Origin of the sequence: Psychrosphaera ytuae, assembly GCF_017638545.1 — a bacterium.
Taxonomy (GTDB): domain Bacteria; phylum Pseudomonadota; class Gammaproteobacteria; order Enterobacterales; family Alteromonadaceae; genus Psychrosphaera; species Psychrosphaera ytuae.
This window is the reverse complement of sequence record NZ_CP072110.1, coordinates 3,228,484-3,286,154: the sequence shown is the minus strand read 5'-3', so window position 1 is coordinate 3,286,154 and position 57,671 is coordinate 3,228,484. Positions and strand designations below refer to the sequence as shown.

Here is a 57,671-nt window from a genome sequence, read left to right as displayed (position 1 = left end):
TGGTTTAAAAAAGGTCGTGACGTCACCATTGGCCCTGTCAGCTTTGATATGCACCGTGGTGAGACTATCGCCATAGTTGGAGACGCGGGTTCAGGTAAAAGTACTATAGCTCGATTATTGGCCGGTGCAGAATTACCAGACACTGGAAAACTATTTATCGGTGACGATGAAGTAAATTGGCATGACTCCAAATTCTTTTGTCAAAATATTCGAATGATATTTCAAGACGCGCAAAAGTCTCTCAACCCAACGGTTCGTATTGGCGATCAGCTTGAGCAACCTCTGTTATTTAATACCAGACTTGATAAACATCAGCGCTTAGAGCGAATTTATGACGCCTTGCGCAAAGTTGGCTTGTTACCCGAGCACGCGAGCTATTACCCTCATATGTTTTCTGGTGGTCAAGCACAGCGGATCGGAATAGCCCGAGCACTTATATTAGATCCCCAAATCGTTATCATAGATGAAGCCCTGGCGCCTTTGGACCCATCTTTGAGGGCACAGGTCATTAATCTTCTTTTGGACCTGCAAGAGACGTTACAGCTCACATATATCCTTATTTCCCATCAAATATCATTGGTTCGTCATTTAAGTGACCGAATCTTTATTATGGACCAAGGCCAAATCGTAGAACACGGCAAGGTCGAAGACGTATTTGAAAACCCTCAACACGCAAAAACACAAAAATTACTCAAGTCCCTCGACATGTAACTTTGTATGGCGTGAAACCTCTTTCTATCTTTGAACGTGGCACTCACTTTGCAATTTTCCTACTTCAAAGTGGTTGCAGCCACTTTATTTGGTCTGCATTCCTAACTTATTACAAAATAAACCAAAAGAAGGTCAAACCATGAGGTTACGTTCTACATTTTTATCACTTTCTACGACAGCAGCAATACTGTTTAGTGGATCATCAACGGCGTCCACACCAAAACTAAACGAAGAAATTAAGGCCGCAGACAATGCCTTTTTTAGTGCTTTTAATTCGTGTGATATCGAGAAAATTGCCAACCTTTTCTCAAAAGATCTGGAGTTTTATCACGATATATCAGGACTTAAAGGTTATGAAGAAAACATAATAGCAACAAAAGAGTTATGCGCTCGTAATTTAGGACTTACCCGAACATTAAATGAAGACAGCCATCGTGTATTTCCCGTCAAAAATTTTGGTGCCATTCAAGTTGGAGAGCACACATTCTGTCACGAAGTGAACGGGGTAAACGACTGCGGGACATTTGATTTTACTCATATCTGGAAGCAGACAGAGGATGGCTGGCGCCTTTACCGCGTAGTGAGCTACGGCCATTAGCCACAACAGGGCTAGGAAAACAAAAAAAGCGCCCAAAAGGCGCTTTTCTCTATCATAATCAAAAATGATTATTTAGTGATGTCAGCGTTTGCTTTGCTCGCTTCGATCAGTGCTGCTGTAGCTTGACGGGAAACAACTGACAATAGTTGGTTGGCCATAGGCTCTTCAACCGCAGCGTCCTTAGTCGCAACACTTGATAGTGCAATCACTACTGCATCACCTGTGCTAAGTTCTACAGTATCAACTACTACACCATCTACTGGCTTATGAAGGTCAAAAACAGCATCGCGAACTTGCGCGTTAACTTGGCTATCAAAACGACCTACTTCATCAAATGACGCTACTGTTACCACGTTGTCACTTGCAAGTGAATCTACTGCTGTACCCGCTTTGATCGACTCAGCTAGTTCGTTCGCTTTTGCTACTGCTAATTCAGCCGCTTTTTCACGAGTTACCGCTGCAGTTACCATTTCTTTAACTTCATCTAAAGATTGTGAGCGGGCTGGTTCGTGCTCTGTTACACGGAACACAACTGAGCGCGTGTCATCAATTTCAATCAGATCACTATTTAGACCTTCACCGATAAACTCTTCGTCAAACGCTTTGTTTACAGCAACAGGGTTAGACAACAACGATTGAATTTCGTTATAAGTGATCTTTGCAGTTGTTTTAAGCTCTAAGCCAGCTTCTTCTGCAGCTTCAACAAGAGTATCAGGCATTTCGAAAGCTAACTGGCTAACTTTGGTTTGCGCTTCAATATAAAGCTCGTCAATTTTAGACTGCTTAAATTGCTCTTCAATAGAATCCTTTACGTCTGCGAAGTTCTGAACAACAGATTCTTGGAATTCTGTAAGCTTAACAATGTGGAAGCCTGATTCAGATTCAAATGCATTTGAGACATCACCTACGTTTTCTAAACCGGCAACAGCATTGTCAAATGCTTCGCCAAATAAGCCTGCTTCAAACCATTCAAGGTCACCGCCGTTTTCGGCACTAAAGCTATCCTCTGAGTACTCTTTTGCAAGCTCTTCAAAGCTTGACCCATTGTCTAGCTTAGCTTTGATTTCTTTGATACGTTGCTCGGCATCATCTGCCGCTTCAACTAAGATATGTGAAATACGACGACGCTCTGGAGTCGTGTACTCATTGATATTTAATTCGTAGTAATCATTTAAGTCCGACTCAGTAACAGCAACTTTGTCAGCTAATAAATCAGCATCAATCATGATGTACTCAAGAGCGATTTTTTCTTGAGTTTTGAAGTTGTCTTTGTTTGCCTCAAAGTACGCTTCTAGGTCAGCTTGTTCTACGTTTACTTGGCTTACCAACTCTGACGCTGATACAGTCAGTTGCTTGAATGTGCGTACTTGATTCGCTAGCTCTGAGTAGTAATTCTTTTCGTGGTTCAATACAAACTCTGAACCCATGATTGCGCTGTTGTATTGTGAGCGAACCATTTCTTCGCGAAGATAATCACGGAACTGACTAGGTTGGAAACCTGCCTGACGTAAAACCGCTAAATAAATATCGTTGTCAAATTGACCCGCGCGTTGGAAGTTTGGCATTGCGACGATGGCTTTTTTGATTTGCTCGTCACTTACGCGAATACCTAGGTCCTTGGCTTGTTGGCGTTGAAGCTCTTGAACAATCAAGCGGTCCAAAACACCCTGGCGCAAGTTTGCAACGTAGTTTTCGTCAGCCAATAGTTGGTCAATTACTTCACCAAACTGAGACTTCATACGATTTGTCTCGTTTTGGTATGCTTCTTCGACTGCAGATTGTGTGATTTCTACACCGTTAACCGTTGCTAATGCTGTGTCAGCTTTGCTGTTGATGTAACTACCAATACCACTAATGGCAAAGGTGAGTATCACCAAGCCAAGAATAATTTTGGCTGCGATTCCTTGAGAACCTTCTCTAATTCTTTCTAGCATTGTTACTTCTCTTTGCTGAGTTGAATGTTTCTTGTAAAAAAAAACGCATCTTATCAGATGCGCTTTAATGCTTGAACTCTTTTATTGGCGGAACGGACGAGACTCGAACTCGCGACCCCCGGCGTGACAGGCCGGTATTCTAACCAACTGAACTACCGCTCCCCATAAAATTGATTAATTAGTTACAAGCGTCTTTAAGCGCTTTACCCGCTTTGAATGCTGGAACTTTAGCTGCAGCGATTTCGATAGTCGCACCAGTTTGTGGGTTACGACCTGTGCGAGCTGCACGCTCACGAACAGTAAATGTACCGAAACCTACTAGAGCAACAGAATCACCTTCCTTAAGAGCACCTGTTACTGACTCAATGAAAGAGTCTAGTGCACGGCCCGCAGAAGCTTTAGAAATGTCAGCGCCTTCAGCGATTTTTTCGATTAATTGAGACTTGTTCACAATTTCATCCCCTATATTGTTTTTTTATTTTTTTAGAGTCGTTCTTTATTTTTTTTTGACTCATTATCTTTGCGTCCCTATTGAACGCTAGACGTTAATTTTATTAGTGAAGGTAGGCTCGCCAACCCTCCTAGCCCCAATAAACTAGCACAGTCGGCGGTTTTGAAAAGCCTTTTTTACAAATTTTCGAAAAAAATATGCATTTATGCACAATTTTCCGTCGAAATTCGCTCAATTGGCTGACTTAATGCGACTTCTAGCACTTCGTCAATCCACTTCACAGGCTTGATCGTTATGTCCTTTTTGACATTATCTGGAATTTCTTCCAAGTCACGCTCATTCTCATGAGGAATAAGTACCGTCTTAATGCCACCTCGGTGAGCTGCAAGTAACTTCTCTTTTAAGCCACCAATCGCCAAGACTTCACCACGTAACGTAATTTCACCTGTCATTGCTACATCAGCTTTAACAGGGTTACCGGTCAAGCTTGAAACTAAAGACGTTACCATTGCGATACCCGCACTTGGGCCGTCTTTTGGAGTAGCCCCCTCTGGTACGTGAATATGAATGTCGCGTTTTTCAGAAAAGTCTTCATTAATACGAAGAACCTCAGCTCGGCTTTTGACTACTGTCATCGCCGCTTGAATCGACTCTTTCATTACATCACCGAGTGAACCCGTATAAACAAGCTTACCTTTACCCGGAACCGTCGCACATTCAATCGTTAGCAAATCACCACCAACTTGAGTCCATGCTAGACCTGTCACTTGACCGATTCGGTCGTCTTCGTCGGCTTTACCGTAATCATGGCGTTGAACACCTAAGTACTCAGCGAGATTATTCTCATCAACTGTCACCGACTTAACATTCTTATCGGTTAAAATTTGGGTAACAACTTTACGACAAATCTTAGAGATCTCTCGTTCTAAGCTACGTACACCCGCTTCACGCGTGTAGTAACGTACAATATTAATTATTGCTCCGTCGGTTAACGTTAGCTCATTGTCTTTTAATCCGTTGCGCTTTTTCTGTTTGCTTAGTAAATGCTGGTTAGCAATATTCAGCTTTTCGTCTTCGGTATAACCCGCTAAACGAATGACTTCCATACGGTCTAATAAAGGACCAGGAATATCCATGCTATTCGAGGTCGCAACAAACATGATGTCAGATAAGTCATAGTCGACTTCTAAATAGTGGTCGTTAAACGCGGCATTTTGCTCTGGGTCTAACACTTCTAGTAGAGCCGAAGATGGATCACCGCGCATGTCAGAGCTCATTTTGTCAATTTCATCCAATAAGAACAGCGGGTTTTTCACCCCTACTTTACTCATTTTTTGAATAATCTTGCCTGGCATGGAGCCAATATAGGTACGGCGATGACCACGAATTTCAGCTTCATCACGAACGCCACCTAATGCCATACGCACATATTTACGACCTGTTGCTTTAGCAATTGATTGACCTAGTGATGTCTTACCAACACCTGGAGGACCAACTAAACATAAAATTGGCCCTTTGAGCTTACTAATACGCTGTTGTACAGCAAGGTACTCAATAATGCGCTCTTTAACCTTGTCTAAACCATAATGATCAGCATCGAGTATTTCTTGTGCTTTGTTTAAGTCGCGCTTAACTTTACTGCGCTTTTTCCAAGGTACACCGGTCATCCAATCAATATAACCACGAACGACAGTGGCTTCGGCTGACATGGCAGACATCATTTTTAATTTTTTAAGTTCAGCACGCGTCTTTTGCTCAGCTTCTTCTGGCATGCTGGCTTCTTCGATCTTTTTCTCAAGCGCTTCAAACTCATCAACGCCATCTTCAGATTCGCCAAGCTCTTTTTGAATGGCTTTCATTTGCTCATTCAAATAGTATTCACGCTGACTCTTTTCCATTTGCTTTTTGACGCGGCTGCGGATTTTTTTCTCCACTTGAAGCAGGTCAATTTCGCCTTCCATTAGCGCCATCAAATATTCGAGGCGCTCTCTTACGTCCTCAATTTCTAATGCTTTTTGCTTTTCGTCTACTTTTAATGGCATATGTGACGCCATGGTATCCGCTAAACGATCAGCATCGTCAATCCCTGTTACGGAAGTCAAAACCTCTGGTGGGATTTTTTTGTTTAACTTGATGTAACCTTCAAATTGGTTAATTGCAGAGCGAATTAATACTTCTTCTTCCCTCTCGTCTGCTTGAGGCGGCTGAATTAGCTCAATTTGACCTTCAAAAAACTCTTCTGTTTCAGTGAATTGAACAATCTTACCGCGCTCATTACCTTCAACAAGAACCTTTACAGTACCGTCTGGTAGTTTTAACAATTGCAAAATAGTCGCGACCGTACCGACTGAGTACATGTCATCTGGTTGTGGATCATCATTGGCAGGATCGGTTTGAGCAACCAAAAATATCTTTTTATCCTTTTCCATCGCTTGTTCTAGACACGCAATAGACTTTTCCCGACCGACAAAAAGGGGAATGACCATATGTGGATAAACGACAACATCCCGTAAAGCTAAAATAGGAATGTTAGAGTATTCTGCGTCATGCGTCATATTCGAAAGTTCTCTGAATTCTAATTAGTAGTCTAAGAGTATATGGGGTGACTCGTAAAAAGTTCAATTGCTGATAACAAAAAAGGAGTCAATTGACTCCTTTTTTTCGTTTTATGGTGAATTATTGCTCAGGCACCGCTTTATTTTTTTGATTGTCATAAATCAAAATCGGTTCTGATTGACCTTCGATAACTGATTCATCAATAACTACTTTTGATACATCTTCCATAGATGGAAGCTCATACATAGTATCAAGTAAAGTCGCTTCGATGATTGAACGAAGACCACGAGCACCGGTTTTACGAGCCATGGCTTTTGCGCCAATTGCTTTTAACGCATCTTCTCTAAACTCTAGCTCAACGCCTTCTAAATCAAATAAAGCGCCGTACTGTTTAGTTAATGCGTTTTTAGGTTCACTTAGGATTTGGACTAACGCGTCTAAGTCCAGCTCTCCAAGTGTCGCAACCACTGGAAGACGACCAATAAACTCAGGGATCAAACCGTATTTAACTAAGTCTTCAGGCTCAACATTAGCGAAGTGCTCAGTCAATGTCACAGCATCTTTACTGGACTTAACTTCCGCACCAAAGCCTATTGATGTGCCCTTTTCAGAACGTGCTGCTACGACTTTGTCTAAACCAGCAAACGCACCACCACAGATAAATAAGATTTTAGAGGTATCTACTTGCAAAAACTCTTGTTGAGGATGTTTACGACCACCTTGTGGTGGAATCGATGCAACCGTTCCTTCGATGAGTTTAAGAAGTGCTTGCTGTACGCCCTCACCCGATACATCTCGGGTAATGGATGGGTTGTCAGACTTACGAGAAATCTTATCGATTTCATCAATGTAAACAATACCGCGCTGGGCTTTTTCTACATCGTAGTCGCACTTTTGCAATAGTTTTTGAATGATGTTTTCGACGTCTTCACCCACATAACCCGCTTCGGTTAATGTAGTCGCATCGGCCATTGTAAATGGCACATCTAAAAAGCGCGCTAAAGTCTCAGCAAGTAGTGTTTTACCACTGCCCGTCGGACCAATTAGCAAGATATTACTTTTACCTAGTTCAACGTCACCGTTAGTGTCGCCATTTCTCAAGCGCTTATAGTGGTTATATACCGCTACGCTCAACACTTTTTTCGCGTGTTGTTGACCAATTACATAGTCATCAAGGTGCGCGCGAATATCTCTTGGCGTTGGCAATGAATCTGCGTCGCGCTTTGGTGAAATCTCTTTGATTTCTTCACGGATGATGTCGTTGCACAAATCAACACACTCATCACAAATATATACAGAAGGGCCCGCAATCAGTTTACGTACTTCATGTTGACTCTTGCCGCAAAATGAACAATACAGTAATTTACTGTCGTTTTCTGTATGCTCTGACATTCAGTCACCTCACTTTGCTAGCTCTACTAACTAATGTTAGTAAAAAAATTCTTATTAGCCTATTAATCGGCTAATTTCTCAATTACTTGATTTCGCGACGGTCCAAAATCGAATCGATTAAACCGTACTCAAGTGCATCTTCTGGCGTTAAGAAATTGTCGCGATCTGTGTCTTTCGCAACTTTTTCATATGGCTGACCAGAGTGCTCTGCCATCAAAGTATTTAATTTTTCTTTGATTGCGATGATTTCTTTGGCGTGAATTTCGATGTCAGAAGCCTGACCTTGGAATCCACCTAGTGGTTGGTGAATCATAACTCGAGAATTAGGTAAGCAATGACGCTTGCCCTTAGCACCGCCTGACAATAAAAATGCACCCATACTCGCCGCTTGGCCCATACATACTGTAGAGATGTCTGGCTTGATAAAGTTCATCGTGTCATAAATTGACATACCCGCCGTAACAGAGCCACCTGGTGAGTTAATATATAAATAGATATCTTTATCTGGGTTTTCTGACTCTAAGAATAATAATTGAGCACAGATTAAGTTGGCCATTTGGTCTTCAACTTGACCCGTTAAGAAAATAACGCGCTCTTTTAAAAGGCGTGAATAGATATCGTAAGAACGTTCCCCTTTTGCCGTTTGTTCTACGACCATTGGGACTAATGCATTGCTAGGATCTGTATCAAACCCTGCAGCCACATTATTTTTGTGGTTAATCATATAGCTTCCTTAAACAAAAATGGCTCGACATACTTACACGTATATCGAGCCATTTAACCCTTTGTTCAACCCTTAAGTCAATGCGATTTTAAATTACGCTTGCTTAGGGTTCATAATTTCGTCAAAGCTGACTGATTTTTCTTCAACTTTGGCTTTTTCAAGGATCAATTCGATAGCTTGATCTTCAGTTGCTAGGTTACGTACGTTTTCAAGAAGTTTCTCGTCACCGTAGTAGTAGTTAACAACTTCAGTTGGATCTTCGTATGCAGACGCTTGAGTCTCGATAATTTCTTTAACTTTTGCGTCGTCCGCTTTGATTTCGTTAGTGCGGATGAACTCACCTAGTAACAAACCAGTGCGTACGCGATCTTTCGCTTGTTGCTCGAATAACTCAGCCGGTAGCTCAGGCATGTTGCTAGCGTCGAATTGACCGCCAAAACGTTGCATAGCTTGCTGACGTAGTACGTTTACTTCTTGGTCGATAAGCGCTTTAGGAACTTCTAGTTCGTGAGCGTCTAAAAGACCTTTAATAACTTGCTCTTTAACCTTCGCTTTTAACGCTTGGCCTAATTCGCGAGTCATGTTTGCTTTAACTTCAGCTTTAAGTGCGTCAACGCCACCCTCAGTGATACCGAACTTAGATACGAACTCGTCGTTTAATTCTGGTAACTCTTGTACTTCTACTTTGTTTACCTTAACTGCGAATTCTGCATCTTTACCTTTAAGGTTTTCTGCGTGGTATTCTTCAGGGAACGTAACTTTAACTGTTACTTCTTCACCCGCTTTTTTGCCGATGATGTCATCTTCAAAGCCTGGGATCATACGACCTTGACCTAACTCCAGATCAAAACCTTCAGCTTTACCGCCTTCAAATTCTTCACCGTCAATTGTGCCTAAGAAGTCGATGTTTACACGGCTACCTTCAGCAGCTGCGTCCTTAGACTCAACCCAAGAAGCTTGTTGCTTCTGTAATGTTTCCATCATGTTGTCTAAGTCTGCGTCTGTTACTTCTGCAACTGGACGTTCAACTTCGATTTTTTCAACGTTTGATAATTCTACTTCTGGATATACTTCGAAAGTCGCTGTGAACTCTAAGTCTTCACCACGCTTCATGTTTTTAGGCTCGAAGTAAGGTGCGCCAGCTGGGTTAACTTTTTCTTGAATAATTGCTTGGATGTAGTTTTGTTGCATTTGCTCTTGAGCAACTTCAGCAAACGCAGACTGACCAAAACGCTTCTCTAGAATTGAAACTGGTACTTTGCCTTTACGGAAACCATCGATACGAGTTGTTTTACCAATTTCACGTAGACGTGCTTTTACTTGATTTTCAATCGATTCTGCAGGAAGCGTGATTGTAACTTTACGCTCTAAACCTTGAGTCGTTTCTAAAGAAACTTGCATGTTCTAACCTCAATTAATTAATTTTTGTGGCCGACCTAAATTCGTAGGGCCCAAATTTTTGTTCTTAAAATGACGCGGCATTATAGCCATGGAATTTGCAATCGTCCACGCAAAAGCACCATAAAAGGCAGAAATTATGAGCAATTAAACAATAAAAATGGATTTTTTGAAGATTTTGAACTAAGACCGGAAAATGGTCGGTGTTGCAGGATTTGAACCTGCGACCCCTTCGACCCAAACGAAGTGCGCTACCAAGCTGCGCTAAACACCGACTAAAGAGATATGGTGCGGAAGGAGAGACTTGAACTCTCACACCCGAAGATACTGGAACCTAAATCCAGCGCGTCTACCAATTCCGCCACTTCCGCAAAAGATGGGGTGACTGATGGGACTCGAACCCACGACAACCGGAATCACAATCCAGGGCTCTACCAACTGAGCTACAATCACCGCAATAAGACTTTGTCACGAAACATGGCGCACCCGGTAGGATTCGAACCTACGACCGACGCCTTAGAAGGGCGTTGCTCTATCCAGCTGAGCTACGGGCGCTTCACCTACGGGCTACCCAAATATTCAAAGTGGTCGGTGTTGCAGGATTTGAACCTGCGACCCCTTCGACCCAAACGAAGTGCGCTACCAAGCTGCGCTAAACACCGACTTTGAATCTTTGAGAACTTGTTGCCTCGCGACAGGGCGGCATATTACGGATAACCCCCGATCCAGTCAAACACTTTTTGCAAAGATTTTTATCGTTTGGTGAAATTTAGTGCAACTCGGTTTCGTTTTAACCAATAATAGCTAATTTTGGTCGTTATTCACTCAATATCAAGGTGTTTTTTTTAAATTAATTTTAAATAAACGCTATTTCTCAATGAGATTTGTTTTGCATGGGTTTACAATAGAGTCGTTATTTAGGTAGTGCTTGTTATTTATATGCCTATATAAGTAGTGCTACAGATTTTTAACCACCACTATGATTAAACGAGTGTTCAATGACTGCCAGATTGATAGATGGTAAAGCCATCGCCCAAACCGTAAGAGATAAAGTAAAAACCGGTGTAAGTGCCAGACTCAAAGCAAACCGCCGTGCGCCTGGTTTAGCCGTTATCCTTGTCGGCCAAGATCCTGCCTCTCAGGTATATGTAGGAAATAAGAAGAAAGCTTGTGAAGAAGTCGGGTTAGTTTCAAAGTCTTACGACTTGCCTGCAACTACAACAGAACAAGAACTCCTGGCACTTGTCGATGAACTAAATGAAAATAAAGAAATTGATGGGATATTAGTGCAACTGCCGTTACCTCACGGCTTGAATCCAGAGCGTATACTAGAGCGCATCCATCCGCACAAAGATGTTGATGGCTTTCATCCTTACAATATCGGTCGCCTAGCACAACGCGTCCCGGCCCTGCGCCCATGTACGCCCAAAGGCATAATGACATTATTAGACAATACTCATGTCTTCTATAAAGGAAAACACGCGGTCATTGTTGGTGCTTCTAACATTGTAGGTCGCCCTATGTCATTAGAACTATTGCTCGCAGGTTGTACGACAACTGTTTGTCACAAGTTTACTCAAGATCTTGAGGCACAAGTTAGACAGGCAGATATTTTAGTTGTTGCAGTGGGTAAACCCGAATTTATTCCTGGCGATTGGGTTAAACCCGGTGCCATTGTAATCGATGTTGGTATAAATAGATTAGAAGACGGCAGACTAGTTGGTGACATTCAGTTTGACGAGGCAGCTGAACGTGCGTCTTGGATTACGCCAGTTCCTGGTGGCGTTGGGCCTATGACAGTAGCTTCATTGGTCGAAAACACCTTGGAAGCGTGTGAGAAATTTCACAGTTAACAGCTAAAACCCTTCACCTACCGAGACTTTTACCTAAATAAGGCACAAACATTATTTGTATGTGCCTTTTTTATAAAGAAAAAACAGAAACCTAAATAACTGTTCAAAATACCGCCAAACGACACATTTAAATCCTCCAAGTTGGAAAAATAATCCCTTCACTACCAATCATCGAAAATAAAAAACCACCTCAATTCTAGAAAATAATTTTATTTATACTCATAAAGTTAAAAGCTGCTTGATCTTTAAACACAAATCACTTACCAATAGAACTAGCGACAAACCATTTTGATACAGCAGTTAATTAGCTGATTCAAAATAAATTGTTGCGACAAATGACAAAATAATAAAATTATTTCGGGAAGAACAATGAAAAACTACAAACTAAGCTTAGCTGCGCTAACCGTAGCAGCAGCGTTAGGTACTGCTATGCCAGCAATGGCAAACTCAGGTGCCATCCAAGGTAGCTCAAGTAGTGCTGCAGGGACGACATTAGGCGCGGTAACCATTACCATCGAAAATGTTGACACTGGTCTTAAGCGTACAGTTGTATCAGATGCTTCGGGTAACTTTAGGTTCCCTCTACTACCGGCGGGTACTTATAAGGTCGTCGCAAGTAAAGACGGTTTTGCACCAACAGTTCAAGAAAATGTTGCTGTTGGTATTTCAGGTAAGGTAACCGTTAACCTTGCACTTCAAGAGCAAGGTATTGAGCGCATTGCGGTAAGTGGCAGCGCTATCTCACTAGTTGATGTTACTAGCTCTAACACAGGTATCGTTGTTGATAGCTTAACTATTGACAAAGTACCAGTACCTCGTGACTTAACAGGTGTTGCGTTATTAGCACCAGGTACAACCAAAGGTGACAGCGCATTTGGTAACTTACCATCAATTGGTGGTGCGTCAGTTGCAGAAAACGCGTATTTCGTTAACGGTCTTAACCTTACAAACTTCCGTACAGGTGTTGGTTCATCAAACCCTCCATTCGAAATGTACGAATCATTTGAAGTTAAAACAGGTGGTTATTCTGCTGAGTTTGGTCGTGCTATGGGTGGTGTTATCAACGCCAAAACTAAGTCAGGTACTAACGAATTCAAATGGGGCGTTAACGCACAGTGGGAGCCTGATGCACTTCGTGAAGACAAGCCATCACAAATTCGTGAAGATGGTACATACCGTATCAACAACTCTCAAGATGCAAATACTTTCTGGGATGTAAACATTTGGGCTTCTGGTGCGATCATCGAAGACAAACTATTCTTCTACACACTTTACAACCCGCGTTCAGACGTATTTGAATCGCAAGGTAGCGAAAGCGTTAACAGCGGTGATATTCTTCGCTCTGACTATGAAAGCGTTGACGAAGATGCGTTCTGGGGTCTTAAACTAGACTGGTACATCAATGATGACAACATTCTAGAGTTTACCTCTTTCTCGGATAAGAGCACGACAGATACATCTCGTTTAGATATGAGAAACGGAGAACCTAGAGATACAGAAAAGTTAGGCTTCGTAAAAGAAGGTGGTCTTAACTGGACACTTAAATACACTTCTGTCATCAATGACAACCTATCTATCTCTGCGCAATACGGTGTGAATGAGTCTGACCGTACACAGCAAAGTGCACTAGATGCAAACCCAGCGGTTTACTATTACTATCCAACTAGTGGTAGCTTTGTACCGGGTGGTAATTTTGCAAACTTCTCTATCGGCGAAGGTGATGACGAACGTCAAGTGTTCCGTATTGATGCTGACATTTACGTAGGCGACCACGAAATTCGCGTGGGTGTCGATACCGAAAAACTCACGGCAAACCAAGTTACGGTTAACTCTGGCGGTGCGTATTATCTTTACTACCTAAACGATGATGATCCAAACAACGTATTTGAAGAAGAAGTTCGTCGTAGAACTTATTCTGCAGGTGGTTCGTTTGAATCAAATAACTTTGCTTACTACATCCAAGATACGTGGCAAGTGACTGACCAATTGGTACTTAACCTTGGTCTACGTAACGACTCGTTTGAAAACTTAAACGGTAACGGTGAACCGTTTGTTAAGTTAGACAACCAGTGGGCGCCACGTCTTGGTGCAGTTTACGATGTTAATGGCGATGGTGAGTCTAAAATTTGGGCGAGCTTTGGTCGTTACTACCTACCAGTAGCTGCAAATACTAACATTCGTCTATCAGGTGCTGAGACTTATATCCAAGAGTTCTGGGCATTTAATGGTTATGAAGACGAAGCACTAGGTATTCCAGTTATCTCTGGCAATAAAACTCGTCAAGACCAAATCTTCTCTGACGGTGACGTGCCTGACACAAGTGCAATCGTAGATGCAGGTATTGACCCAATGTACTCTGACGAGTTTATTCTTGGTTACCAATTCCAGTTAAACGATGAGTGGAGCATGGCAATTCAAGCTAACTACCGTGAGCTAGGTGTAACTATCGAAGACGTTGCAGTAGACTTTGGCTTGAATAAGTACTTAGAGCGTGAGTTCGGTTCTAGCTGTACTGAATGTACTGGTTTCCATTACTATGTATTGGGTAACCCAGGCACAGAGATGACAATTACAACAGACCCTGATGGCGATGGCCCTCTAGCTAAGCAAGCTTATACCATCCCTGCAGCGGACTTAAACTACCCAGAGTCAATTCGTAAGTACACTGCAATCGACATCTCAGTAGAAAAAGCTTGGGATGGTGTTTGGTTTATGAACGCAGCATATACATGGTCTAAATCTGAAGGTAACAACGAAGGTTATATCCGTTCAGATAATGGTCAGGACGATGCTGGTTTGACAACACTATTTGACCAACCAGGTCTACTAGATGGTGCATATGGTTTACTTCCAAATGACCGTACTCACCAAATCAAAGCATACGGTACATACCAGATCACTGAGAACTTCAACGTAGGTGCGAACTTCTCTTACCAATCTGGTCGTCCTAAAAATGCATTTGGTTATCACCCAACTGACGTATTTGCCCAGGCCTACGGCTCTGAGTCATTCTACGCAGCGGGTAAACTTGCGCCACGTGGCTCATACGGCCGCACTGACTCGGTAATGCAATTAGACCTTTCTGCTAGCTACACTGTGCCAGTAGGTGAGTCGACTGTTACGTTCCGAGCTGACGTGTTCAACGTATTCAACTCTGACACAGTTACAGAAGTTGATGAAATACACGATAGAGACGGTCAAGACTACGATGCTAGCAACCCTGCAGCAGCAGAGCTTAACCCTAACTTCGGTAAAGCTACAAACTGGCAAACTCCGCGTTATGTTCGCTTAAGTGCGTCATACCGTTTCTAATCTTTTGATTAGATAATCTTGTCAAAACAAAAACCGGCCAATAGGCCGGTTTTTTTGATTGCTTATATAGTGTTCGAACTATTAAAAATTTCTGCGAGCAGAATTTATAGAATTGTCATTTAGCGGACTGCGAACTTGCTTAAAGCTCACCGTATTAACTAGGTCATCTTTGCGTTGATAAAAACTAAGAACGCTATCATCAAACTCAACTCCAAGTGCCTCAAACAGAGACTCCAGAACCTCTTGAGGCTCACGTACTAAATCTTCATAAGATATTGAAATGCCACGCTCACCTAACAAGGACTTCCAATGAGAAGTCATTTGATAAAAGTTATCAAAGTAATCATTAATTTCTTCCACCTTATAACTCCAAGGCACACCCGTGGCAAAAAAGTTTCGGTAGCACGACCACTTGTTATCCTGTTCGTCCCTGTCGATGAAAATAAATTTAGCTTTAGGAAATACTTCTGCCAAAAGACCAACATATCTATGTAAGTCGACAGTTTTGTCAACGATACGAAGCTTTGTATCCAAACCCCGCTGGGCTAATAAATCCAAATACTGATCCGCAAAACGAGCTTTATCTAGGTTATCTTGGTGTATTTCTTGAGGTAACAAAGCCTTACGAGACAATGCGTATTCGTGGCCACCATCAAAATCTGAATGAGAAGTCAAAATCCTCGCCAGTAGTGTGGTCCCAGACCTAGGCAGACCGACGATAAATACTGGCGCATAATGCTCATACTGGCTATTGGATTGAGAAGTTAAGGAAGAAAATACCTGCTTTATTTTCAAGTTATCCGATAACTGTGCAGACATCGAAAAGCCATTATTTGCGTACATCGACGCCATACGCTGATTTGCTTGTTCGAGATGACTATCTGCCAGATCTTTTTCACCTTTTCCTTCGTGGTGTTCGACTAGAGTCGTATAAAACTGCGCTTGAGTTAGCAAATCAAAGTGCTCTGGATTAACCGCTTTCAATTGTGCGAGCTGTGGTTCAGAAAGCGGCTGTATTTTAGCTAAAGACATCCAAGTAGGCATACTCAATGGGGCTTTTTGTAATGCGACCGAAAAAGCCTCTACAGCTGGCTGTAACTCCCCTTTTTGACTTAGCAATACGCCATTGAGGTGATACCAACGGTTGTCTCTTTGCGCCTCTGGTACTTTGTTTAAGATCGACTCAGCATTGTTGACATCGCCCCACTCCGCATACATACCTGCAGCTTGAATAAAGTGACCTAGCTGTGGGCTTTGGCTCAACAATAAGTCCAGCGCCTGCTTTGCTAAATTTATTTCGCCAAGTACTGAAGCAAACTGAGCCATAGGAAACCAGTTTACGCCGAGTGCCAATTGGTCTTTAAGCATTTCACTTAGAGTTGATTTAAAGCCTTGCCGATCGTGTTGATGTGCACAATTAGCCGCCTTTTTAGCCTGTTCAATTGGACTCAGCGCTGACATAGTTTTTCCCTAATCCTTGGTTAATTTTCTTCGTTGTGAAGTTCTAATCCTGTTTCATTTGGTGTTGATTTTGATTTGGCAGAATCGGAACGGGCCGTTTCTAGTGACTCTAAATAGGTTTGATCTATGTCTTTAGTGACGTAATTGCCGTCAAAAACCGACGTTTCAAAACCTAAAATAGACGGGTTTTCGTCCTTAACAGCATTGACCAAATCGTCCAATGATTGATAAATCAACTCATCTGCACCAATCATGGCCGCGACTTCATCCGCTTCTCTTCCATATGCAATTAATTCATTTGGAGATGGCATATCAATACCATAAACATTAGGGAAACGAATCTCTGGAGCAGCTGACGCAAAAAACACCTTATTAGCACCTGCATCTCTAGCCATCTCTATAATTTGCTCAGACGTTGTACCGCGGACAATCGAATCGTCTACTAACAGGACATTTTTGCCTTTAAACTCTTGGCTAATGGCATTGAGCTTACGACGGACTGACTTTTTACGCTGTGCCTGACCCGGCATAATGAAGGTACGGCCCACATAGCGGTTTTTAACAAACCCTTGGCGATATGGCAGATCTAACTCATGGGCAATTTGAAGAGCGATATCACAGCTGGTTTCCGGTACTGGAATAACCACATCAATATCCAGATCGGCCCATTCTTTTTTGATTTTACGACCTAAGTACTCACCCATTTTGACTCGTGAACCATAAACAGAAACATCATTTAGTCTCGAATCAGGTCGTGCAAAATAAACATATTCAAAAATACAAGGAACGCATTTAGGGTCCGGGTGACATTGTTTAGTGTGTAATTCACCTTGCTCGGTGATATATATGGCTTCACCAGGTGCAACATCTCTGACTAATTTAAAGCCATCAATATCCAAAGCAACACTCTCTGAGGCAACCATGTACTCAGTACCTTGCTCGGTCTCGCGCTGACCCAAAACAAGAGGGCGAATGCCGTTAGGGTCTCTAAACGCCAACATACCGTGACCGATAATCATGGAAACAACCGCGTAAGCACCGCGAACTTTGTGGTGAACTCGGCGTACCGCACTGAACATATCTGCCGGAGTTAACTCCATTAAATTAGATTCACATAACTCGTGTGCTAATACATTTAACAACAACTCAGAATCAGACGTGGTGTTGATATGACGTCTAGCTTCTTTGAATAATATTTCTTTGAGTTCAGTTGCGTTGGTGAGGTTGCCGTTGTGGGCGAGGGAGATACCAAAAGGAGAGTTTACGTAGAATGGTTGTGCTTCTGCAGAGCTTGAGCTTCCGGCGGTGGGGTATCTAACGTGCCCTATTCCCATATTGCCTTGAAGTCTTTGCATGTGTCGCTCTTGAAACACATCACGGACAAAACCGTTGGCTTTTCTTAAGCGGAAGTGACCGTTATCTATCGTCACAATACCTGCTGCATCTTGGCCACGATGCTGTAACACCGTTAATCCATCATAAATAATTTGATTAACCGGCGCTTTGCCAACTATACCAACAATACCACACATGATTTGGTCTCCATCAATGTTGTGTAGAGAGTAAACTTGAGTTTTCTTTTAACAATTCGAAAAACCATTCAACGATGAATGAAAATTCTGGAATAAGTAAAGATTGCTGCCACCAGTTTGCATCACTGGCTGGCGTGAGTGTATCTAAGAATAGTAATGTCGCTGCAACGATAAGCACGCCGCGCAGACCACCAAAAACCATACCAAGCATTTTATCGGTACCTGATAGGCCGGTAAATTGGACAATTTCAGAAAGGAGATGGTTAATAAGTGCGCCGAGAATTAAGGTAATAACAAATAGGATGGCAATCGCTGCTCCATTGCGAAACAACTCTTTTTCGATACCAGTAAGATAGACAGACAAGTCGAGATAAAAACGACTTGCCACAAAAAATGCCGCAATCCAAACCGCCAAAGAAACGGCTTCTTTGACAAATCCTCGCACTAGGCTAATCATGCCTGAAATAGCGATAACAGCAATTATCGCGTAATCAATCCAAACCATTCGGTTGCACTTTCCACTGCTGAAATTTCGGCGCGAAGTCTAACAAAACTCTTCCCTACCCGCCACTAGTTTGTTGGTTGAAAGCGAGTGATCTTACCTTCTAACCCGGTTAGTTCTCGCGCTTTTATTTGCGCTTCTTTTAATTTTTGACGATCAGATTCAGGTCCAATATATACCTTAGAAAGCACAGCGGACTTGGTTTTTACTGGCTTTATGTACGTCTCATATCCAGCGCTTTTTAATTTTTCTCGCAACGTGGTTACGTTTTCTTTATGTTTAAAGCTGCCCAACTGCAAAATATAAAGAGGCTTGGTAAAACGCGAAGTATTTGTTGATTGGTTCGTAGCTTTAGCTTCTACCTGTGCAGTTTGATTTGATTGCGGTTTGTCCGTTGCCGACTGATGCTCGCCAGGCTTTTTCTGGTCACTGTTTACTGATGATTGAGATACGGTTACAGCCTCGGTTGAACCACTTGGTAAGTCGCTACTAGGCGCTGCGTCTGTTTCACTATTTTTAGGTAGAGTTGTCGTATTAGGATTATTTTTGACACTCAACTTACCTTTTTGAGAAGAAAGTCCAGCGGTTTCACCGGCTAAGTTATTGACCTCTTCATAGCCGTCGTGTTCGCTGGTACTTTCATCCTCATCATCACTAGCTACATCATCGCTATTTGGTACCTGAGCAATCATTCTATCTACTTGCTGACTTGGAAAGTCTTTGATCATTGGACGACCATCAAAATCTGGCTGTTCAGGGATCTTTTTAAAATCCGACTTACTGGTTTGCTTTTGGCCATCTAATAAATCTGGGATGAACACGATACCAGCAATTACCACAATCAACATTCCGACTAAGCGTTGTTTGATTAATTCAGTCAAAGTTTTGCTCCGGTTAATTTTTATTATTGAGAGTCTAAAATATCTGCCACAGTGTAAAACGATCCGAACCCAAGTAAAAGGGTTTCATCGGGTTGATTTTGCTCTGCACCGGCCCACGCCATTTTTATATCCGGATAGGTGGTAATGTTATATTCGCCCATCCCTTCTAGAATGGCTTTTATCGATTCGGTTGACGCCGCTCTTTGATTTTTAGGCAACGCACCAAGGTGCCACTCTGACACATACGGGGCAATTAACTGCAGTGTTTGAGTTATGTCTTTGTCACGCATCATAGCAACGACCGCTATGATTTTATTGCATTGATTAAACGGCGTTCTGGTACGCAAAACCTTTATTAAATACTCTACCGCATGCGGGTTGTGCGCTACATCAACAAGTCGAATAGGCTTTTCAGACAACAACTGCATACGTCCAGGTAGGCTAAAGTTAGCGATTAACTCATTTAACTGGGCTTGTTCTAGTGACAACCCCATTTCTAGAAGTACCGTGATCGCCGTGGCAATATTTTGAGTTGGTACATAGTTTGATTTAAGCGATTCAAACTTTATTACGCCATTGTCATATTGCCAGATGGGCTCTGCGCTAGCGACTTGACCACATACTTCGTAGTGATAATCTCGACCGGCCCACAATACTTGTGCAACTTGGTGCTGTTCTGCTTGCTGTTGAATAGAGTTATAACGAATCGGCTCACCAATTACAGAGGTAGTATTGGGTTTGAAAATACCAGCCTTCTCAAAAGCAATTTGCTCTTTAGTGTCGCCAAGCCAATCAGTGTGATCCAAGCCAATACTGGTGATTACTGAAATATCCTGCTCAACAATATTAGTGGAGTCCAAACGTCCACCTAACCCTACCTCAATCAGAACAAAATCCAATTGTTGGGTTTGAAAAATTCGATACGAAGCCAGTGTTGAAAATTCAAAGTACGTTAGTGAGGTGCCAGCTTTATATTGCTCTATGTAGTCAAATGCCTCTATGTGAGCATCATCTGACAACATTTCGCCATTAATTCGAACACGCTCATTGTATTTGTGGATATGAGGAGAACTGAAAACCCCCACCGAATAACCCATACTGATCAAGGCATGTTCGATAAAACGAATCGTTGTGCCTTTGCCATTTGTTCCAGCGACGAGTACCGTTTTTTTGGCACCTAAGTCTTTTACTTTTGCTCGCTCTGCGACCTGATTTATACGTTCTAAGCCAAGTTCTATTTCGGTTGGATGTTGTTGTTCTAAATAAAAAAGCCAGTCATTAAGAGACTGGCTTTGAAATGGGTTAGTCGTCATGTTGACCTATGCCGTTCTGTGCTCTTTTTCCAATGAAGGTAGTTTACACATTTTTGCGAACAAACGCGCCACTGTATTGCGCATTTCTCTGCGGTCGACGATCATATCTATCGCACCGTGCTCTAATAAGAACTCACTGCGTTGGAATCCTTCAGGTAGTTTTTCGCGAACGGTTTGCTCGATAACACGAGGTCCAGCAAAGCCGATTAGCGCTTTAGGCTCACCGATATTGATGTCACCTAGCATTGCTAAACTTGCTGATACACCGCCCATGGTCGGGTCGGTCAACACAGAGATGAAAGGCAAGCCTTTTTCACTCAATTTTGCCAACGCCGCACTGGTTTTAGCCATTTGCATCAAAGAGAACAAGGCTTCTTGCATTCGCGCGCCACCTGATGCCGAAAAACAAATCAGTGGGATATTTTCATTAATACAAACATTAACTGCTTGAACAAACTTTTCGCCAACGACCGTAGCCATTGAACCACCCATATATTCAAACTCGAATGCCGCTGCAACACATGGTACACCCTTAACTCGACCTTTCATGACGACCATAGCGTCTTTTTCTTTAGTCTGCTTTTGTGCTGCCGAAATTCGGTCTTTATATTTTTTACTGTCTTTGAAAGACAATACATCTTGTGGTTCTAAATCCGCTGCGATTTCGGTTTTTTCACCTGAATCCAAAAATAGCTCTAGACGTTTACGACCGGTCAAACGCATATGGTGGTCGCACTTAGGACAAACGCCTTGCTCTTTTTCTAAGTCATTTTTATACAGAATAGCGTCGCAGCTAGTACACTTAGTCCATACCCCTTCAGGAATGTTACGTTTGGTAGAGGTATTTGTCTTTGGTAGAATTTTTTCTATCCAGCTCATTGATTACTGCCCTATAAAAAAGTTATCCGCTTTCATTCTTTACGCTGAAAATTGAAACCGTATTAAAACACAACAAATTCGTAAAAACTCGCTTAAACTGGTCTTATTAGTCAGCTTTGTGTTCAAAATAACAGCAATATTTAAAAATCACTACAGAAATAGAGGACCCAATTTTGACTTTGGCAAGCCAAATTCTTCTGGGTAATCGACATCAATTAAATAGAGGCCATGTGGCTTGGCGGTTTCAGCCGCTTGAGTGCGATCTTTGAGGGCAAGAAGTTCGGCCATCCACTCGACGGGTTGTTCTCCTTTTCCTATCGCGATTAAACTCCCAGCGATGTTGCGAACCATATGGTGGACAAAAGCATTAGCTTTGATGTCGATGACAACAAAAGAACCTGTTCTAGTAACATTTACATGATGAACGAAGCGATTTGGTGAATTTGATTGGCATTGTGCTGCACGAAACGACGAAAAGTCATTTTCGCCCAATAGGCTTTGTGCGGCTTGATGCATTTTGTCAGCATCGAGTGGTGAGTGATAGTGACTTAAGCCATGGTTAAGAATACCAGGTCTTAGTCGTTCATTATAAATCACATAACGATAACGTCGTGCCGTCGCAGAAAACCGAGCGTGGAAATCATCGGGCACATGTTTGACCCAAGTGACTGCGATTGCATCTGGTAAGTTTGCATTGACGCCCATTGTCCAGCCCTTATCAGGACGAACAGCATCAGTATCAAAGTGAACAACTTGACCTGTGCCATGAACTCCGGCGTCAGTCCGACCTGCACAAAACACATCGACTGGGTGGTTAGCGATTTTGCTCAATGCTTTTTCTAAACATTCTTGAACGGTTTCTACTTCTCGTTGGCGCTGCCAACCAAAAAATTGAGCCCCGTCGTATTCTATTCCTAAAGCAATTCGCATAGTCGCTTAAACCCACCAAATATAATGCATAAATTAATTGGCGCATTATACATGGCTTTTAATGAGACTTCACAGTTGAAATCTCAGTTACTCGCCGTTTAGCTTCTCTAACATCGCCAAAGCTTCTGTTTTGGCTTCTTCATTATCGCTATCTATGATTTCTTGCAATATTAATTTAGCGTTTTCTTCATCTTCCATTTCGATGTAGGTATTGGCTAAATCTAGCTGATTAGCCATACCACCGGCTTCCTTATCTACGTCAACAGAACCTCGATCTTCAGACAACTCGTCAAAGTCATCAAGTCCCACATCAATATCCAAGTCATCCGGAATGTCGACTTCTTCACCATCATCAAGTTCGTCTATCAGGTTGTCGACGCTAACAAATTCTTTATCTAATTCAGCGAAGTCTTCGACTAGCATTTCATCATCGATACCTTCGATTAGGTCATCGTCTAAACTGTCACCGATATCATTACCTAAATCAGCACCTAAATCAGCGATGTCCATCTCGTCATCATCAGTATTCGTTGATGACGATTGAGCTGTCTCCATCGGCTCCGAGAGTTCAGCTAATAAGTCATCAAAATCTGCTTGTTCTAGCTCGTCGATTTCAAATGATTCGGTTGATTTGTCACTTTCAGATTCGAACTCTTCGTCATCTTCGAATAGATCGTCTTCGAATAGATCATCTTCGAGTTCATCCTCTTCTGATAAATCGTCTTCTGGTAAATCGCTTTCTAAATCTGAATCAGGCTCTACATTATCACCTAAATCATCAATAGAGTGCTCATTCGAATCTTGGGTAAGTTCTTGTCCAGGTTCTTGTGAAAACTCTTCAGATAACTCGTCATCTTGCAACAAGCTCTCAATGTCAGACTCATCAAAACTAGTGTTCAGCAACTCTTCATCTAAAAGTGGAGTATCTGGCTCTGCAGTCTCAGACAATAAGCTAGCAATGTCTTCTTCACCAAAGTCTTCTGGCTCTAACTCAACGCCATCACCAAGATCATCACCTAATTCATCAATATCAACGTTATCGCTCTCTTGAGTGTCTTCCTCTTCCGGCTCAGACACCACCTCTTCTTGATGCTCGATTTCTTCGTCAGCTAGCTCATCATCTAGACTTTCATGATCGTCTAAATCGTCTTCCATTTCTAAATCAGGGTATTCGTCAAGTTCAGTACTAGCCTCAACATCGCTTATCGGCTTGTCGTGTTCTTGTTCACCTGCAGAGAGGTCAATGTCGTGATGCTCAGACTCTTCGTGTAGCTCATCTTCTGAGTGGTCTTCTTCCATTTCAAAGAGGTCGACATCCACTAAGTCTTCAACATCATTGACTTGCTCACCAACTGGGGGATCTAGTAAATCAGATTCATCAATGTGTGGAGTCTCATCTTCCTCAAGTTCGGCTTGCTCGATACTCGGCTCATCTGAGTCTAATTGTTCTGAATCAGGGTCTTCTGCTTCTATTTCATCGGCAATAGACTCTTCAAGATCCGACGCATCTAATTCCGGCTCATCTAAATCTTGATCTGAGCTGTGATCCATTTCCGGTTTTTCAGGTTCAACTTCATTTTGTTCAGAATCTTCTGGTTCGTCGGCGTTAGGTGTTTCCTCTGAAAGATCTTGCTCTAGATCGTCTTCTTCTAGAGTATCCTCCTCTGGAGCTGCTTGCTCTTCCGAAGGCACTTCCTCCTCAGTTAATTCAGGTTCGTCTTGTTGCTCCGGCGTTTCGCCCTCTTCCTCTGCGGCTTCTTCAAGCGCTTGTTCTGTCTCTTCTTCTAAGAAATCGTCCCAAATTTCGGTAGCATCATTACTTACGCCTAAAGAACTAGTGTCAGCTTCTGAGGTATCCTCATTGGTGTTTTCTAGAATCGAGTCAATATCAAAGTCTTCTTCCTCGTAAGACTCTTCAATTAAATCTGGATCTGCTGTTTCAGCTTCCGAATCTTGTTCGGTATTTTCTACTGACTCAAGGTCTGGAGTTTCGTCTGCTTCGTCAAGTAAATCATCAATATCGTCCTGAACGTCTGCTGAAGCACTAGATTCTGCTGTCGGTTCAAGTTCAGCCTCGTCTAAATCTTCGTCCATAATTGCGGCTGAATCGTCTAGTTCTTCGTCGGTACCATCGATTAACGCGTCTATGTCAAAATCTTCGTCGTCAAAGTCTTCGTCATCCAGTCCCAGCTCGTCTTCAATATCGTCAACCCCAGTTTCCATATCTTCTTCTGGTGGTAAGGCAGGAGTTTCTTCTTCTGATTCCATGCCCACGTCCGCTGCAAGCTGCTCCACGTCATCCGATGGAGGAGTGAACTCATTCAATACGTCATCAACATCATCTGATGCGACATCGCTCGCTACTTCATCTAATAGGGCGTCAACGTCATCTTCACCGTCCGCCTCATCTTCAACCTCTAGCTCTATCTCTTCTGACAAGTCATCACCCACATCATCAAGCGGGTCGTCTAATGGTTCATCAAGATCACTATCGTCGCCGTCGAGTAACGCGTCAATGTCTTCTGCACTAACAATTTGGCCATCGTCGTCATCGGCCAGATCAATTTCTTCAACTTCGCTGCTGTCATCGAGTAACTGATCGTCTAAGCTGTCATCAAAGGCAGTGTCGTCTGATAACAACTCATCGTCGAGGCTATCATCTACATCAAGCTGAACGTCGTCATCCAATAAGTCGTCACCCATATCTAAGGCGTCTAACTCATCATCTAAAGAGTCATCTAAACTGCCAAGTTCATCGTCAAATGGGTCTAGAGCATCAAGACTATCATCGACATCAAGTGGATCATCAATACCTAAATCAGGAGCTGCTTCTAACGGCTGGTCCATCGCTGCAAACGAATCGGTCGACAATGGCTTTTGTGGTGCCATTGATGGATCAGTCAGCGGGTTAGGTTCTTCCTTGTTTTTATTCTTCAAGAAAACAGCTAGACCAACTAATGCGCCAATCGTCAACAATGATGAAATCAACACCATGCCTAGAGTTGAACTAAAAAATTCACCAATTTCGTCTAATGCAGATTTTTGTTCTGCCGCTGCTTGTTTAGCTTGTAGTTCAGCTTGTTGCTGAGCTAACAACTCCTCAACCTTAGATAGAATTTGTTGAGTCTCACCGCGTAATTGACTTTCATTACCAAGAGCTTGCTCGACGTTTGATAACTTTTCAGTCAGGGCTGATAACTTTTCTTGTAATAATTCGTTTTCTGATTTTAATGACTGGTTAACTTCTTTCGCGCTGTCCAGCTGCTCTTGAATCGTTTCAAAAGCTTCGAGTTGCTTTTTCTCTACCTGCTGGATTTTTTCTGAAATTTCTTTTTTGGCGGTATCGACATCAATGACTTTAGCCGCTTCAATCGGCGCTAAGGTTGAATCAATCTCAGCAACATCAAGTTCACCCCGCAGGCGTTTGGCCCATAGCTCATCATCGGCGTCGGCGCGTTCTTTCGCGTAAATTGGGTCGATTGCCATAACTTCTTTATGGCTAGGGATTTTTAGGATCACGCCATTGCGCAAACCATTTAAGTTGTCAAAATCAAACGCGTTTGGGTTCTTTTTCAGCGTGGCAACCATGACTTGGTAGACTGAAACATTATTTCGATGGCGAAACTTGTTACCGAGTTTCCACATGGTATCGCGGCTGGTAATAGGGCCGTAAGTTTCGCCAAGTTCACCATAGTCGACCCCTTTGGGGCCTTTTAGTTTATTGTCGGCAATAGCAATATGAGCGGTCGAGAATGACAGCAAAAGAAAAAACAAGGCAAATAATTTAAAGCTTGAACGCATCGATAAATTCCAAATTCGCAAAAAAATGCCGCGCGGCAAAGTCTGTTTTGGTGATAACAAATACTCTATCGGCCTAAAGTGCTGATTTCATTAGACTCAATATTTATTTTTGTACTGTCATTTAACCACTTTAAAAAAGTAAAGCAAAGCTTGTACCAGTTAATTGTGTCAACTTTATGCCAGTTAATTATAGCCAAACAAAAAAAAGCCCCGCAAAAAGCGAGGCTGTTATTTTTAACGCATCAGGGCTTACAGGTAATCTCGAACAAGTAGCTCTGCAATTTGCACGCTATTTGTCGCGGCACCCTTGCGTACATTGTCTGCAACAACCCACAAATTAATGCCATTTGGATGAGAAATATCTTCTCGAATACGACCAACATAAGTTTGGTCGTTGCCGCTAGCGTGGGTAACTTGAGTAGGATAGTCCTTGTCCTCAGCTAACATAGTAACACCAGGAGCATCAGCTAAAATATTTTTAATGTCTTCGGCGCTGACAGGCTGACGCAATTCAAGGTGAATTGCCTCTGCATGGCCATAGAATACAGGCACGCGTACCGCAGTTGGATTTACTCGAATACTCTCATCACCCATTATTTTGTGCGTTTCCCACACCATTTTCATTTCTTCTTTGGTGTAACCATTGTCTTGGAATACATCAATTTGAGGAATTACGTTAAACGCCATTTGAACTGGGAAGTTTTCTGTTTCTACAGGTCGGCCATTCATTAACTGCGCAGTTTGAGCAACTAATTCGTCGATTGCCTCTTTACCTGCACCACTGACTGATTGATAAGTTGAAACGTTAATTCGATCTATACCGTAAGCGTCATGAATCGGCTTTAACGCTACCAACATCTGAATGGTTGAACAATTTGGGTTGGCGATAATGTTGCGATTTCTAAAATCCACTAGCGCGCCAGGGTTCACCTCTGGAATAACGAGTGGAATTTCTGGTTCGTATCGATAGAACGATGTATTGTCGATAACTACCACACCTTCATCAGCTGCGATAGGCGCATATTTCTCAGAAACCGCTGAGCCTGCGCTAAACAAACCAATTTGAACCTGAGTCCAATCAAACGTATCAACGTCAATGACTTCAATCTCTTTGCCTTTAAAAGAAATCGTGGTGCCCGCCGAACGTTTACTAGCTAGAGGAAATAACTGCCCAACCGGAAAGTTTCTCTCTTCTAAAATTTCTATGATGTTTTGGCCTACAAGACCAGTTGCGCCAAGCACCGCAACATTGATTTTTTGTTCTGACATGATGTTCTACTAATTTCTCTGGTAAAGATCGTTAAACAATTGACTCGGTGTTAAAACCGAGCTGGGTTAATTTTTCCGATAGGTTCGGATTATCGCTTTTTACGGTCAGCGATGACCATTCACGTCTAACTGGATAATTTTTTCTGATCCAGTCAAAACCTTGGTTTGCCAAGTGACGATGGAAAAGCGCATCATCCCTTCTAACATCAAACACAAGGTGGATGAGTGTTTTTAGTAATGCTTGTGGCTCCAGTCTAATACTCTGTTCAGCCAATTGCTCTGAGTTACCAGCACTACCGCCATTACCACCAGAGCTTCTCAAACTCACTTCGGTTATATCCGCTTCAGGTAAAAAATGTTGAAGTTGATGACTGGCTTCGAACCCAAATTGTTCACACACGTGGCGATACAAAATTTCAGTGCCTTTGGCTTTTCCTTCTAGACTGTATCCGGCAATATGGGCACTACAAAGTGTACTATGAGGTATCAGCTCTACCATGGGCTCTGGCTCACCTTCCCATACGTCTAACGCTAACTTAATTGCAGGACGATTAGAAGTCTTTCGTTGCTCAATATGGGCCAAAAGTGCCTTATTATCGATAACTTCTCCTCTACTTGCGTTTATTAGGCACACATCGTCTTTTAACAAGGCTAAATTGTGTTCATTTAATAAATGAAAAGTAGGATGTTCGCCCTCTTTTGTGAGTGGCGTATGAAAGCTAATGATATCGCCTTCTTTTAATGCCTTTTCCAAAGATGTAAATTCGGGGCCTGACTTATACGGATCACAAAGTCGCAGTTCTATATTCAAAACATCTAGCTTTGCCTTAAGACGACTTCCGATATTGCCAACACCGATGATAGACACGACTTTGTCACTCAAGCTCAATTGGTGGGTTTCTGCTAATACCAGCATTACGTTGATGACAAACTCAGCCACAGAATTGGCATTACAACCAGGAGCAGAAGTAAAGTAGATACCCTTTTGGGCCAATAATTGTTTGTCTATGTGATCTTCGCCTATTGTTGCCGTACCGACAAACTTGAGACGATTTGCTTGAGTGAGAAGTTCAGCATTAACCTTAGTTATTGAGCGAACCAACAAAACATCAACATCGACTAACTGAGCTGGATTTAATCCTCTCCCGGCAAAACGTTCGACTTCACCTAAATCGCAAAAAAACGATTCGGCGTACGGAATATTTTCATCTATCAATATTTTCATTTGGCTTGTCACATACACTGAATTGATTGGAAAGCAATTGCTGACCAAGAGTTTAGCGTTAACACTCTGTTGTTACTGGAGTTAAGGCAATAAAAAACCCCGTTTAGTTTAACGCTAAACGGGGCCTATAAACATCCTAAAATTAAATATAGTCAATAACTATATGGAATAGCTTTTATCTAATTTTAGTTTAAAGGGCTGTTACAGTTTTTTGAACACTAATGTTGCATTAGTGCCACCAAAACCAAAGCTGTTCGACATAGCTAAATTGATGTCTGCTGGTTTAAACTCTTTAACAATGTTTAAACCTTCTGCTTGCTCATCTAAATTTTGGATGTTGATAGATGGTGCAACAAAGTTATTCTCCATCATCAATAAGCTATAAATTGCTTCGTGAACACCAGCCGCTCCAAGTGCATGACCTGTCATTGCCTTAGTCGCAGAAATCATTGGAGATTGACCTGCAAATACGTTTTGAATAGCGCCTAGCTCTTTGACGTCACCAACTGGTGTACTCGTACCATGAGTGTTGAGATAGTCAATTTGTCCTTCAACAGTTTCTAAAGCCATCTTCATGCAGCGCTCAGCACCTTCACCTGATGGTGCTACCATGTCAAAACCATCTGATGTCGCACCGTAACCGACGATTTCTGCATAAATCTTTGCACCACGAGCCTTTGCATGTTCGTATTCTTCGACAACGACCATACCGCCACCGCCAGAAATAACAAATCCATCACGATCAGCGTCATAGGTACGAGAAGCCAATTCAGGTGTTTCATTGTATTTAGTCGATAACGCGCCCATCGCATCAAACATACCTGCTAGAGTCCAATCAACTTCTTCACCACCACCAGCAAAAACGATATCTTGTTTACCAAGTTGGATTTGTTCTAAAGCGTGGCCTATACAGTGAGCTGAGGTTGCACAAGCACTACTGATTGAGTAGTTAACCCCTTTGATTTTGAATGGTGTCGCCAGTGTTGCAGAGCAAGTACTGCTCATAGTACGTGGAACCTGGTATGGACCTACGCGTTTTACGCCCTTTTCTCTCAAGGTGTCACAAGCAATAATTTGGTTTTTAGAAGAAGCGCCTCCTGAACCAGCAAGAAGACCTGTTCTTGGGTTTGAAACCTGCTCATCTGTTAAACCCGCATCGGCAATCGCTTCTTTCATCGCTATGTATGCATAAGCAGACGCTTCACCCATAAAGCGAATTGCTTTGCGGTCAATATGCTCAGAAATATCAATGTCAATGTTGCCCCAAACTTGAGAGCGCAAGTTGTACTCTTTAAACTGCTCAGATGCACTGATCCCAGACTTGCCCGCCTTCAGGCTTGCTAATACTTCATTTTTATCGTTACCGATACTCGATACGATACCTAAACCAGTAATAACCGCTCTTCTCATAAATATCCCAATAATTGAAGTTATGAATAAATTTTTGCCAGTATTCTACGTACTTTTCAAGCTTAACTGGTCTAATTTCAGCGAACAAGTGTTAGCCGAGTACAGTATAATGAATCTTTCGTGACGCTTGATGTTACTTTTTAATGCTATTACCCGTAAAATTAGAACATTAGACGACATTTGGAGCTACTCACATTGATTGAGCACGCTAAATTAAATTTTGATGAAAACGGTACACCGATTTCATCTGCCTTCGACGACATTTATTTTTCTAAACACGACGGTATTGCAGAAACTGAGTATGTATTTATCAAACATAACCAGCTTCAGGACCGTTGGCCAGTGATCTCAGACCAGTTTCATATTGGCGAAACAGGCTTTGGTACTGGCTTAAACTTTTTAGTCGCTTGGCAACTTCTCAATCAAGTTAATCAAACTCGAAATACGCCATTAAAGCTCAAGTTCACTAGTTTTGAAAAATACCCAGTTACCCAACAAGACTTAAAACAAGCCCTATCGGCCTGGCCGCAACTTAAAGAATTGGCGGACGCATTGATCCAAAGCTACCCAGTTGCGTTTACTGATGAACACGTGATTACGCTTCAAGACGGTTTGGTAGAATTAAACTTGATCATAGGTGATGTCAATCAACGCATTAAAGAATTACCAAGTTTGAGCGGTAATGACGGTATTCATGCGTGGTTTTTGGATGGTTTTGCGCCGAGTAAAAACCCAGACATGTGGACAGACAATTTGTATAAAAATATGGCTCGCTTATCTGCTCCAGGCGCTACCTTAGCAACCTTTACAGCTGCTGGAGCCGTCAGACGAGGATTGCAAGCAGTTGGATTTGAAGTCAAAAAAGTTAAAGGGTTTGGTCACAAGCGAGAGATGTTATCAGCCCAGTTAACAAACGAAACAATTGGATAGGAAAGCCCGTGCTTAACACCAAGACCCCAGAGCAGTTTTTTACATCTATCGAAGTAGATCATACACCGCGTCAAATAGCGATTATAGGTGCTGGCATATCTGGGCTCACATTAGCAAGTGAACTTATCCGTAAAGACCCTGATACCTTAGTCAGTATATATTGCGCAGACCATGACGTGGCACAGGCCGGTTCGAGTAACCAACAAGGTGCTATTTACCCCTTATTACAAGCCGAAAAAAGCGTCATAGCCCAATTTTACGCGCACGCTTACCAGTTTGCTTGTCAGTATTATCGCCGTGTACTACCGAGTCAGCAACAAGTGCCTCATCAATGGTGCGGCGTATTACAACAAGCAATAACTGCGGAATTAGACTCTAAGTTTGATACCGTAGCTGAATTATGGGCACCGTTAGTTCAACGCTGTACTAAAGAAGAATCTTCATCCCTTGCTGGACTGTCACTTCCCTATAGTAGTTTGTTTTATCCCGACGGTGGCTGGCTTAACCCTCAACAATATTGTTTTTGGCTTAAAAAAAATCTGCTTGCGTCAAAGCGAGTGCGCTTTTTCTTTGATAGTCCCGTTGTTTCTGTTCAACCCAAGCCAAGCTCTAACCTAAACCTATGGCATCCAGTTAGGATTGGTGCCGAGCCAACACGGATCAGTCAAGACTGTGAATCAGAGTCACCAAAACTATCAGAGCACCAAGAGCTATACCATCAGATTATTATTTGTGCTGGTGTCGACTCAATCGACTTTGACCTCTCTAATGACTTGCCAATTACGCCGGTGTTGGGCCAAGTGTCAAAATTAACGCATGATACTAGTGCCGCCGAGCTAAAGACCGTGTTATGTCACAAAGGTTATATGACTCCTGCAACCAGTCAGTATCAATCCTTTGGGGCGACATTTGAAAAAGGTCAAGCTACTGCTGAATGCAAAACACAATCAGATCAAAAAAACCTAGAACAAATTCAAAAGGCCTACCCCGATGAAACATGGTCTCAAGAGTTAAATAAAGCAAACATCATAGGTGCCAATGCAGCATTTAGAGCAACGACTGCAGATCATCTTCCGCTTGCGGGTGAAATTATAGACTGGTCTTGGATTAGTCATTATGTAGATAAAAACAATGGGCGATTTAAGCGTTCAGATAAAATCAAAGGTGAGTTGAATAACCTTTGGTCTGGTTTGTTTGTCATGAGTGGACTCGGGGCCCGCGGATTGACGTCTGCCCCTATAATTGCCGAGTTATTGAGTTCTATGTTGCTCAATCAAACGAGTGAGTTGGACCCTGACATATTTCAATGGGTGCAAAGCACTGTTGCGCCAGTGAGATATAAATTAAGAGAGTACAAACGAACCAAACGGGTTCCGCAAAGTTTATAACCCAAGTGTATAACCTAAGGTTTAACCATTTCGATAACGACTCGACGGTTTTCGGCCCGACCTAAAATAGTTTGGTTAGACGCTATATGACGTTTTTCACCAAAGCCTTCAACACTAATTTTATCGCCCGGGATACCAAATTGTTCGAATACGTCTTTAATTTCATTGGCTCTGCGTTGTGAAACTTTTAAGTTAGTGTAGCGGCCGCCCCAAGAGCTCGAATAAGCTTTAACACTTATCTTATCGATGTTTTTGTCGTGTTTGAGGTACTCTTCAATTTGCTGAAGTTTCTTTTTAGACGCCCGATCTAATTCCGTACTGTTTTTCTCGAAGTTTAATACGGTGTAAGACAGATCTTCAAAGCTGTATGGCAATAGCCCATCTACACAATTTAAAAAGTCGTAATACGCAGGTCTAAAATTTGTTGCGGCTAAGGCTACTTTGACTCGGTCGTTCTGATTATGCCAGTCAGCGTAATACAGCGTCGGAAAATAGCCTTTTTCTAATTCAGTAAGCATAATCCAAGCGGTTGTCTCATCGACGTCACCATTGAATTGCTTACGCCATTGCATTTCAGCTACTTTCATCGCACCTTGTCCAGGGCGCCAAGTAGGAGGTACTGACTCAATAAGTGCCAACGAATAATCAGCTGGCAAACGCATCACATCTAGCTCAAAAGACATATTATTAACTTTGCTTGCCGCACTGCTAAATATTGCCGTACCGTAATTTGGAATAGTATGAGTTAATTGACACTGTAAGCGTGATTCAGATGCAAGTTGCCAAACCGAGTTTTCGAGCGTTGCTACGTAGCTTCGGCGACTCGCATCTGTAGCCGAACTAAAAAACATCAACAATATCAATGTAGATATGACCAAAGATGCCATTTTCGAACTCATAAACTAACCCTAACTCTTAATCAACCTAACGAATAACCCAAATCAGCCAGAACACCCTTTTCAGTGTCGACATCTTGTCTGCTTAATTCATCTATTTCATTTGCTGAGGTTAAATAAGCAAATCTTGTACCAGTGCCCTATCATTTGATTACTTCTAATGAGTAGGCGATGAAATTTTCGGTTCAAAATCTATTGAAACACATGAAAGTTGAGCGCGACCATGTGATAATAACAACCCAATCGACATGAGGTAGTATAGCTGTGGCAGAACAAGAAAACGATTTAAAAAAATCTGAAAACATCAAAGATCCAAACCTATTGAGCAGTCGTTTTCGTGGTTTTTATCCCGTTGTTATTGATGTCGAAACCGCTGGGTTTAATGCTAAGACAGACGCCTTACTTGAAATTGCTGCCACTACCCTAAAAATGAATGAAGACGGTGTTTTAGAGCGTGATGAAACTTTCCACTTTCACGTTGAGCCGTTTGAAGGTGCTAATATCGAGCAAGCAGCTATTGAGTTTAACGGTATAGACCCGTTCAACCCTTTACGTGGTGCCGTGCCTGAATCCGATATGGTTAAAGAGATTTGTAAAGCCGTGCGCAAAGGCCAAAAAGCGGCGGGTTGCTCCCGTTCTGTCATTGTTGCTCATAATGCTGCCTTTGACCATGGCTTCTTCATGGCAGCCATAGAACGCGCCAAGTATAAGCGTGTTCCGTTTCATCCTTTCGTGACTTTTGATACGGCCTCATTCGCAGCATTAAGTTTGGGTCATACTGTGCTTGCAGAAGCATGTAGGCGCGCAGGATTGGGATTCGATAACAAAGAAGCTCACTCGGCCAAATACGACACCGAAAAAACCGCAGATCTATTTTGTTACATGGTAAATCGTTATAAAGCTTTGGGCGGTTGGCCTCTGCCTGAGCAAGAAGCAGAGCAGCAAGAGACAAAATCGTCGTAAGCTCAGTCTAAATGAGACAAACCAAGTTTATTCGTCTTTAAACTGAGCTTTAATTTGTAAAATTTGCTCCAATTCGAGCTCTAACAACTCGACTAATTTAGGCTCAAAGTGTTTGCCACTTTGGGCTTTCAAATATGCCAATGTGTCTTCGACGCTCCAAGCCTCTTTGTAAGGGCGTTTACTTGTCAAAGCATCGAATACATCCGCGAGTGCGGTAATTCTGCCCTCAATCGGAATCTCTTCCCCTTTAAGACCATTGGGGTAACCTGTGCCATCCCATTTTTCGTGGTGAGTAAGTGATACTGTCTTGGCAAGTTTAATCAATTCAGAGTCGTCATCGCCTAAAATTTCCGCACCGATTTGTGGGTGGGTTTTCATTATAGAGAACTCTTCTTCTGTCAACTTACCTGGCTTTAACATTATGCTATCGGGTATGCCTATTTTGCCTATGTCATGCATTGGCGCTGCGTGTAATAAATTATCGACGCGCTCTTCATCTAAGCCATAAGCTCTGGCTATTACTGCAGCAAAGTGACTCATGCGCATAACATGCATGCCAGTTTCATTATCTTTGTATTCAGCGGCTCGACCTAGGCGTTGTATGACTTGTAACCGAGTCGCTCTAAGTAACTCAGCTTGTACTAACGATAGGTGGTTTTTGACCCGTGCCCTAACTCTTGGTGGTGAAACTGGTTTGCTAATGTAGTCCACAGCTCCTAAATCAAACCCCGTAGCCTCGTCTGCATCATCATCAAGTGCCGTCACAAAAATCACAGGGATATGATTTGTCACTGGATTTGACTTAAGAGACTGACAGACTTCAAGCCCCGTCATACCCGGCATCATAATATCAAGTAGGATTAAATTAGGTTGACTTTGCTCCGCCAGTCGCAAAGCCTCTTCACCGCTTTTCGCAAATACTAAATGGTATTCGTCTTGCAAAATTTGTTTCATGACCCGCAGATTTGCAGGCTCATCATCGACAATTAATAAGCTAGGTTTAGATTCTAGATTCACTTTTACTCGCCCTTCATCGTCTGTAAGCTGGTTAAAATCCTTTCGATCAATGTGTTCGCTTGTTCAAACTCAAAGTCATCGATTGCGATTGTCACTTGGTTAATTTCGTCTTGATAAGGCCCCAACCCAAGTGACTCAAGCTTAGTTAAATTATGTTCGTCAAATTCATTGGCTTGTACGGCTATCTGAATCTCTTTTAGTATCGAAGCGAGTGCGTCTTGATCAAAGTCAGAAACTGGTTTTATTAAGTTATCAGAGGCACTCTTTTGATTCGAAAAGTACTGATGCAGTTGTACTACGTTTGTGGCTATTTGATTTGTCAGCTGTTGGCTGTTTTGCAACGATTGCCGCAATTCGATTTGATGTTCTAACTCTGCCAACAGCGCCGCCATTCTGGTCAAGGACAAATTCGCTGTTAACCCTTTAAGCTTGTGTAGCTCAGTGCTGACAGCCTCTATATTTTGTTGCTCGACTAACGCATACAGGTATTCGAAATCCTTGCTGTGTTGATCTAAAAATCGACTAAGTTGTTTTTCGTATTTATCAAAGCTTCCCCAAAGAGATAAGGCGGCATGAGTGTCTATGCCTAGATCTGTATACACTTTGGTATTCTCTAGTTGTTTTTTACTAAAGCCTTGCTCGACGTGTCCAGACGCCGTTTCAATGCCTGTGACTTTGGCAATTTCTCTCAACAGGGATTGGATTTCGATCGGTTTATTGGCAAATCCTTCCATCCCAGCTTTTTGTGCTGCTAGTCTATCGTCTTCTAGTACACTGGCCGTCAGCGCAATAATAGGAGTTCGCTTTAACTGATTGGCCCGCTCAAACGCTCGCCTCTGAGTCGCTGCTGTCAAACCATCCATCACCGGCATTTGCACATCCATTAATACGACGTCGATATCATCACACGTTTCCATCCTGATCAAAGCTTGTTGACCATCTCTTGCGATTATGACGTCGTGCCCCAATCGAGTTAACAACTCCTCTAAAAGTTCGACGTTTTGAGATATGTCATCAACGACCAAAATCTTAAATTTGGGAAGTTTAATTTTGTGCTGTACCTGTTTTTTTACTGACGTTGCTGGTTCTAATGGTAAAGTGAACTTAAATTCGCTGCCCTCTCCCTTTGTACTCGTCGCAGAGATAGAGCCACCCATCAACTCAACAAGCTGTTTACTTATAGTGGTTCCGAGTCCCGTTCCACCAAAACGTCGGCTCATAGATTCGTCGGCTTGAGTGAAGGCTTCAAATATGCGACTCAGTTGGTCTTCGCTCATGCCAATACCAGTGTCCTTTACGACAAACTCGATGTGTTCATTTGTCACTGGCTTTACAGAAACAACTACCTCTCCTTCTTGAGTAAACTTTATCGCATTATTGACTATGTTCGTTAATACCTGCCTGATTCTCTCTGGTGCGCCTTTATAAAATGGTAAAATCGCCGAGTCGATTTTTGTTTCTAGTTTCAGTCCTTTGTTTTTAGCTTGTATCCAAAGTGTCGAAATGACAGCATCGATTTCCTCAATCAATGAAAAGCTACGCTTTTCCAGCTCAAGTTTGCCCTTATCTAACTTAGCACTGTCGAGCACATCATTAAGAAGGTGCAAAAGAGACTTAGCAGAGTTATTAATTGTACTCAAGTGGCGCCTTTGATCTGGTTTTAACTGCTCTTCTAATAGAATCTCACTAAAACCAATAATGGCATTCATTGGTGTGCGGATCTCGTGGGACATATTGGCTAAAAATGTTGCTCTACTTGCGGCCGCTTGCTCTGCTTTATCCTTAGCAATTGTTAATTCATTGACCATCTGGTGACGCTCAGTAATATCCATAATAAAACCGTCTAGCCAAACCTCTTTGCTAACTGGGTCAATTATTCTGGTACCAAACTCGAGCATCCACCTGATTTCGCCGTCTTTTCGTTTAATTCTGTACTCGACATTAAATACGTCATTTTTACCCGACTCTAGAATAACCCTGGCTAAATCGTCTTGGTGAATAATATCGGCAAAACTAATTTTGTGATTAGGTAATAAAAAGTCCTCTTTAGAATAACCCGTGATCTTTTCAACTGCGTCATTAACAAACATCATTCCCCAGTCATTGTCGTCTTTACATCGATAAACAACACCAGGAATATTAGTGACGAGTGAGCGAAGTCTTGCCTCGTTGTCACGCAATGCTTTTTCCATCTTGAGGCGATCGCGAATATCTGACATAAATGCAACAAAAAAGTCAGAATCACTGTGGCTAACGTGACCCAATGCCAACCGGATCTCAACTAAACTTCCGTCCTTATGTACCGCTTGTACTTCTTGACTTCGTCCTACTAAACTAGTGTCATCGCCCTGTAAATAGCGCTGTAAAAGACCTTTTTGATCAGACCTCAAGTGCTCAGGGATTAACACGTTTACATTTTGATTGACCAAGTCCTCAATAGACCAACCAAGCAGTTTTTCTGTTGCTTTGTTGGCGCTTGTTATTGCACCGTTTTTATCGATAACAATAATAGAATCAATCGCGGTTTCCATCGTTGCACTGAGTCGCTGTTCACTAGCAATTGCTCTATTGGAGATATCTCTGTATCTCAAAATTAGATTTAAACCCAGCACCAAACTGATGATAACAAGAGTAATTACGGTGACGCCAAAGGCAAGGTACATAGATGTTTCAGGAGGTTGATCACTGAATTCAAAACCAGGAGGTCTTACAAATCTCGCGGCCGCCATTCCCGTGTAATGCATACCAGCAATGGCACAGCCCATAACCAAAGCTGACGCCATATTTAATTGGAGTTCAGAAAAGCTACGCGAAAAGGCTTTTGTCAGGCCAAATCGAATCCATAAGGATAATATTGCTAAGCTCACCGCGACTATAATAGATAAGGCAAATATCGCTAAGTCATAACGCAATAATGGAGCCATCTCCATCGCTGCCATACCGCTATAATGCATTGTGCCTATACCAGCACCAACTAAAACACCTGCAGTGACTAATGGAATAGCACCTTTGGGTTTAGTGACGATGTGGTTTAATGCGACCCAAGAAGCTGCAATTCCGGGAATGAGAGACGCAGAAGTAAGTACCCACCCGTAATCGACTTGAGTACACAACTCAAAGGCCAACATACCAATAAAGTGCATACTCCATATGCCGCCACCAAGGGCAATGCTACCCACTAGTAACATGAGTTTACGACGGTTAGTACTTAGTACATCTGCCGCCTGAACCGCAACTTGGAGGCCCATAAAAGAGGAAAATATTGCAATGAACACAGATATTGTGATCATGCTTATGCTATAGAAGCCTTGAATGAGAATACTGTCTGAGGGAATAGAAAACAGAGAAACTACATAGTCTATCATCGCTTTACAAAACTTCCTTGAATTACAAAGCACGATCTTATCGAGCTTGGATACTGACCACAACAACAAATGCCGTGGCAAGCCCGTCATTGGGCGAATTCAGCTTATAGTTACCTGAGTAAGAGAAAAATGTTTTTACTCAGGTTTTTTACAAAAGAGCTCAATTTGTCTGTTGGCTAAGGTTTTTTGTTGGGCCACGTCTTCCTTGGTCAATACTTTTGGATTCCCATTGTCATCTAAAACTCGTACATTTTTAAATGAGTCTAAAACCTTTAAATTATGTTGGGCTTTTTGGCAATATTGAGTCGCTTGGCTGTTTAATTCTTGGATAGGGTTGTTGCCAACTCCGTTAACATTGATACCCAAATTTTCGGACTGTCCAGCTTCATCGCCTTGCTTGTGGGTTGTTGTTCGGACTCGGTCACCTTCTACTTCTAGTTCAACATAATCCATGTTTTTAGGGCGATATTCACTAAAAGTGACCACTCCCTTTTCATCTATCCATCTATATACTTTGATTTTTTCGACCTTCGCCAATGCAGCGCTTGAAGCCATCAAACAAATCAATGTAAAAGTAGTGAGAACCCTCATCCGGTTGCCTTTTTGTATCGCTATTTTTTTGTGTTATTGTCCTTTTATATCCTTATTTGGCTAGAAAATAAAAGAAAATTTTATGTCTGATGAAAATTCGTTGCCGAAAAAGCAACAAGAAAAGTTTTATTTATTACCTAACTTATTAACAACAGCGGGACTTTTTTCGGGGTTTTACGCCATCATAGCAGCGACCAATGGCAAGTTCGAAGCTGCCGCGATTGCCATTTTCATCGCAATGATTTTTGATGGCCTTGACGGCCGAGTGGCCCGTTTGACCAATACTCAGAGTGCATTCGGAGCTGAATATGACAGTATGGCTGACATCGTCTCTTTTGGTATTGCACCGGCTCTACTAGCGTACAACTATGGGTTACAAGAGTTGGGTAAATTAGGATGGCTATCTGCGTTTATTTACGTCGCATGTGCAGCACTTCGCCTTGCTCGATTCAATACACAAACTGGTGATGGTCCCAAAAATTACTTCCAAGGTCTTGCCTCACCTGCAGCGGCTGCCATTATCGCCAGTGGAATTTGGGTACTTGTAGAGTTCGATTTGTCAGGCGGGATGATTAATTACGCTTTATCTGTAATAACTGTTTTGATGGGTTTATTCATGGTCAGTAACTTTAGATACAGTGCGTTTAAACAGATTGATTGGAAAAACACAAATACGTTCTTAAGTCTATTACTACTAGTATTGGCTTTTGTCCTTGTTGCAGCTCGCCCCGCAGAAGTGCTGTTTATTGTATTTGCGATCTATGGCTTAAGTGGCCCTGTACTTGGGTTTAAAACAATGAAGCTTGAAAACATAATCGACAATAACAAAGACGCTGATTTTGATGATACAGACGATACAAAACCAAAAGATTAGCTAGTCACTCTTCCTTGTTGAATTCTAATGCTCGACTAAACTCTAAAGTATCGTTGCAAAAGAGGGTTGTCTTTAATGGATTTAGTTAATTTTCAAGTAGGTGCAAAAACAATTTCGTTGCCTATTTTAGATATATTATTAACAGAGCAATACAACAACGACCTAACTGAGGTTCCTAACAACAACCCGAACTTTATTGGTGTTCGGGAGTTTATGGGAACCCCCGTACCTATTTTTGACCTAGGATTAATCCTCAACCGCCACTCCACTAATAGTCAAAATAAAGAAGTCATCAAACAATTAAAAAACCTAAAACAACAAAGTAAGATATGGCTGAGTTCACTTAGTTCTGAATTACAAGGAAAGGACGCAACGCAGGAGCACCAGCATATAGAGTTTAGTAAATGGCTGAATGAATTTGAGTGTGACGATGAAGACTTAAGCACCTTACTTTTGCGCGTCAAAGAGACTTTAACTGCTACCTATGAAGAATTCAGCGAACTTGATGATGCAAAATGGCCATCCAAAAAAGCAACAGCTGCTAGCCGGTTAGAGCGACTGTTCGATTCTGCCATTGAGCAAGTTGAAATAGGTTACAAACCCATCATAGTCTTCACGACTATTGACGGTCGTGAACCTCACATAGGTCTTTTAGTTGATAAAGTAAAAGATAGCATTCACGTCGAAGAGGAAGATATAAAATCTCTAGATGCCGTCACGGCGACTGGATTCGAACTTGACCCGGAAACCAGCAGAATGATGAAAGGGTTAATTCAGCTCGACAAAAAACACAGCTTGATCATTGAAACCAAGCGGCTCTTTAGCCAAGAACAGCAGGCTGCCTTAGCTTAAAAACGGCATTATCGCCCATAAGCAAACACCTGCTGCTAAACCCGCAGCAATATCGTCTACCATGATCCCTAGCCCACCGTGGACGTGCTTGTCTAAATAGCTAATAGGCCAAGGCTTAATAATGTCAAAAAAGCGAAACAGAACAAAACCAAGTCCAACTGCCGTCCAACTAAATGGAACAAAGCACAGGGTAATAAACATACCAGCAAATTCGTCCCAAACAATCGCTTTGTGATCGTGAACGCCTATGTCCGATGCTGCCTTACCACAAATGTAAGGCCCTACAATACACGTTAATAAAGTGAAGACGATAAAAACGTACAGTGGGCTAAAGACAAAAGCTAAATACAGTGGAATAGCGGCTACCGTACCGAACGTTCCCGGTGCAACGGGTGCAAGACCACTACCGAATCCGGTAGCTAACAAGTGAACGGGATCACATAAGTTAAATCGACTGACAGGAACAGCTTGTTGGTTCGACATAATTATTCCGAAAAGTGCTGGAAGCCTTTGTTATTGGACAGAACATAAGGTTTGCCCTTGCGACGTAACGAAACGCCTGAGTCGCCACCTTTGATTTGGCCAATACAGGTGTAGTTAATGCCCATCGCTGTTGCGTTGAGCTCTAGATACCCCTTTTGCTCCTCAGGTACAGTAAAGAGTAATTCATAGTCTTCACCGCCCATCAGTGCAAGCTCTAGTGCACGCTCTTCACCGACTGCTTCGACGACAACCGGTGATACAGGGACTTTGTCTACGTCGATTTCTGCAGAAACGCCAGAGGCTTTTAAAATGTGCCCCAAATCCTGTACAAGTCCGTCACTCACATCCAGCGCCGACGTCGCCGCATGACGTAGTACATGACCGGCGGCAATTCTGGCTGCTGGATAGTCAAAGCGTTGCTGAACCTTTTTTAGCGCGTCTTCAGAAATTGATTCTTTGCCTAATTTAGCCTCAACGGCCAATGCTGAATCACCTAACTGACCTGTGACAAATAACCAGTCACCTGCTTTAGCACCGCTTCGCAATAGTGCTTTGCCTTCTGCGACAAAGCCCTTCAAGCTAACGCTAACCGCGAGAGGACCTTGTGTTGTATCACCGCCAATGATTTGAACATTGTAATACTCAGCAATTTCAAACAAGCCTTCAGTAAATTCTTTGACCCACTCTTCATCAACTGAAGGTAGCGTTAATGCAATAGAAGCCCAGGCAGGCTCTGCACCCATTGCAGCAAAGTCACTGAGGTTTACCGCCATACATCGATGACCAATAGACCTTGGGCAGGCATCTTTAAAAAAGTGAGTGTTTTCGACCATGGTGTCAGTCGCAACGACTAGCAGCATATCTTGCGGCATTTTTGTCAATGCTGCGTCGTCTCCGACGCCAAGCACAACATCCTTTCGTTGCGGACCACGGCCACTAAAATAAGTTTGAATAAGCTCAAACTCTTTCATAACCAATTCCTTGAAATACTACTTAGGTTATTGAAGTGGAATACGAAGATCTTTACATGCGCGATCTAGAACACCGTTAACAAAGCGGTGGCTATCATCTGCACCGAATTTTTTTGCTAACTCAATGCCTTCGTTGATTGCGACTTTATAAGGGACGTCCAATCTAAACTTTAATTCATACGCTGATAAACGCATGATGGCTTTTTCAATTTGATCCACTTCTTCATACGGGCGTTCCGTGTAAGGCATTAACGCTGTATCTAACTCTTTGTAGTGAGCTGCTACACCACGGATTGCTTCTTTGAAAAACTCTACGTCAATCTTGTTAACATCATTGTCCAACAAGAACTGCTGTTCAATGTCACTAACGTGGTTTTGACTTATTTGCCAAGAGTAAATGGCTTGCACGGCTAAACCACGTGCTTTTCTTCTCGCTGCAGGTTTCATGATTAAGCCTTAAATCTGATCCAGTACGTTAACCATTTCTAGTGCGCCAAGTGCTGCTTCGCCGCCCTTGTTGCCAGCTTTAGTACCAGAACGCTCAATCGCTTGTTCGATACTGTCGGTTGTAATAACACCAAAAGATACTGGAATATCTGTCTCTAAAGAAACCGCAGCAAGGCCCTTGTTACATTCACCAGCAACAAAGTCAAAGTGAGGTGTTCCACCACGGATTACCGCGCCAATAGCAATAATGGCGTCAACGTCACCACGCTTTGCAATTTTCTTAGCTGCTAGTGGCAGCTCATACGCACCTGGCACATAAACAATGGTGATATCGTCAGAGTTAACTTCACCGTGACGCTCAAGCGCATCTACCGCGCCTTCTAGTAGGCTATCTACAACAAAGTGATTAAAACGAGACACAACTATTGCGAATTTTTTTCCTGTCGCACGAAAATTGCCTTCGATGACGTTCATTCGTAAACCTTATTTCTATTCTTTAAAAAATTGTGCGCGATAATACCACAACATTCGAAATGGTGTTAGCAGATCGCGCGATCTTCAATTACTCGCTGACGTACTCGACAACTTCTAAGCCAAAGCCAGAAAGTGCGTGGTACTTTTTAGGCGAGCTTAGTAGACGCATTTTGTGAACGCCTAATTGAGCTAAAATTTGTGAGCCAACCCCAACGTTACGAGACGTACCAGACCACTTAGCCGGTGGTAGGTTATCGCCTGTATCTTCTGCCTCAAAGCGTTTAACCAGAGTCTCTAGATCATGAGTTGATTCTTGTTTACCTAATAACACAAACACACCGCCTTCATTGGCAATTTTTTCAAGTGCATCATCGATCGCAAAACTGCGACTTACAGAGCGGTCTGATAATAATAGGTCACTAAACGTATTTTGCAGATGAACACGAACCAAAGGCGCTTCTTGCTCTTTAATGTCACCTTTCACCATCGCAAAATGTAATTGTTGATCAATCGTGTCTTTGAACGTAACTAAGTCAAACTCGCCATATTTAGTAGGGATTTTACACTTAGCAATGCGCTCGACTGTTGTTTCATTAAGATTGCGGTATTCAATTAAATCGGCAATGGTGCCAATTTTTAGTCCGTGCTTTTCGGCAAACACTTCTAGGTCTGGGCGACGAGCCATTGTGCCATCTTCATTCAAAATCTCTACGATTACACCTGCATCGGTGCGACCTGCTAATCGAGCAAGATCAACCGCCGCTTCTGTATGACCAGCGCGGGTTAGTACCCCACCTTGCTTAGCGATTAGAGGAAAAATATGACCAGGCTGAACAATATCCGCAGGCTTAGCATTTGGCGCAACTGCAGCTTGAATCGTACGCGCGCGATCTGCTGCGCTGATACCTGTTGTAACACCTTCTGCCGCCTCAATAGACACGGTAAAGTTGGTTGCAAACTGGGCGTTGTTGTTATCAACCATCAAACCCAAGTTTAATGAGCGAGCTCGCTCTTCCGTCATAGGTAAACAAACCAATCCACGAGCATGCGTAACCATGAAATTAATGTGCTCAGGCGTAAGCATATCTGCCGCCATGATCAAATCACCTTCATTTTCACGATCTTCATCATCCATAAGAATGACCATCTTACCGTGACGAATATCTTCAATAATTTCTTCTGGTGTGTTTAATTTCATACAAATACCAATCTTTTGGGTGGGTTATTTTTTAAGGTAGCCAGAGCGAGCCAACAGGGACATATCGACACCCGATGAGCCACTGTTCTGGCTGACAAAATTTTCTACGTATCGGGCTATTATATCAACTTCAAGGTTTACTGCATCACCAGTGCGAACTTTAGCAAGGGTCGTTTGTGCAAAAGTATGAGGGACAATCGTCAACTTTATTTGACCGTCCGTCACATCATTTACGGTAAGACTAATGCCATCGACAGTAACAGAACCTTTTTTGACAAAATATTTTTGAAGCTCAGCGGGGACACTGATCCATACATCTTTAGCACGACCATTGTCATATACACTTTGTACGTGACTGACCGCATCTACGTGGCCACTGACCATATGGCCGCCAAACCGAGTAGTTGGCAGCATAGCTTTTTCTAAATTGACCGTCTGTCCTGCCGCGTAATGCTTAAAGCCGGTATTGTTTATCGTTTCTAACGAAACATCAGCCTTGAAGCTCTGTTCTGTAAAGGACACAACCGTCAAACAAACGCCGTTGGTAGCGATACTGTCACCTAGATGAACATCTGAAAAGTCGAGTTCGGTCGAGGTCACTTCAACCTGATAATCATCCCCTAGACGAGTGATATTTGATAAGTGACCGGTTGCTTCAATAATGCCAGTAAACACGTTGGGTTCTCTTTTTTAATCGTTTTTGTTTGAAAGTGTATAAGTCAAACGAATATCTTCGCCGACTTGTCTCATATCTTTTGTCGTTAAAGACACGGTTTGGTTCATCTCGCTAAAAGGGCCAAGGGGTATAACATCAAAACCACCCTGCCCCATAATTTTAGGTGCGATATACACAATTAGCTCGTCTGCTATTTTTTCGTGTATAAAAGAAGCCGCTAAACGTCCACCAGCCTCAACCCAAACTGTATTAAACTGCAGCTGTGTGCAGACGGACATGACATCATTCAAATCGAATCCTGATGTTGGGTCATATTCCAGTTTTTCAACGGTTACTTGATCAAAACCCTTTTCTGAAAACGCTTGTTCAGAATATTCGCTATTTTTATTTTGAATTAAAATTACATGGGCGCCGGTATTAAACAGTTTTAGAGAAGTCGCCACTTCTGGTTTTAGACGCGCCCTACCATCAAGAACTACGACGTGAGGTTGGCGAATGTTGGTATTGGTTTCGTCTAGTGGATAATTAAAATTTAACTGTTCCTGCCTGACATTCATACTTGCGTCGTCTTGCAACACCGTTGATGCACTGGTTAAAATCGCCGAAGCCTTAGCTCGGTATGTTTGTACATCGGCCCTCGCGGCAGGGCCTGTTATCCACTTACTTTCACCATTGTGAAGCGCAGTTTTACCATCTAAAGAAGCCGCTAGTTTGATTTGGACAAATGGCCTTTGGCGCTCCATTATCGAGAAAAATCCTGGGTTTAGAGCGCGACACTCGGCTTCTAAAACCCCAACTTCGACTTCAATACCAGCCTCTTCAAGAATTTTTATTCCATTACCACTGACCTGCGGATTGGTATCTAACATACCAACGACCACTCGACTGACGCCTGCTTCCACTAAACGCAGGGCGCAAGGAGGTGTTCTGCCATAATGACTACATGGTTCTAGCGTGACATATGCGGTGGCACCAGAGGACGCTGCCTTTGTTAAGTTAGCCAAAGCATTAACTTCTGCGTGTCCAGTTCCTGCTTTCTTGTGCCAGCCTTTACCAATGATTTGTTGGTTTTTAACAATGACGCACCCGACATTGGGGTTGGGGGTCGTAGTATATTGGCCGCGCTTGGCAAGTTGCACGGCTTCGGCCATATAGGCTAAATCGGTTGATGTGATCATAACAACGCTTTTGACGTGGGTTATTCGAATAACTTCGATTGGCGGCTTTTGATTTCTTGTTTGCTTTCGGCTTGTTGGCCAATTTTGGCAATTTCTTCACCAAACTCTCGGATATCCTCGAAAGAGCGATATACGGACGCAAATCTAACATAGGCCACTTTGTCTAAAAGTACCAAGCCATCCATTATTAAATTACCGATAAACTCAGAGGTAATTTCGCGCTCACCGGTATTACGAATTTCTTTTTTAATGGTGAGAATAAGTTGATCAACCTGCTCTGTACTGACAGGTCGTTTCTCTATAGCTCTTAGGATACCGGCCGACATTTTGTCTTCGTTAAAAGGCTCTCGTTTTTTGTCCCTTTTAACGACTTTGGGCATAACCAATTCAGCGCCTTCAAATGTGGTAAAACGTTCGTTGCACAGGTTGCACTCTCGTCGACGGCGCACTTGAGAACCGCCTCCGACTAGTCGAGAGTCGATGACTTTAGTTTCTGTCGCTGAACAAAATGGACAATGCATATCGATTTCCTGTACTTACAAAAAAGCCGTGTATTAACACGGCTCTTGAGTTTACCACAGCTTTTGTGGGAATAAATAGCTTACGCGTAAACAGGGAAGCGTTCGCACAATGCGATAACTTTCTCTTTAACTTGTGCAAGGTTATCTTCGCTTTCGATGTTGTCTAATACATCACAAATCAAGTTTGATAACTCTTCCATTTCAGCTTCTTTCATTCCACGACGAGTTACGGCTGGTGTACCTAAACGCAAACCAGATGTAACAAACGGCGAGCGAGGATCGTTTGGTACAGAGTTTTTGTTTACTGTAATGAACGCTTTACCTAAAGCCGCATCCGCGTCTTTACCAGTAATGTCTTTGTCGATTAAATCAACTAAGAACAAGTGGTTCTCAGTACCGTTAGAAACAATTTTGTAACCGCGTTGTTGTAAAACAGCACACATCTTTTTGGCATTTTTAACCACTTGCTGTTGGTACTCTTTAAACTCAGGTTGAAGCGCTTCTTTAAACGCAACCGCTTTAGCCGCAATAACGTGACACAAAGGACCACCTTGGCCACCTGGGAAAACAGCGCTGTTTAGTTTTTTGTATAGTTCTTCGTCTTTGGCACCAGAGATGATCAAACCACCACGAGGACCAGCAAGCGTTTTATGCGTGGTTGTTGTGATTACGTGTGCAAAAGGAACTGGTGAAGGATAAACACCTGCGGCAATTAAACCTGCAACGTGAGCCATATCAACAAACAAGTAAGCACCAACTTTGTCAGCGATTTCACGGAATTTAGCCCAGTCAACGATACCAGAGTATGCTGAGAAGCCAGCGATAATCATTTTAGGTTTGTGCTCTACGGCTAGCTCTTCAACTTGTATGTAGTCAATTTCGCCCGTCGCTTCGTCAAGGCCATACTGAATTGCATTGTATGTTTTGCCCGAGAAGTTAACATGAGAACCGTGAGTCAAGTGACCACCGTGCGCTAAACTCATACCTAAAACCGTATCACCTGCATTTAATAACGCTTGGAAAACAGCTGAGTTAGCTTGTGAACCTGAGTGAGGTTGAACGTTTGCATAGTCAGTACCGAAAAGCTCGTTTGCGCGATCGATAGCTAGCTGCTCAGTCACGTCAACGTACTCACAACCACCGTAGTAGCGCTTACCTGGGTAACCTTCAGCGTATTTGTTTGTTAACTGTGAGCCTTGCGCTTGCATAACTCGTGGACTGGCGTAGTTCTCAGAAGCAATCAATTCAATGTGTTGTTCTTGACGGCGAGTTTCTTGTTCAATTGACGCCCATAATTCAGGGTCGAAATCTGCGATATTCATATCACGAGTTAACATAAGTGCACCTCAGTACTGATTAATACAAACGAATGAGTCGCTTATAATACGCACTTATTAAAAAAAAGCCCACCACTAAACAATGAGAATTTCTAACATGTTCGAATTACTTTTATAAAGGCAAATTACTAACCCAACAATGACTTCATCTCGTTTACAAGGTGTTGTAGCTTGTCTTGTAAGTCCATTAAAACATTGTTGTTTTCATCGTGATTCAACAATGTATCTTCCATTAGCTTAGTGAAGTATTCTTCTTGTTCAATGGTTAAATCGAGTTGATGGAAACTCAAACCAATTTGCATAACGATGTCATCCATCAACTTTTGCCGATCCTGTCTGACCTTCTCAACATCGACACTCAGTTGGGTAATAACTTTTGACAACTCAGTATTCACCGACTGTAGTTCTCGCTCTCGCAAATATCCGATGTACCTAGCTTCAAGCGCTTCGATAATAACGGCAATAATATCGATAAAAATACTATATTCGTCACTCTCATCTGCTGGCGGGTTCATCACCAGAACAGAGCAATGCTCATCCGAGACCAGCAGCCTTCCACCAAGCTTTTTAATTCGCTGTTTGTTGTGTGCGAGTTCAAATACCTCTTTGACAATTGGAGAACACACTTTCGATTTTTGATCGAAACAGACCGACTCTTCTCCTTTCACAAAATAAATCGCGGCGTGCAACCCCTGAGTTGCCAGGTAACTAAACACGACGTTAGCAATTTCTTCTTCTGAGTTTGCGTGATTGAGCTGCTTGACCATCTGCAAAGACTGACCATAACTAGAAGCTTGCGACATCGTCGTACTGACTAAGTTAGTCAACTCTTGGCTCTGACTCTGTAAACTCTCAACCAATATGTTGTGTTTTATTAGTGCATCTACCTTTCCTACCACCTGAGCCGGAGAAAAAGGTTTACCAATAAAGTCGTCTGCGCCGTTTTCAAAACAGCTAATGATATTTTCTTGACCGTCATCCGCAGAAATAAAAATGATCAGAGGCGCTTGTGGCGCGTAATCTTGCTTGATTTGTTTACATATTTCCTTGCCATCTATATCGCCAAGGTTTACGTCTAACAAAATCAAATCTGGCTTTTGCTGCTGACAATACGCCAATGTATCAGCACCTGAACTTGAAGATGCTACTTCGAATTTGGACGCAAGTGCGTTAGTCAGTAATTGATTAATGCTAGCGTCATCATCAGCGACTAAAATCGTTTTCTTTTGCTGCACCAGTTTTATCTCTCATTTTACAAAGGCCCTAAAAAAAAGGTTAGACACGAAATGAAATTCTGCAAACTATTAAATACTTGTAGGATTTTTGGGGTCAATGTAGACATTAATCTGACGTCTAAACTACAATAGCCAACAACTTAGACAAAAATAGGCAATATAAAAACAATGGCCCAATTTATCTACACCATGTCTCGTGTGAGCAAGGTGGTTCCTCCAAAGAAAACTATTTTAAAAGATATTTCTCTTAGCTTTTTTCCGGGTGCAAAAATCGGTGTTTTAGGTCTGAATGGTGCGGGTAAATCAACCCTATTACGCATCATGGCCGGCATCGATACAGAGATCGAAGGTGAAGCGCGCCCTATGCCGGGTATCAACATTGGCTACCTTCCTCAAGAGCCGGTTTTGGACGAATCAAAAACCGTTCGTGAAGTGGTTGAAGAAGCTGTATCCGATGTCAAAAACGCATTACAACGCTTAGACGAAGTGTATGCCGAATATGCAATGGAAGACGCCGATTTTGATGCTTTAGCGAAAGAACAAGGCGAATTAGAAGCGATCATTCAAGCCAAAGACGGTCATAACTTAGATAACCAACTAGAAGTTGCGGCTGATGCCCTGCGTTTACCTGAGTGGGATGCCAAAATTGAACACTTATCAGGTGGTGAGCGCCGCCGTGTTGCCATTTGTCGTTTACTGCTTGATAAGCCAGACATGTTGCTACTCGACGAACCTACCAACCACTTAGACGCAGAATCAGTGGCTTGGTTAGAGCGATTCTTACACGAGTATGAAGGTACCGTAGTTGCCATTACCCACGACCGTTACTTCCTAGATAATGTAGCAGGTTGGATTTTGGAGCTAGACCGTGGTGAAGGAATTCCATGGGAAGGTAATTATTCGAGCTGGCTTGAACAAAAAGAAGCTCGTTTGGCTCAAGAAGAACGCGCAGAAAAATCTCGTCAAAAATCAATTCAGCAAGAGCTTGAGTGGGTTCGTCAAAATCCAAAAGGCCGTCAGTCAAAATCTAAAGCTCGTATGGCGCGTTTTGAAGAAATGCAAAATCAAGATTTCCAAAAGCGTAACGAAACAAACGAACTTTATATTCCACCAGGTCCTCGCTTAGGTGATAAAGTCATCGAAGTTGAAAACATTTCTAAGAGCTTCGGCGATAGAGTATTAATCGACGATTTGAGCTTCACTATTCCAAAAGGTGGTATTGTTGGGATTATTGGTCCAAACGGTGCGGGTAAATCGACTTTATTCAAATTGTTAAGCGGCACAGAACAGCCAAATTCAGGCACCATTACTGTAGGTGAAACCGTTAGCTTGTCTTCGGTTGATCAGTTCCGTGACAATATGAATGATAACAACACTGTATTTGAAGAGATTTCTGAAGGCTCAGACATCATTCAAGTGGGCAATTACGAAGTACAGTCACGTGCTTATGTTTCTCGTTTTAACTTCAAAGGTTCGGACCAACAAAAGCGCATTGGTGAACTATCAGGTGGTGAGCGCAACCGTGTCCATCTAGCCAAGCTTCTTAAAGCCGGTGGCAACGTACTACTGCTCGATGAACCAACCAATGACCTAGACGTTGAGACGTTACGAGCGTTAGAGAATGCCTTGTTGGCATTCCCTGGTAGTGCCATGGTTATCTCGCACGACCGTTGGTTCTTAGACCGAATTGCAACACATATTCTTGATTACCGAGATGAAGGTAAAATTGAGTTCTTCGAAGGTAACTACACTGAATATGAAGCTTGGTTAAAACAAACCTACGGCGCCGATGCTGCTGAGCCTCATCGTATCAAGTACAAGCGTTTGAAATAGTATTACCTTTTCACGTTAAAATGATACAACTAAAAAAACGCTGCTCTGGCAGCGTTTTTTTATTACTTATTTGTGAGGTTGTGGCTTTCTTTTGGTTTGTCTTTGTTTATTTTGTAATCTGATTTCAACGTGCTATTAATATATAAAGTAAAAGCAGTTTTTAACGGGCAAAGCATGGAAAATAAGCGTTACTACACACGAGTTCTTTTTTCTACTCCAGCGACACTCTCGGTTGGTCAACAATCATTTGATACAAGCATATTAGATTTGTCATTAAAAGGCGCGCTGATTTCTACCCCTGATTCACTTGGAGACTGTGTAGGTAAGACTGCTACGGTAGACTTTTTACTGCAAGGCTCAGATGTTCACATTGACATGGTTGGTGAAGTTGCCCACTGCGAGCCACACAGCATTGGCATTAAATGGGAAAAAATAGACATAGAAAGCATGACTCATTTACGTCGCTTAATAGAGCTAAACTCTGGTGACGCTGAGTTGCTCGAGCGCCAACTCGAGCATTTGACATTAGAGGGCTAACGCCCTCTTTTTTATTTAAAGGTGTTCTAGAGCTTCACTAAGACGGGTTATGCCAATAACTCTCATTCCATCAATTGGCTCTTTCGGCATATTGGCTTTTGGCACTATGGCCTTTTTAAAACCGTGTTTCGCAGCTTCTTTCAATCGCTCCTGACCACTTGGTACTGGACGAATTTCACCTGCCAAGCCAACTTCACCAAACACCACAAGTTCTCGTTCAAGTGGATTGTCTCGAAAGCTTGAAACCATCGCCAGTAATAACGCTAGGTCAACACTGGTTTCGGTGACTTTTACACCGCCAACTACATTCACAAACACGTCCTGATCACCTAACATCAAACCGCCATGACGATGTAATACGGCCAGTAACATAGCCAATCTGTTTTGTTCCAAACCAACAGCAACACGACGTGGATTACCTAATTGAGAAGCATCAACCAAAGCTTGGATCTCAACCAATAGCGGCCGTGTACCTTCCCACAAAACAGTCACAGAGCTACCCGAAGAGTCTCCATCGGCTCTGTTTAAAAAGATTGCCGAAGGGTTACTCACCTCTCTTAAACCTTTGTCCGTCATAGCAAAGACACCGAGTTCGTTTACTGCACCAAAGCGGTTTTTGTGACCGCGCATTGTTCTGTAACGCCCATCAGCATCGCCATCGAGCATTACACTGGCATCGATACAGTGTTCTAGTACTTTGGGTCCTGCCAAGGTTCCGTCTTTTGTTACGTGACCAACCATTAACACTGCGATGTTATTTTGCTTAGCGAACCGAGTTAAAAACGCCGCCCCTTCTCGTACTTGTGACACACTTCCCGGCGCTGAGCTAATATCTGCGACATGCATTACTTGAATCGAGTCAACGACGATAATTTGCGGTTTTAAGTTTTCGGCATGAGTGCAAATCGCCTCAACACTCGTCTCGGCTAACACATTGAGTTTATTCGTCGGAAGGCCCAATCGGTGAGCTCGCATCGCGACTTGTTGCAAACTTTCTTCACCCGTTACGTACAAAGTATTCATGTGTTCCGACAAATAACACATAGTTTGTAATAACAAGGTACTTTTGCCGGCACCAGGACTGCCGCCAATCAAAATAGCCGAACCCGGAACAACACCACCACCGAGTACACGGTCAAACTCTTTATAACCACTGCTAAACCTAGGTAGCTCTTGCAGATCTATCTTATCCAACGTTTGAACCTTGTTTTCAACTCGACCAGCGTAACCTTCGTAACGAGACCCCGACTTTGTACTCTTAGGAGCTAGTTTAATTTCGGTAATGGTATTCCACTCGCGGCATTCTCCGCATTGGCCTTGCCATCGAGGAAACTCTGCGCCACACTCGTTACACACATACGCTGTTTTACTTTTTGCCATTACCCCTTCTTAGTACCAACCGTGGCACACATGTTGCTTAACTAACTGACTAATTGACGAAATCTGTCTTATACTCAATGAGAAATACAGATTATAAATGAGCCGTCGCTCGCTTTTAAGTATTAATTTTGTAAGAGGGATAACACCCATTTATGTCAGCTGAACTACAAGAATTCAATGACCTAATTGAAGATCTTAAATCAGTCATCAATCAACCAAATTTTGATAAAGTCTTTAAGTCGAAGGCAGCAGATGTGCCGAAGGCGAAGCAGTTCTTGATCAAAATGGAGTTGAAAAGACTGGCTCAGCCAAGTGGTCGTTTGCTCGATTTGAGAGGCCACGTCAAAGGTGATCCCGTTGAATATGAATATCAAGACAAAACCCATTATCTTGATGAAATTGGCCGTCAAATTTTTGAAGATCAAACCAAGAAATTTGGTCAATATACTGTCGGTGTCTATGAAGCGGTAATGAATGCGGAAAATAACAACCGTGTCATCCACAAAAAAGAGCAACAGCAGCGACTCAAAGAAAAAAACCAACCTGACAAACCTGATGCCATTAAAAATAAGACGTCAGAGTCAGCAAGTAAGTCACTTAGCGGTCGCACCATCGAGTTTACTCACTATGGTATTCGCACTGAAGAGCGAATGAATTTTAGCATAGCGGTCGAAATACAGTTTGGCCTGGGTAACGTGCTAAAGGCCGTCAGTAGTGACTTATCAGTTGGCGGCATAAAGGTAAAAATCCCCAATTCCAAACCCGCAAGTGTCGGTCAAAAAATAGCGATTTATTTAACCGGCCTTGAACAAGAGTTTGAGCTAGGATTGAAAGACGGAATTCAGTACGAAATCGTCGGCATTGACGAAGTCAGTGATACCCACAAATACATTCGTGCCAAACGGACGTTTAAAGAAGACATAGCTACGTTTGATGAGTTTTTGGGAAACTTTATCAATGGCAACAAACGCCGTTACAAAGTGAACTTTGACAACACACTTGAAGCCGTTACCGTCAAAGGGTTTGAGCAATATTATTTACCGCGCGTAACGTCTCTACCGGTATTTTTACGTCACGCCAATGAGCGCTTTTTGCCTACTTTAGCCTTGGCGACAGAAAACAATCGCAGTGTATTAGGTCACTTTAGTGATGAAAATAAAAACTTAGTATTTCAACAAATACTTAGCCAAAAACGAATCGCTCGATTAGCTCGCCAAGACAGCCCTATTAAACAAACTCTGTTGTATTCATTTACTCACGCTAAGGGTGGTAAATTATATTTTTATAGTGCGACCTCAGAAGAACTCAACGCTCACCCCAAGCTGAGAAGTTTGTTTATTGGATTTGGTAGCCGCAAAGACAGTTGGAACGTATTTAAACTTCAATTAGCGGAAGCAAACGCGGATGACGCGCACTTGCCGTTGTCCATTCCTGATACAGCAAGTAAAGAAATTCAAAAGCTCAATCGTCCGCCTTCCCCAAAAGTACAAGGATTGCTTAAAGGGCTTAGCTATGTAGTAGTTTTTACGCCATTAAAAAATGAACAATCGACGCAAAATTACCAAGCGACTTACCAATACGATCGCACTCAATTGAGCCTACTAAAACCATTTAGTCACCCAAAACTCAAGCAATACATCAATATCGAAGTTGAGACGATAGATTACGTTAATTTACGAAGCGAAGAGCGTTACCTCTATAAAACCTCCGTGGTTGTCGATTTGCCTGATGACTCAGGACAAATTTCTGGATCTAGTCGTGACATTTCAACGTATGGCCTACAGGTCGTAACGGACACTGAAGCTCCTTTTAAAAAAGGCGATATTATTGTCTTGGGGTTACCTGATTTTCAAAAGGTCACTCAAAAGTTTAAGCTCGATAAGCTCGCCTATGAAGTCATGGCGATTTCCCGTGACAAGACCATTATGAACTTAAAGGTTTATGATCCTCGTGGTGGACATCAAGGCCGACGTTTCTTTTACAAGCTTATCAGACAAAACATCAATAAGCTGACCCCTACTAAGATTGAAAGTAAGTACCCTGGTCTATCAAAAGCATTGCGTAACATTTTTGCAAAACACAGCAAAAACATGGCGATGTATATCAACAAAGACCACGGTAAATTTAGTGTGAATATCGTTGGTAAAGGCCCACAGCCAAACTTATTGCACCATTTGATGCGTCAATTCCCGCCCGAAAAAGGCAAGGTCAATTTATACCCATTAGTCAAAGACAATGCTGTTAACAACACCTATGCGCCAATCATCAATGAAATTGAGCGGACTCACAGACCTCGTGAGATTGATTTGTTTGTGCGCTATCGACCAAATCAAGACTCGGTAGAGCGTAGTTTTGTTTGTTACTTTGGCGATCAGTTTTTAGCGCATGACATGTTACATAGCTTTGTTGATGCTTCATCAAAAAAAGACGTGTTTTTGGCATTCAGGCTATTTTTATCTAAAACCGGTCGCCCTGACATGAACTTTGTCAGTAACGAAATAAAATATATTCATCACTATGCGATGCACAAAGCCAAAGAGCTTGAGGGAGAACTGTGGAGTATTATTGGCGTCGTTGATATTGTTGATATTTCAGAAGAAGTTATGCTTCAAATAGGTTTATCATCAGAGCGAATAAATCAGCAAGAATCAATAAAACGACAACTTCTGAGTCAGTGGTAGTCATAAAAAAAGTGAGCCAAGGCTCACTTTTTTAGTTTTTTCTTTTAGAAAAGGTATTTTGCTTGTAGCTCCAGTCGGCGCCCAGGCACTAAATACCCCCAAGCTGAAGGCTCTTGCTGTTCAAAGGCATCTTTAACTCCAAATGAAAAGCGAGTGTTGGTATTTAATTGATAATGGCCATTTAAGTCAAATTGCACGTAGCTACCAATTTTATTGATATTGCCATCCCACGCCTTTTGCTCTCGTTCGGAGACATAACTTACATGCGTCGTCGTTGACCAATGCTCGTTTATATCAAAACCAAACACATAATTGACACGACGTTTTGCTCGAAGCGTGAGTGTCTCACCCGTTAAGTCATTGGTTGGAATAATAAAGCTCGCATTTATATGATGATGACTGCGTTCTAAATTCAAACCAAACTCAACTTCAAAACCTTTTATCGTCGCAGAGTCGACGTTATTTGGTTGATAAACAAAGTTGGCATTAGGCGTCCATTCAATCAGGTTTTCAATTGCATTTCGGAACAAACTAACTTTTAAGTTTGCGTTGTCTTGTTGAACATAAGCTGCAACTTCAAGGTTTTTTGAACGCTCTGATTCTAGATTTGGATTACCCATAGAATAAAGGTCTGTCGGCCAGTACAAATCATTGAACGTTGGCACTTTAAAGCCAGTACCTAAATTTACAGTCACATTTACGTTTTTATCAACGGCGTAACCTATTCCTAAGTTGTAGGTCAGCTCAGAGTCTACGCCATCAATATCATCATAACGCGCAGCGCCTTCAAACTGAGCTTGGCCAACGACATAAGTAGATTGCACAAACAACGCACTCGTATCACGCTCAGTCTTTGCAAAGTTTTGATCACCCGAAACGGTTTCTTTACCAATCTCTGCACCTACAAATAAATCAAGATTTCCATCTAGCTCAATCGCATCTGTAATAGTAAGACCTTCTCGTTGAGTAATTAGGCGGCTAGCAAACGTAGACACAGTATCGTAAGTTGTCGTGTCTTCAACCATACGGGAAAGATCAACACTGACTACTTGAGCACCAATGGCATAATCGGCACCTAGGGCAAGTTGCTGATTATTATGTTTAGACTGATCAGCACCTCCAAAGGCGCTGTCATAGTCATTTTGGCCACGGTCAAAGTTCAATAACCAATTTAAAGATAATGATGATGACAGTGTTTGTTGGCCATTCACTGACAATGAGTTGTATCTAAAACCATCATCATCTGGAGCAGCGAACTCTAAAACGTGATAGCCGTCACTGCGTTCGTGATCTAGCAAGATATTAGTTTGCCCTTCGCCGTGTTCCACACGTGTCGATAGTGTCAATTGCTGAGTGTTGAAACTCGCAATCTTTGCACCTATCTCTGTACCATTTTCGCCAGACTTAGTAATGATGTTAACCACACCACCAATCGCCTCCGATCCCCACAAAGCAGCACGTGGGCCTTTAACGATTTCTATGCGCTCTATATTTGCGACCGATACTTTTTGAAAATCTGTCAGTCCTAATGTCGCAGATGATAGCTTAACGCCATTTAACAAAAACAGTGTATGTCCTGCATTGTTGCCACGTAAGAATACAGATGCAGTTTGACCTCTACCGCCGTTTGACGATAAATCAAAACCGGCGATGGTTGCTAACACCTCTCCTAATGAGGACGCATTTAGCGCTTGGATATCACTGGCAGTAAT

45 protein-coding genes and 6 tRNA genes (2 of these 51 only partly in view) are annotated in these 57,671 nt (G+C 42.4%); 12 read left to right on the top strand and 39 right to left on the bottom strand.

What is annotated here, in order from left to right; translation table 11 throughout:
* Together J1N51_RS14440 and J1N51_RS14435 are read left to right on the top strand one after the other, a co-directional pair.
* Positions 1-711 carry the 3' portion of an ATP-binding cassette domain-containing protein gene (locus J1N51_RS14440; protein WP_208831935.1) on the top strand. Its footprint begins 63 nt before the window's first position, so the window shows 711 of its 774 coding nt (coding positions 64-774); the start codon falls outside the window, past its left edge; its stop codon occupies positions 709-711.
* Between the two features lie 139 nt (positions 712-850).
* Positions 851-1,309 carry a nuclear transport factor 2 family protein gene (locus J1N51_RS14435; protein WP_208831934.1) on the top strand — a complete coding sequence of 153 codons (459 nt, stop codon included), beginning with the start codon at positions 851-853 and terminating at the stop codon, positions 1,307-1,309.
* 68 nt (positions 1,310-1,377) lie between these two features.
* Here J1N51_RS14435 and J1N51_RS14430 read toward each other — a convergent pair whose 3' ends face one another.
* From J1N51_RS14430 to J1N51_RS14375, 12 genes are all read right to left on the bottom strand, one after another.
* Entirely contained in the window at positions 1,378-3,243 is a 1,866-nt protein-coding gene (locus J1N51_RS14430; protein ID WP_208831933.1) for a SurA N-terminal domain-containing protein, read from the bottom strand.
* 85 nt (positions 3,244-3,328) lie between these two features.
* Positions 3,329-3,405: transfer RNA gene (locus tag J1N51_RS14425), tRNA-Asp, on the bottom strand.
* Positions 3,406-3,421: 16 nt separating this feature from the next.
* Positions 3,422-3,694, bottom strand: coding sequence for a nucleoid-associated protein HU-beta (hupB, locus tag J1N51_RS14420; protein ID WP_208831932.1), 273 nt, complete (start codon positions 3,692-3,694; stop codon positions 3,422-3,424).
* Between the two features lie 203 nt (positions 3,695-3,897).
* Positions 3,898-6,249, bottom strand: coding sequence for an endopeptidase La (gene lon, locus J1N51_RS14415; protein ID WP_208831931.1), 2,352 nt, complete (start codon positions 6,247-6,249; stop codon positions 3,898-3,900).
* Positions 6,250-6,370: 121 nt separating this feature from the next.
* On the bottom strand, positions 6,371-7,642 hold the full coding sequence (gene clpX / locus J1N51_RS14410; RefSeq protein WP_208831930.1) for an ATP-dependent protease ATP-binding subunit ClpX: 1,272 nt from the start codon (positions 7,640-7,642) through the stop codon (positions 6,371-6,373).
* Positions 7,643-7,724: 82 nt separating this feature from the next.
* Entirely contained in the window at positions 7,725-8,366 is a 642-nt protein-coding gene (gene clpP / locus J1N51_RS14405; RefSeq protein WP_208831929.1) for an ATP-dependent Clp endopeptidase proteolytic subunit ClpP, read from the bottom strand.
* A gap of 93 nt (positions 8,367-8,459) precedes the next feature.
* Entirely contained in the window at positions 8,460-9,767 is a 1,308-nt protein-coding gene (gene tig / locus J1N51_RS14400) for a trigger factor (RefSeq protein ID WP_208831928.1), read from the bottom strand.
* A gap of 194 nt (positions 9,768-9,961) precedes the next feature.
* Positions 9,962-10,038, bottom strand: a tRNA-Pro gene (locus J1N51_RS14395).
* Between the two features lie 12 nt (positions 10,039-10,050).
* A tRNA-Leu gene (locus J1N51_RS14390) sits at positions 10,051-10,135 on the bottom strand.
* A gap of 6 nt (positions 10,136-10,141) precedes the next feature.
* A tRNA-His gene (locus tag J1N51_RS14385) sits at positions 10,142-10,217 on the bottom strand.
* A 25-nt stretch (positions 10,218-10,242) separates the two neighbouring features.
* Positions 10,243-10,319, bottom strand: a tRNA-Arg gene (locus tag J1N51_RS14380).
* A 30-nt stretch (positions 10,320-10,349) separates the two neighbouring features.
* Positions 10,350-10,426: transfer RNA gene (locus tag J1N51_RS14375), tRNA-Pro, on the bottom strand.
* A 336-nt stretch (positions 10,427-10,762) separates the two neighbouring features.
* Here J1N51_RS14375 and folD point away from each other — a divergent pair.
* On the top strand, positions 10,763-11,617 hold the full coding sequence (gene folD / locus J1N51_RS14370) for a bifunctional methylenetetrahydrofolate dehydrogenase/methenyltetrahydrofolate cyclohydrolase FolD (protein ID WP_208831927.1): 855 nt from the start codon (positions 10,763-10,765) through the stop codon (positions 11,615-11,617).
* Positions 11,618-11,986: 369 nt separating this feature from the next.
* Positions 11,987-14,929, top strand: a complete 2,943-nt coding sequence (locus tag J1N51_RS14365; RefSeq protein ID WP_208831926.1) for a TonB-dependent receptor — start codon at positions 11,987-11,989, stop codon at positions 14,927-14,929.
* An 81-nt stretch (positions 14,930-15,010) separates the two neighbouring features.
* Here the strand turns inward: J1N51_RS14365 and J1N51_RS14360 are convergent, their stop codons facing one another.
* The 11 genes from J1N51_RS14360 to fabB all read right to left on the bottom strand — a co-directional run bounded on the left by J1N51_RS14360 (position 15,011) and on the right by fabB (position 30,132).
* A complete protein-coding gene (locus J1N51_RS14360; RefSeq protein ID WP_208831925.1) occupies positions 15,011-16,390 on the bottom strand; it encodes a tetratricopeptide repeat-containing sulfotransferase family protein in 1,380 nt (459 codons plus the stop codon).
* Between the two features lie 20 nt (positions 16,391-16,410).
* The gene (purF, locus tag J1N51_RS14355) at positions 16,411-17,922 is read right to left on the bottom strand and encodes an amidophosphoribosyltransferase (protein WP_208831924.1); all 1,512 of its coding nucleotides are present in this window, start codon (positions 17,920-17,922) and stop codon (positions 16,411-16,413) included.
* A gap of 13 nt (positions 17,923-17,935) precedes the next feature.
* Positions 17,936-18,427: a CvpA family protein gene (locus tag J1N51_RS14350; RefSeq protein ID WP_208831923.1), complete on the bottom strand. Its 492-nt coding sequence runs from the start codon at positions 18,425-18,427 to the stop codon at positions 17,936-17,938.
* Positions 18,428-18,492: 65 nt separating this feature from the next.
* Entirely contained in the window at positions 18,493-19,305 is an 813-nt protein-coding gene (locus J1N51_RS14345; RefSeq protein WP_208831922.1) for an SPOR domain-containing protein, read from the bottom strand.
* 23 nt (positions 19,306-19,328) lie between these two features.
* Positions 19,329-20,618 (bottom strand): bifunctional tetrahydrofolate synthase/dihydrofolate synthase, encoded by a 1,290-nt coding sequence (folC, locus tag J1N51_RS14340; protein ID WP_208831921.1) that lies wholly within the window; start codon positions 20,616-20,618, stop codon positions 19,329-19,331.
* A 6-nt stretch (positions 20,619-20,624) separates the two neighbouring features.
* Entirely contained in the window at positions 20,625-21,497 is an 873-nt protein-coding gene (gene accD / locus J1N51_RS14335; RefSeq protein ID WP_208831920.1) for an acetyl-CoA carboxylase, carboxyltransferase subunit beta, read from the bottom strand.
* A 150-nt stretch (positions 21,498-21,647) separates the two neighbouring features.
* Positions 21,648-22,427 (bottom strand): tRNA pseudouridine(38-40) synthase TruA, encoded by a 780-nt coding sequence (gene truA / locus J1N51_RS14330; RefSeq protein ID WP_208831919.1) that lies wholly within the window; start codon positions 22,425-22,427, stop codon positions 21,648-21,650.
* A gap of 87 nt (positions 22,428-22,514) precedes the next feature.
* A complete protein-coding gene (locus J1N51_RS14325) occupies positions 22,515-26,228 on the bottom strand; it encodes a FimV/HubP family polar landmark protein (RefSeq protein WP_208831918.1) in 3,714 nt (1,237 codons plus the stop codon).
* Between the two features lie 249 nt (positions 26,229-26,477).
* Positions 26,478-27,497: an aspartate-semialdehyde dehydrogenase gene (locus J1N51_RS14320; protein WP_208831917.1), complete on the bottom strand. Its 1,020-nt coding sequence runs from the start codon at positions 27,495-27,497 to the stop codon at positions 26,478-26,480.
* Between the two features lie 31 nt (positions 27,498-27,528).
* Positions 27,529-28,722 carry a 4-phosphoerythronate dehydrogenase gene (locus J1N51_RS14315; RefSeq protein WP_208831916.1) on the bottom strand — a complete coding sequence of 398 codons (1,194 nt, stop codon included), beginning with the start codon at positions 28,720-28,722 and terminating at the stop codon, positions 27,529-27,531.
* 201 nt (positions 28,723-28,923) lie between these two features.
* The gene (gene fabB, locus J1N51_RS14310; RefSeq protein ID WP_208831915.1) at positions 28,924-30,132 is read right to left on the bottom strand and encodes a beta-ketoacyl-ACP synthase I; all 1,209 of its coding nucleotides are present in this window, start codon (positions 30,130-30,132) and stop codon (positions 28,924-28,926) included.
* Between the two features lie 180 nt (positions 30,133-30,312).
* Between fabB and mnmD the strand changes: the two genes are divergently transcribed.
* Positions 30,313-31,062: a tRNA (5-methylaminomethyl-2-thiouridine)(34)-methyltransferase MnmD gene (gene mnmD / locus J1N51_RS14305; protein WP_208831914.1), complete on the top strand. Its 750-nt coding sequence runs from the start codon at positions 30,313-30,315 to the stop codon at positions 31,060-31,062.
* An 8-nt stretch (positions 31,063-31,070) separates the two neighbouring features.
* Positions 31,071-32,450: an FAD-dependent 5-carboxymethylaminomethyl-2-thiouridine(34) oxidoreductase MnmC gene (mnmC, locus tag J1N51_RS14300; protein WP_208831913.1), complete on the top strand. Its 1,380-nt coding sequence runs from the start codon at positions 31,071-31,073 to the stop codon at positions 32,448-32,450.
* 14 nt (positions 32,451-32,464) lie between these two features.
* On the opposite strand, the gene J1N51_RS14295 is transcribed toward mnmC, so the two are convergent.
* Positions 32,465-33,349 carry a flagellar protein MotY gene (locus J1N51_RS14295; RefSeq protein WP_232842822.1) on the bottom strand — a complete coding sequence of 295 codons (885 nt, stop codon included), beginning with the start codon at positions 33,347-33,349 and terminating at the stop codon, positions 32,465-32,467.
* Positions 33,350-33,610: 261 nt separating this feature from the next.
* Between J1N51_RS14295 and rnt the strand changes: the two genes are divergently transcribed.
* A complete protein-coding gene (gene rnt, locus J1N51_RS14290; RefSeq protein ID WP_232842821.1) occupies positions 33,611-34,309 on the top strand; it encodes a ribonuclease T in 699 nt (232 codons plus the stop codon).
* A 27-nt stretch (positions 34,310-34,336) separates the two neighbouring features.
* Here the strand turns inward: rnt and J1N51_RS14285 are convergent, their stop codons facing one another.
* The 3 genes from J1N51_RS14285 to J1N51_RS14275 all read right to left on the bottom strand — a co-directional run bounded on the left by J1N51_RS14285 (position 34,337) and on the right by J1N51_RS14275 (position 39,282).
* Positions 34,337-35,263, bottom strand: a complete 927-nt coding sequence (locus J1N51_RS14285) for an HD domain-containing phosphohydrolase (RefSeq protein ID WP_208833456.1) — start codon at positions 35,261-35,263, stop codon at positions 34,337-34,339.
* A gap of 65 nt (positions 35,264-35,328) precedes the next feature.
* The gene (locus J1N51_RS14280; protein WP_208831912.1) at positions 35,329-38,691 is read right to left on the bottom strand and encodes an MHYT domain-containing protein; all 3,363 of its coding nucleotides are present in this window, start codon (positions 38,689-38,691) and stop codon (positions 35,329-35,331) included.
* 135 nt (positions 38,692-38,826) lie between these two features.
* Positions 38,827-39,282: a DUF4124 domain-containing protein gene (locus J1N51_RS14275; RefSeq protein ID WP_208831911.1), complete on the bottom strand. Its 456-nt coding sequence runs from the start codon at positions 39,280-39,282 to the stop codon at positions 38,827-38,829.
* A 100-nt stretch (positions 39,283-39,382) separates the two neighbouring features.
* Between J1N51_RS14275 and pssA the strand changes: the two genes are divergently transcribed.
* Positions 39,383-40,156, top strand: a complete 774-nt coding sequence (gene pssA / locus J1N51_RS14270; protein ID WP_208833455.1) for a CDP-diacylglycerol--serine O-phosphatidyltransferase — start codon at positions 39,383-39,385, stop codon at positions 40,154-40,156.
* Between the two features lie 75 nt (positions 40,157-40,231).
* Positions 40,232-41,008 carry a chemotaxis protein CheW gene (locus tag J1N51_RS14265; protein WP_208831910.1) on the top strand — a complete coding sequence of 259 codons (777 nt, stop codon included), beginning with the start codon at positions 40,232-40,234 and terminating at the stop codon, positions 41,006-41,008.
* On the opposite strand, the gene J1N51_RS14260 is transcribed toward J1N51_RS14265, so the two are convergent.
* The 10 genes from J1N51_RS14260 to J1N51_RS14215 all read right to left on the bottom strand — a co-directional run bounded on the left by J1N51_RS14260 (position 41,000) and on the right by J1N51_RS14215 (position 49,528).
* Positions 41,000-41,491, bottom strand: coding sequence for a phosphatidylglycerophosphatase A family protein (locus J1N51_RS14260; RefSeq protein WP_208831909.1), 492 nt, complete (start codon positions 41,489-41,491; stop codon positions 41,000-41,002). The two genes, J1N51_RS14265 and J1N51_RS14260, sit on opposite strands and share 9 nt — an antisense overlap.
* A gap of 2 nt (positions 41,492-41,493) precedes the next feature.
* A complete protein-coding gene (thiL, locus tag J1N51_RS14255; RefSeq protein WP_208831908.1) occupies positions 41,494-42,462 on the bottom strand; it encodes a thiamine-phosphate kinase in 969 nt (322 codons plus the stop codon).
* 27 nt (positions 42,463-42,489) lie between these two features.
* Positions 42,490-42,909 carry a transcription antitermination factor NusB gene (gene nusB, locus J1N51_RS14250; protein ID WP_208831907.1) on the bottom strand — a complete coding sequence of 140 codons (420 nt, stop codon included), beginning with the start codon at positions 42,907-42,909 and terminating at the stop codon, positions 42,490-42,492.
* Positions 42,910-42,918: 9 nt separating this feature from the next.
* Complete coding sequence (gene ribH / locus J1N51_RS14245; protein ID WP_208831906.1) at positions 42,919-43,383, bottom strand: 6,7-dimethyl-8-ribityllumazine synthase; 465 nt, start codon at positions 43,381-43,383, stop codon at positions 42,919-42,921.
* An 88-nt stretch (positions 43,384-43,471) separates the two neighbouring features.
* Entirely contained in the window at positions 43,472-44,581 is a 1,110-nt protein-coding gene (ribBA, locus tag J1N51_RS14240; RefSeq protein WP_208831905.1) for a bifunctional 3,4-dihydroxy-2-butanone-4-phosphate synthase/GTP cyclohydrolase II, read from the bottom strand.
* 24 nt (positions 44,582-44,605) lie between these two features.
* Positions 44,606-45,256 carry a riboflavin synthase gene (locus J1N51_RS14235; protein ID WP_208831904.1) on the bottom strand — a complete coding sequence of 217 codons (651 nt, stop codon included), beginning with the start codon at positions 45,254-45,256 and terminating at the stop codon, positions 44,606-44,608.
* 15 nt (positions 45,257-45,271) lie between these two features.
* A complete protein-coding gene (ribD, locus tag J1N51_RS14230; RefSeq protein WP_208831903.1) occupies positions 45,272-46,435 on the bottom strand; it encodes a bifunctional diaminohydroxyphosphoribosylaminopyrimidine deaminase/5-amino-6-(5-phosphoribosylamino)uracil reductase RibD in 1,164 nt (387 codons plus the stop codon).
* 20 nt (positions 46,436-46,455) lie between these two features.
* Positions 46,456-46,956, bottom strand: coding sequence for a transcriptional regulator NrdR (gene nrdR, locus J1N51_RS14225; RefSeq protein WP_208831902.1), 501 nt, complete (start codon positions 46,954-46,956; stop codon positions 46,456-46,458).
* Positions 46,957-47,036: 80 nt separating this feature from the next.
* Complete coding sequence (gene glyA / locus J1N51_RS14220) at positions 47,037-48,293, bottom strand: serine hydroxymethyltransferase (protein ID WP_208831901.1); 1,257 nt, start codon at positions 48,291-48,293, stop codon at positions 47,037-47,039.
* 128 nt (positions 48,294-48,421) lie between these two features.
* Positions 48,422-49,528: a response regulator gene (locus tag J1N51_RS14215; protein WP_208831900.1), complete on the bottom strand. Its 1,107-nt coding sequence runs from the start codon at positions 49,526-49,528 to the stop codon at positions 48,422-48,424.
* A gap of 168 nt (positions 49,529-49,696) precedes the next feature.
* Here J1N51_RS14215 and ettA point away from each other — a divergent pair, with 168 nt between their 5' ends.
* Both ettA and J1N51_RS14205 read left to right on the top strand, forming a co-directional pair.
* On the top strand, positions 49,697-51,361 hold the full coding sequence (gene ettA / locus J1N51_RS14210) for an energy-dependent translational throttle protein EttA (protein WP_208831899.1): 1,665 nt from the start codon (positions 49,697-49,699) through the stop codon (positions 51,359-51,361).
* A 174-nt stretch (positions 51,362-51,535) separates the two neighbouring features.
* A complete protein-coding gene (locus J1N51_RS14205) occupies positions 51,536-51,898 on the top strand; it encodes a PilZ domain-containing protein (protein WP_208831898.1) in 363 nt (120 codons plus the stop codon).
* Between the two features lie 15 nt (positions 51,899-51,913).
* Here J1N51_RS14205 and radA read toward each other — a convergent pair whose 3' ends face one another.
* Positions 51,914-53,278 carry a DNA repair protein RadA gene (gene radA, locus J1N51_RS14200; protein ID WP_208831897.1) on the bottom strand — a complete coding sequence of 455 codons (1,365 nt, stop codon included), beginning with the start codon at positions 53,276-53,278 and terminating at the stop codon, positions 51,914-51,916.
* Positions 53,279-53,430: 152 nt separating this feature from the next.
* Between radA and J1N51_RS14195 the strand changes: the two genes are divergently transcribed.
* Positions 53,431-55,959 carry a PilZ domain-containing protein gene (locus J1N51_RS14195; RefSeq protein ID WP_208831896.1) on the top strand — a complete coding sequence of 843 codons (2,529 nt, stop codon included), beginning with the start codon at positions 53,431-53,433 and terminating at the stop codon, positions 55,957-55,959.
* 44 nt (positions 55,960-56,003) lie between these two features.
* On the opposite strand, the gene J1N51_RS14190 is transcribed toward J1N51_RS14195, so the two are convergent.
* A protein-coding gene (locus tag J1N51_RS14190; protein ID WP_208831895.1) for a TonB-dependent receptor domain-containing protein crosses the window boundary here: on the bottom strand, positions 56,004-57,671 show its 3' portion. The gene runs 186 nt beyond the window's last position; the window shows 1,668 of its 1,854 coding nt (coding positions 187-1,854); its start codon lies off the right edge, out of view; the stop codon is at positions 56,004-56,006.

Coding starts and splice junctions, on each gene's coding strand:
- J1N51_RS14435 (WP_208831934.1), top strand. CDS start 851: ATGAGGTTACGTTCTACATTTTTATCACTTTCTACGACAGCAGCAATA.
- J1N51_RS14430 (WP_208831933.1), bottom strand. CDS start 3,243: ATGCTAGAAAGAATTAGAGAAGGTTCTCAAGGAATCGCAGCCAAAATT.
- lon (WP_208831931.1), bottom strand. CDS start 6,249: ATGACGCATGACGCAGAATACTCTAACATTCCTATTTTAGCTTTACGG.
- clpX (WP_208831930.1), bottom strand. CDS start 7,642: ATGTCAGAGCATACAGAAAACGACAGTAAATTACTGTATTGTTCATTT.
- clpP (WP_208831929.1), bottom strand. CDS start 8,366: ATGATTAACCACAAAAATAATGTGGCTGCAGGGTTTGATACAGATCCT.
- tig (WP_208831928.1), bottom strand. CDS start 9,767: ATGCAAGTTTCTTTAGAAACGACTCAAGGTTTAGAGCGTAAAGTTACA.
- folD (WP_208831927.1), top strand. CDS start 10,763: ATGACTGCCAGATTGATAGATGGTAAAGCCATCGCCCAAACCGTAAGA.
- J1N51_RS14365 (WP_208831926.1), top strand. CDS start 11,987: ATGAAAAACTACAAACTAAGCTTAGCTGCGCTAACCGTAGCAGCAGCG.
- J1N51_RS14360 (WP_208831925.1), bottom strand. CDS start 16,390: ATGTCAGCGCTGAGTCCAATTGAACAGGCTAAAAAGGCGGCTAATTGT.
- purF (WP_208831924.1), bottom strand. CDS start 17,922: ATGTGTGGTATTGTTGGTATAGTTGGCAAAGCGCCGGTTAATCAAATT.
- J1N51_RS14350 (WP_208831923.1), bottom strand. CDS start 18,427: ATGGTTTGGATTGATTACGCGATAATTGCTGTTATCGCTATTTCAGGC.
- folC (WP_208831921.1), bottom strand. CDS start 20,618: ATGACGACTAACCCATTTCAAAGCCAGTCTCTTAATGACTGGCTTTTT.
- accD (WP_208831920.1), bottom strand. CDS start 21,497: ATGAGCTGGATAGAAAAAATTCTACCAAAGACAAATACCTCTACCAAA.
- truA (WP_208831919.1), bottom strand. CDS start 22,427: ATGCGAATTGCTTTAGGAATAGAATACGACGGGGCTCAATTTTTTGGT.
- J1N51_RS14325 (WP_208831918.1), bottom strand. CDS start 26,228: ATGCGTTCAAGCTTTAAATTATTTGCCTTGTTTTTTCTTTTGCTGTCA.
- J1N51_RS14320 (WP_208831917.1), bottom strand. CDS start 27,497: ATGTCAGAACAAAAAATCAATGTTGCGGTGCTTGGCGCAACTGGTCTT.
- J1N51_RS14315 (WP_208831916.1), bottom strand. CDS start 28,722: ATGAAAATATTGATAGATGAAAATATTCCGTACGCCGAATCGTTTTTT.
- fabB (WP_208831915.1), bottom strand. CDS start 30,132: ATGAGAAGAGCGGTTATTACTGGTTTAGGTATCGTATCGAGTATCGGT.
- J1N51_RS14295 (WP_232842822.1), bottom strand. CDS start 33,349: ATGAGTTCGAAAATGGCATCTTTGGTCATATCTACATTGATATTGTTG.
- J1N51_RS14285 (WP_208833456.1), bottom strand. CDS start 35,263: ATGAAACAAATTTTGCAAGACGAATACCATTTAGTATTTGCGAAAAGC.
- J1N51_RS14280 (WP_208831912.1), bottom strand. CDS start 38,691: ATGATAGACTATGTAGTTTCTCTGTTTTCTATTCCCTCAGACAGTATT.
- J1N51_RS14275 (WP_208831911.1), bottom strand. CDS start 39,282: ATGAGGGTTCTCACTACTTTTACATTGATTTGTTTGATGGCTTCAAGC.
- J1N51_RS14265 (WP_208831910.1), top strand. CDS start 40,232: ATGGATTTAGTTAATTTTCAAGTAGGTGCAAAAACAATTTCGTTGCCT.
- J1N51_RS14260 (WP_208831909.1), bottom strand. CDS start 41,491: ATGTCGAACCAACAAGCTGTTCCTGTCAGTCGATTTAACTTATGTGAT.
- thiL (WP_208831908.1), bottom strand. CDS start 42,462: ATGAAAGAGTTTGAGCTTATTCAAACTTATTTTAGTGGCCGTGGTCCG.
- nusB (WP_208831907.1), bottom strand. CDS start 42,909: ATGAAACCTGCAGCGAGAAGAAAAGCACGTGGTTTAGCCGTGCAAGCC.
- ribH (WP_208831906.1), bottom strand. CDS start 43,383: ATGAACGTCATCGAAGGCAATTTTCGTGCGACAGGAAAAAAATTCGCA.
- ribBA (WP_208831905.1), bottom strand. CDS start 44,581: ATGAAATTAAACACACCAGAAGAAATTATTGAAGATATTCGTCACGGT.
- ribD (WP_208831903.1), bottom strand. CDS start 46,435: ATGATCACATCAACCGATTTAGCCTATATGGCCGAAGCCGTGCAACTT.
- nrdR (WP_208831902.1), bottom strand. CDS start 46,956: ATGCATTGTCCATTTTGTTCAGCGACAGAAACTAAAGTCATCGACTCT.
- glyA (WP_208831901.1), bottom strand. CDS start 48,293: ATGTTAACTCGTGATATGAATATCGCAGATTTCGACCCTGAATTATGG.
- ettA (WP_208831899.1), top strand. CDS start 49,697: ATGGCCCAATTTATCTACACCATGTCTCGTGTGAGCAAGGTGGTTCCT.
- J1N51_RS14205 (WP_208831898.1), top strand. CDS start 51,536: ATGGAAAATAAGCGTTACTACACACGAGTTCTTTTTTCTACTCCAGCG.
- radA (WP_208831897.1), bottom strand. CDS start 53,278: ATGGCAAAAAGTAAAACAGCGTATGTGTGTAACGAGTGTGGCGCAGAG.
- J1N51_RS14195 (WP_208831896.1), top strand. CDS start 53,431: ATGTCAGCTGAACTACAAGAATTCAATGACCTAATTGAAGATCTTAAA.